At 68.9% G+C, this 44,296-nt stretch carries 29 protein-coding genes and 3 pseudogenes (1 of these 32 running past the window's edge); 16 read left to right on the forward strand and 16 right to left on the reverse strand.

All coding sequences use genetic code 11. The features are described from left to right. A protein-coding gene (locus IE217_RS31115) for an SDR family oxidoreductase (RefSeq protein WP_190181297.1) crosses the window boundary here: on the reverse strand, nt 1–368 show its beginning. Its footprint begins 451 nt before the window's first position; 368 of the gene's 819 nt are visible here — the first part of the coding sequence; it begins with the start codon at nt 366–368; the stop codon falls past the left edge of the window. A 76-nt stretch (nt 369–444) separates the two neighbouring features. Between IE217_RS31115 and IE217_RS31120 the strand changes: the two genes are divergently transcribed. The 6 genes from IE217_RS31120 to IE217_RS35010 all read left to right on the forward strand — a co-directional run bounded on the left by IE217_RS31120 (nt 445) and on the right by IE217_RS35010 (nt 12,165). Continuing rightward, nucleotides 445–1,047 carry a TetR/AcrR family transcriptional regulator gene (locus IE217_RS31120; protein ID WP_190181298.1) on the forward strand — a complete coding sequence of 201 codons (603 nt, stop codon included), beginning with the start codon at nt 445–447 and terminating at the stop codon, nt 1,045–1,047. A 204-nt stretch (nt 1,048–1,251) separates the two neighbouring features. Then, complete coding sequence (locus IE217_RS31125; RefSeq protein WP_190181299.1) at nt 1,252–4,053, forward strand: SpoIIE family protein phosphatase; 2,802 nt, start codon at nt 1,252–1,254, stop codon at nt 4,051–4,053. A gap of 2,183 nt (nt 4,054–6,236) precedes the next feature. After that, nucleotides 6,237–7,805: a DUF4012 domain-containing protein gene (locus tag IE217_RS31130; RefSeq protein ID WP_190181300.1), complete on the forward strand. Its 1,569-nt coding sequence runs from the start codon at nt 6,237–6,239 to the stop codon at nt 7,803–7,805. Nucleotides 7,806–7,999: 194 nt separating this feature from the next. Continuing rightward, on the forward strand, nt 8,000–9,913 hold the full coding sequence (asnB, locus tag IE217_RS31135) for an asparagine synthase (glutamine-hydrolyzing) (RefSeq protein ID WP_190181301.1): 1,914 nt from the start codon (nt 8,000–8,002) through the stop codon (nt 9,911–9,913). Between the two features lie 108 nt (nt 9,914–10,021). Beyond that, nucleotides 10,022–11,323: an O-antigen ligase family protein gene (locus tag IE217_RS31140; RefSeq protein ID WP_190181302.1), complete on the forward strand. Its 1,302-nt coding sequence runs from the start codon at nt 10,022–10,024 to the stop codon at nt 11,321–11,323. Further along, a complete protein-coding gene (locus IE217_RS35010) occupies nt 11,320–12,165 on the forward strand; it encodes a class I SAM-dependent methyltransferase (protein WP_229865725.1) in 846 nt (281 codons plus the stop codon). Before IE217_RS31140 ends, IE217_RS35010 begins: the two co-directional genes overlap by 4 nt. 590 nt (nt 12,166–12,755) lie before the next feature. Here the strand turns inward: IE217_RS35010 and IE217_RS35555 are convergent. Together IE217_RS35555 and IE217_RS31150 are read right to left on the reverse strand one after the other, a co-directional pair. Then, a pseudogene (locus IE217_RS35555) lies at nt 12,756–13,484 on the reverse strand (oligosaccharide flippase family protein); the annotation flags it as partial. A 78-nt stretch (nt 13,485–13,562) separates the two neighbouring features. Then, a complete protein-coding gene (locus IE217_RS31150; RefSeq protein ID WP_190181304.1) occupies nt 13,563–14,801 on the reverse strand; it encodes a glycosyltransferase in 1,239 nt (412 codons plus the stop codon). Nucleotides 14,802–14,977: 176 nt separating this feature from the next. Between IE217_RS31150 and IE217_RS31155 the strand changes: the two genes are divergently transcribed. Next, nucleotides 14,978–15,496: an acyltransferase gene (locus tag IE217_RS31155; RefSeq protein WP_190181305.1), complete on the forward strand. Its 519-nt coding sequence runs from the start codon at nt 14,978–14,980 to the stop codon at nt 15,494–15,496. 150 nt (nt 15,497–15,646) lie between these two features. Here the strand turns inward: IE217_RS31155 and IE217_RS31160 are convergent, their stop codons facing one another. Together IE217_RS31160 and IE217_RS31165 are read right to left on the reverse strand one after the other, a co-directional pair. Beyond that, on the reverse strand, nt 15,647–16,855 hold the full coding sequence (locus IE217_RS31160; RefSeq protein ID WP_190181306.1) for an MraY family glycosyltransferase: 1,209 nt from the start codon (nt 16,853–16,855) through the stop codon (nt 15,647–15,649). Then, nucleotides 16,852–17,925 carry an NAD-dependent epimerase/dehydratase family protein gene (locus IE217_RS31165; protein WP_190181307.1) on the reverse strand — a complete coding sequence of 358 codons (1,074 nt, stop codon included), beginning with the start codon at nt 17,923–17,925 and terminating at the stop codon, nt 16,852–16,854. The genes IE217_RS31160 and IE217_RS31165 overlap by 4 nt, the downstream gene beginning before the upstream one ends. Before the next feature lie 252 nt (nt 17,926–18,177). Between IE217_RS31165 and IE217_RS31170 the strand changes: the two genes are divergently transcribed. Further along, nucleotides 18,178–19,458, forward strand: a complete 1,281-nt coding sequence (locus tag IE217_RS31170; protein ID WP_190181308.1) for a nucleotide sugar dehydrogenase — start codon at nt 18,178–18,180, stop codon at nt 19,456–19,458. Nucleotides 19,459–20,559: 1,101 nt separating this feature from the next. On the opposite strand, the gene IE217_RS31175 is transcribed toward IE217_RS31170, so the two are convergent. From IE217_RS31175 to IE217_RS31190, 4 genes are all read right to left on the reverse strand, one after another. Next, nucleotides 20,560–21,528 (reverse strand): NAD-dependent epimerase/dehydratase family protein, encoded by a 969-nt coding sequence (locus tag IE217_RS31175; RefSeq protein ID WP_190181309.1) that lies wholly within the window; start codon nt 21,526–21,528, stop codon nt 20,560–20,562. Then, nucleotides 21,525–22,679 carry a glycosyltransferase gene (locus tag IE217_RS31180; protein ID WP_229865727.1) on the reverse strand — a complete coding sequence of 385 codons (1,155 nt, stop codon included), beginning with the start codon at nt 22,677–22,679 and terminating at the stop codon, nt 21,525–21,527. The genes IE217_RS31175 and IE217_RS31180 overlap by 4 nt, the downstream gene beginning before the upstream one ends. Before the next feature lie 189 nt (nt 22,680–22,868). Further along, nucleotides 22,869–23,750 (reverse strand): glutaminyl-peptide cyclotransferase, encoded by an 882-nt coding sequence (locus IE217_RS31185; protein ID WP_229865730.1) that lies wholly within the window; start codon nt 23,748–23,750, stop codon nt 22,869–22,871. Nucleotides 23,751–23,890: 140 nt separating this feature from the next. Further along, nucleotides 23,891–24,595: an LAETG motif-containing sortase-dependent surface protein gene (locus IE217_RS31190; RefSeq protein ID WP_229865740.1), complete on the reverse strand. Its 705-nt coding sequence runs from the start codon at nt 24,593–24,595 to the stop codon at nt 23,891–23,893. Nucleotides 24,596–24,943: 348 nt separating this feature from the next. Between IE217_RS31190 and IE217_RS31195 the strand changes: the two genes are divergently transcribed. Further along, the gene (locus IE217_RS31195; protein ID WP_190181313.1) at nt 24,944–26,416 is read left to right on the forward strand and encodes a tyrosine-protein kinase domain-containing protein; all 1,473 of its coding nucleotides are present in this window, start codon (nt 24,944–24,946) and stop codon (nt 26,414–26,416) included. Beyond that, on the forward strand, nt 26,413–27,024 hold the full coding sequence (locus IE217_RS31200) for an arsenate reductase/protein-tyrosine-phosphatase family protein (protein WP_190181314.1): 612 nt from the start codon (nt 26,413–26,415) through the stop codon (nt 27,022–27,024). Before IE217_RS31195 ends, IE217_RS31200 begins: the two co-directional genes overlap by 4 nt. 293 nt (nt 27,025–27,317) lie before the next feature. Here IE217_RS31200 and IE217_RS31205 read toward each other — a convergent pair. From IE217_RS31205 to IE217_RS31220, 4 genes and pseudogenes are all read right to left on the reverse strand, one after another. Then, nucleotides 27,318–27,911 (reverse strand): annotated as a pseudogene (locus tag IE217_RS31205) (IS5 family transposase); the annotation flags it as partial. Between the two features lie 597 nt (nt 27,912–28,508). Beyond that, entirely contained in the window at nt 28,509–29,204 is a 696-nt protein-coding gene (locus IE217_RS31210; protein ID WP_190181315.1) for a class F sortase, read from the reverse strand. Nucleotides 29,205–29,316: 112 nt separating this feature from the next. After that, a complete protein-coding gene (locus IE217_RS31215; protein ID WP_190181316.1) occupies nt 29,317–30,012 on the reverse strand; it encodes a hypothetical protein in 696 nt (231 codons plus the stop codon). A 1,740-nt stretch (nt 30,013–31,752) separates the two neighbouring features. Further along, entirely contained in the window at nt 31,753–31,998 is a 246-nt protein-coding gene (locus tag IE217_RS31220) for a hypothetical protein (RefSeq protein ID WP_190181317.1), read from the reverse strand. A 534-nt stretch (nt 31,999–32,532) separates the two neighbouring features. On the opposite strand from IE217_RS31220, the gene IE217_RS31225 reads away from it, so the two are divergent. The 3 genes from IE217_RS31225 (at nt 32,533) to tpg (ending at nt 36,576) form a co-directional block, all read left to right on the forward strand. Continuing rightward, nucleotides 32,533–32,955, forward strand: coding sequence for a hypothetical protein (locus tag IE217_RS31225; RefSeq protein ID WP_190181318.1), 423 nt, complete (start codon nt 32,533–32,535; stop codon nt 32,953–32,955). Between the two features lie 830 nt (nt 32,956–33,785). Continuing rightward, nucleotides 33,786–36,008, forward strand: coding sequence for a telomere-associated protein Tap (gene tap, locus IE217_RS31230; RefSeq protein WP_190181319.1), 2,223 nt, complete (start codon nt 33,786–33,788; stop codon nt 36,006–36,008). 10 nt (nt 36,009–36,018) lie between these two features. Next, entirely contained in the window at nt 36,019–36,576 is a 558-nt protein-coding gene (tpg, locus tag IE217_RS31235) for a telomere-protecting terminal protein Tpg (RefSeq protein ID WP_190181320.1), read from the forward strand. 174 nt (nt 36,577–36,750) lie between these two features. Here tpg and IE217_RS31240 read toward each other — a convergent pair whose 3' ends face one another. Beyond that, nucleotides 36,751–37,461 carry a hypothetical protein gene (locus IE217_RS31240; protein WP_229865732.1) on the reverse strand — a complete coding sequence of 237 codons (711 nt, stop codon included), beginning with the start codon at nt 37,459–37,461 and terminating at the stop codon, nt 36,751–36,753. Nucleotides 37,462–38,150: 689 nt separating this feature from the next. On the opposite strand from IE217_RS31240, the gene IE217_RS31245 reads away from it, so the two are divergent. Beyond that, entirely contained in the window at nt 38,151–39,572 is a 1,422-nt protein-coding gene (locus IE217_RS31245; protein ID WP_229865733.1) for a hypothetical protein, read from the forward strand. A gap of 135 nt (nt 39,573–39,707) precedes the next feature. Here IE217_RS31245 and IE217_RS31250 read toward each other — a convergent pair. Together IE217_RS31250 and IE217_RS31255 are read right to left on the reverse strand one after the other, a co-directional pair. After that, nucleotides 39,708–39,827 (reverse strand): annotated as a pseudogene (locus IE217_RS31250) (telomere-protecting terminal protein Tpg); the annotation flags it as partial. A 210-nt stretch (nt 39,828–40,037) separates the two neighbouring features. Then, nucleotides 40,038–42,695 (reverse strand): DEAD/DEAH box helicase, encoded by a 2,658-nt coding sequence (locus IE217_RS31255; protein WP_190181321.1) that lies wholly within the window; start codon nt 42,693–42,695, stop codon nt 40,038–40,040. A gap of 711 nt (nt 42,696–43,406) precedes the next feature. Here IE217_RS31255 and IE217_RS31260 point away from each other — a divergent pair. Both IE217_RS31260 and IE217_RS31265 read left to right on the forward strand, forming a co-directional pair. After that, nucleotides 43,407–43,700 (forward strand): hypothetical protein, encoded by a 294-nt coding sequence (locus IE217_RS31260; protein ID WP_190181322.1) that lies wholly within the window; start codon nt 43,407–43,409, stop codon nt 43,698–43,700. A gap of 82 nt (nt 43,701–43,782) precedes the next feature. After that, entirely contained in the window at nt 43,783–43,950 is a 168-nt protein-coding gene (locus tag IE217_RS31265) for a hypothetical protein (RefSeq protein ID WP_190181323.1), read from the forward strand. Nucleotides 43,951–44,296 lie beyond the last annotated feature (346 nt).

The raw sequence follows: 44,296 nt of genomic DNA on the forward strand, positions 1-44,296 counted from the left end.
AGCACGGTCCAGTCGAGACCGGAGCCACGGAGCGCGGTCTCGAAGGCGGCGGGGTGGCGGTAGGCGTCCGGGCGGGTGGCGACGCCCAGGGAGGAGACGAGGACGACGCGGCGGACGCCGGCCGCCCTCGCGGCGTCGACGACGCCCTGCGGGTCGTCGCCGGCCACCAACAGGAACAGTGCGTCGGCGCCGTCGAGCGCGGGGCGCAGACTGCCGGGGTCAGCGAGGTCGGCCCGCACATGGGGCACGCCGACGGGGAGGTCGCGCGCCTCGCCCCGCGAAACCGCGGTCACCGCCTCGCCGCCCTCGGCGAGGATGCGGACCAGTTCTCGGCCGACGTTTCCGGTGGCTCCGGTCACTGTGATCATGAAAGGCTCCAATAAGTTAGTTGGCTGACTTACTGCGACGGTAGCACGTCCCGAGAGGGGATCTATAGTTGGTCAGGTGACTGACTCAGCGAATCCCGGGGCGCGGGCAGCCGACAAGCGCCGACGGCTCACCGCCGCGGCAGCGCAAGTCCTGTACGAGCAGGGCGTCGAGCGCACCACCCTCGCCGACATCGCACGGGCGGCCGACGTCCCCGTCGGCAACGTCTACTACTACTTCAAAACCAAGGACGAACTGGTCCGGGCCGCTCTGTCCGAGCACAGCACGCATCTGGACGAACTCATCGCCTCGCTGGAACAGTTGCCCGACCCCCGCGACCGCCTCAAGGTCCTGATCGAAGCCTGGGTCAGCCGACGCGACGCCGCGGCCCGCTATGGCTGCCCCACCGGAACCCTGGCCGTCGAACTCGACAAGCGTGCCGACGGCACCCTCGATGTGGAGGCCGGCGCCGTGATCCGGCGGCTGCTCGACTGGGCCGGGCACCAGTTCCGCGCCTTGGCTCTGCCCGACCCGGACGACCTCGCCCTCACCCTCGTCTCCGCTTACCAGGGCATGTCTCTTCTGGCCAACGCCCTGCGCGACCCGGACGTCATGACCCGAGAGGGCACCCGCCTCCTCGGCTGGCTCGACTCCCTCAAGGCTCCCGACCGGAGTCCCTGACGGGGCCACGCGGAGGCGACGTGGTGGGTCGTACACCGAGCGATCCCCGCAGGGGCGGGACCGGCCGGCTCACCACCGCGGGCTGCGCTGCCGTATCCGTTCCGGACGTGGGCCCGGGGGAGCTACTGCGTGGGTCGGCCTCGGCACTGCCGGAAGGACAGCGCCGTCCGGTCGACATTGACGGGTGGGTGCTATGAAGGGTGTATGGAGGTTTCTTCCGGGCGCCCTCGGAGCCCGGAACGTCATCCGCTCACCGGACACCCGCGGCGGCGCCGGGGCTTCCTGCTGAACGTGCACAGTGCGGCCGGCCAGGTGTTCCTGCTCCAGGTCGCCATCGTGGTCGTGCTGGTCCTGGCCGCGGTGGCGGCCATGGTGTTCCAGACGGCGCGGGACGCGGTGCAGCGGGGCCGCCGTGAGTCGGTCGTCGCGGCCCAGTCGTTCGCGAGTGCCCCCGGCACGGCGGCGGCACTGCAGAGCCGCCACCCGACGGCGGTGCTCCAGCCGCGGGCCGAGGAGGCGCGCAAGCGCACGGGCGTCGACTTCATCGTCGCCATGAACACGCAAGGCATCCGCTACACGTATCCCTATCCGCAGGAGATAGGAAAGAAGTTCGTCGGCACCATCGCGCCGGCGGTGAACGGCCGGACCGTGATCGAGCAGGCCGGCGGGCCGCCCCTGCCCGCGGGCGGGGGCACGGACGTGCAGGCCGTGGTCCCGGTGACCGACTCGCGCGGCAAGGTGGTCGGTCTGGTCTCCGCCGGAATCACGGTCAGGAACGTATCGGCACTGTGGCTGCCCCAGCTGCCGATCATCCTGGGCAGCGGGGCCGCCGCGCTGGGGATGGCCACAGCCGGGACGACGCTGGTGGCGCGGCGGTTGCGCCGGCAGACGCGAGGCCTGGCCCCGGAGGAGCTGGCGAGCCTGTACGAGCACCACGACGCGGTGCTGCACTCGGTACGCGAAGGGGTGCTGATCACCAGCGCCGACGGGCGGCTCCTGCTGGTCAACGACGAGGCCAGACGGTTGGTGGACCTGCCGGCCGATGTCGAAGGACGTCCGGTACGGGAACTGGGGCTGCCAGAGTCTGTCATGTGTCTGCTGTCGTCGTCGGAGGAGGTCACCGACGAGGTGCATCTCGTCGGTGACCGGTTGCTGACGGTCAACAGGCGGCCGACGCATGGGCACGGCGGCCTGGGAGGCAATGTCGTGACCCTGCGGGACACCACGGAGCTGGCGGCGGTCTCGGGGCGGGCGGAGGCCGCGCGGGAGCGGTTGATGCTGCTGTACGAGGCCGGGGTGGGGATCGGCACCACGCTGGACGTGGAGCGCACTGCCCAGGAGTTGGCCGACGTCGCGGCGCCGCGGTTCGCCGACCTGGTGACGGTGGACCTCCTGGACGCGGTGACGCGCGGGTGGGAACCGACGGCGGAGGGCTGGCGGAACCTGCGCCGGGCGGCCGTCGGCGGTGAGCAGCGGTCGATTCCGGTGTGCCCGCCGGGCGAGGTGGTCACGTTCTCGAGCCGGGCGCCGCAGTTGCGCGCGCTGCAGGAGCGGCGGGGCATGCTGGAGACGGATCTGAGACAGGCGCACGACTGGTGGGAACAGGGCCCGGAGCGCGCCCGGAAGGCCGCGGAGCACAGCTTGCGTTCACTGGTCACCGTACCGCTGCGGGCGCGCGATGTACCGCTGGGCGTGGCGAACTTCTACCGGGCAGCGGACTCCCCGGCATTTCAGCCGGACGACCTCTCCTTCGCGGAGGAACTGGCCGCGCGAGCGGCCACCGCCATCGACAACGCCCGCAGGTTCACCCGGGAGCACGCGATGGCGGTGACCTTGCAGCGCAGCCTGCTGCCGCGGGCCCAGCCGGACCAGGACACACTGCAGGTGGCCTGGCGGTATCTGCCCGCGGAGGCGGGGGTGGGCGGGGACTGGTTCGATGTCATCCCCCTTGCCGGAATGCGGGTCGCACTGGTCATGGGCGACGTCGTGGGGCACGGCCTGCAAGCGGCGGCGACCATGGGGCGGCTGCGCACCGCGGTGCACAACTTTTCCACTCTGGACCTCCCCGTCGACGAGGTGCTGGGGAACCTGGACGATCTCGTCATCCGCATGGGCGAGGAGGAGAGGGCGGGCGATGCGGCGGACGGCCATGAGGGGATGGGTGTGACCGGGGCGACATGTCTCTACGCGGTCTACGACCCGGTTGCGGGGACGTGCACGATGGCCCGGGCGGGGCACCCGGAGCCGGTGGCAGTGTGGCCGGACGGGACGGTGGCCTGTCCCGGCGTTCCGGCCTCGCCGCCGCTCGGTCTGGGTGGTCACCCCTTCGAGACCGCCGAGATCGCGCTGCCGGAGGGTTCACAGCTGGTGCTGTACACCGACGGACTGGTGGACGAACGCGCCCACGACATCGACGTGGGCATGGAGCGGCTGCGAAACGCCCTGGCCGGCTCGGGGGGCCGCGCTCCGGAGGAGACGTGCCAGGCGGTGATCGATGCGCTGAAGCCGTCGCACGCCTCCGACGACGTCGCACTGCTGGTGGCGTGCACCCGGGTGCTCCCGTCCTCGCACGTGGCGCAGTGGGCTGTACCACCGGACCCGGCGGCGGTCCCCGAGGTGCGCGAGCGGTGCAGGCGGACGTTGCGTGAGTGGGGGCTGGGGGAGGCCGGCTTCGCCACCGAGCTGATCCTCAGCGAGTTGGTCACGAACGCGATCCGGTACGGCTCGCCTCCGGTCGGCGTGCGGCTCCTGCGTGGGCGCTGCCTCGTCTGCGAGGTGTCGGACGGCAGCGGAACCTCCCCGCGTCTGCGGCGGGCGGCGACAACGGACGAGGGCGGGCGTGGGCTGTTCCTGGTGGCGCAGTTCGCTCAGCGGTGGGGAACGCGGTACACGACCCACGGCAAGGTCATCTGGACTGAGCAACTCCTCGTCGACGGCACGCCCGCCGCCACGAGCCACGCGCCGGTCGACTTCCTCCTCGACCAGTTCGACGACCTGGAAACGTGAACGCGTGTGGTCCACGGGGGCGCCTCACCCTGAGCGGACGGCCCGTAACGCCCGAGGGTGGCACACCTTTCCCCCGCCCCGCGCGAGGTCGCTTGGGTGCTGCGGCCCGGCGGCACCTTCGTGTACACCGCCCGCCACACTGGCGACGCTCACCGCGGCACCGGCAGCCCGCGGGGACGACATCTTCGAACACGGTGGATCCGCTCGCCTCATGGCTGCCGTGGACGGTTGCTCAGTGCTCTTGCGCAGGGCCGTTGGGGGCAGAATGGGCCGCGCAGCCGTCGGTGTCATCGAGGGCGGAGTCCGGGACTGCGGCGGCGTGCCAGGACGGCACGTAGGGGAGAGGAAGCGGCGGCACCTGCCAGCCGGCAGCGGCCCATTGAACGAACCGGTAGGCACCTGCCCCGGCGGGACGAACAGATGGTCCGTCTCGAACGGCATGTGAAGGACCTCGTCGCCTCCCATGGCACGGTCGAGGGCCGGAAAATGCTGCACCGGTACGCGACGTCGCATCTCCTGCGTCGGCTTCGCCGACGCAGCCGCGGCAAAGAGATTACGCACTACCGGCTCGCGAGCGCACGGCAACATCTGCCGGCGGCCGTCCACCTCCTGGACTGGCTCGAAGAGGAGAATCTGACCCTTCCAACCTGCCGTCAGGCCGACCTTGAACGCTGGATGACCAGCGACGATGTCCGCCATCGCCGGGGGCAGGACACTTCGTGCGCTGGGCCCTGTCCCAGAACATCACCGGCGACCTCAGCTTCCCTGCCGAGCGATGGAACGGACCCTCCCAGGCCATGGTCGACGAGGCCCGCTGGAACACCGCCCGAGCCTGCTGCACGACGACACTCTCAAGCCTGAAGACCGCCTGTGGAGACGGACGGAGCCGTTCGCATCCGCCTCGGCGTCGTGCCGGTCGAGCTTCCCGCACCCGTCGCTGACCTGGCCCGTCAGCAGGTCGCGGCCCGCCGCAGCCATGCCGTTCTCGGCCGGACAGAGTCACACTGGCTGTTCCCCGGCGGCCGGCTCGGCCGGCCGATCGGTGCCTGGTCCATGGGCGAGAGGCTCCGCAAACTCGGCATCCGGCTTGCGGAAGCCCGCTCTACCGCCCTGTTCCAGCTCGCCACCGAGCATCCTCGCCAAGTGCGAATGGATCAAGGATACCGGGTACCGCACCCAAGGTGATCGGCCATGGCGCCTGCCGCGGGATCGGTGTGGAAGTTGTCCAGCGTGATGCCGGTGTCGAGGGCTTGGTTGTGGTCTCGCGGCGTTGGGTCGTGGAGTGGTTCTTGGACCGGCTCGTGCACTGCCGCTGTTTGGCCCGTGCCTGCGGAAGTCCGCGCTCACCGGTTCGGAGCCGTTTTCTTTGTGGTTGGGAAGGTGTGGGGGGTGGTTTTTGGGGTGGATGTGGGTCTGGTCCGGGGTTGTTGGTGGGGTGGGGTGGGGTGGGGTGGGGGGGGTGGGGGGTGTTGGGCATTGCGGTGATTTCGGGTGGGTGTGGGTTGGTGGGTGCTTTGGGGGTGTATAGGGGGAGCAGTGGTGGATGGGTGGTGTCGAGGTGAGGCGTTTTCTGCTGGGCTGTTGGAGGTGGTTGGGGTGTTCGGGCGGGGTCCGTTCGGGTGGGGTCTGCCGGTGTGTTGTGCGCTGTTGCTGTGGGTGCTGTGGGTGCTGTGGGGTTAGTGGATCGTCGATGAGAGTTTTGTGGAGGTGCTCGGCGCTGTGCTGGGATTGCTGGGCTCGAGGGTTGTGGCGGTTTTCGGTGGGGTTGTGGGGGTGGTGCCGGGCTGGTTTGGAGGTGTGGTGACTGTGGCGGGGACACGGTTGGCTTGTGGTGCCGGCGGGGGGTGCTGGTGTTTGTCGGGTTTCGGTGTGCTGGTGCGGGGTGGGGCTGAGGGTCTGTCATGTCGTGGGTGAAGGGCGCGCTTGCTGCTGGTTTTCGTCTGTGCGCTCTGGGAGTTTTCCTGCGGTGCCGTCGCCGTCGCCGTGGTGTCGGGTTTGTGTTGTGGGTGGTTGTGGGTGTTGTCCTTGCTGGGGTGGGCTGGGTTGTGGTCACCGGTTTGTGGGCTGGTGTGGAGGTGGCCGCGGTCCGGAGCGATTTGGGAACGTTGCGCAGTTCGTTGGCGGCGGCGCCTGGAAACCGGGGCGGGGGCCGCAGGGAAGTCGCTGAGGGTACGGTTCGTTCGGTGGCGGTCGGGGCGCACCGCGCGCACTGGCTGACGACAGGTCCGGCGTGGTACGTGGCAGCGCATCTGCCGGGGATCGGTGGTCCTTTTCGCAGTGTGCGCGGGACGGCCCAGGCCCTGGACCGGTTGTCGGGAGACGTGCTGCCGGTGGTGGTGCGGACGGTGGGTCAGCTCACCGCCGGTGCCGGTGCCGGCCCGGTCGGTCTTTCCCGGCTGCGCAGTGCTTTTCCGGACCTGGAGCGCGCCGCACGTGAGGTGGCTGTGGCCCGGGCGGAGGTGGCCGGGCTGCCGCGGCGGACCTGGCTGCCTGCCGTGGACCGTGCTCGGAGTCGGTTTCTGGGCGGGCTGGACCGGATGGCGCCGGCCATGGACAACGTTGCTGCCGGTGCCCGTCTGCTGCCCGGGATGATGGGGGAGTACGGCCGGCGGCGTTATCTCCTGGTGTTCCAGAATCCCGCGGAGGCGCGTGGAACGGGTGGGATGCCCGGTGCTTATGCCGTGCTGACGGCTGACAAAGGCCGCCTGGCACTGCCGGAGTTCGGGCGGGACACCGATATGGCGACGGCCCGTCCGGGCATCGGTCTCGGTTCCGAGTTCGCTGCCATGTACGGGCCGTACGACTCGCTGGGCACCTGGCCCAATTCGAACATGAGCCCTCATGTTCCCTACGCTGCGCGTATTTGGTCTGCGGCATGGCGTGCGAAGAGCGGGCAGAGCGTTGACGGCGTACTGTCGCTGGATCCGGGGGCGCTGGCCACACTGCTGAAGGCTGTGGGGCCGGCACGCACCGCGGACGGTCTCCTCGTCACGGCCGGGAACGTGGTCGATCTGACCGAGCGGGCCAACTACGTCATGTATCGCGACCCCGTCAGGCGGAAGGCGTTCCTGTTGGATGTGGCCCGCGCTGCGGCCGGCCGGATGCTGGGCGCCGTGGGGGATGCCCGGCGGCGTCCCGCCTTGCTGCATGGCCTGTACGAAGTGCTGGCGGGCGGGCAGATGACCGCATGGAGTGCTCACGCGGAGGAGGAGAAGGAGCTGGCGGCTCGCCCGGTCGGTGGTTCGGTGCCGCAGGGGGCGGAGCCCTATGCGGCAGTGGTGGTCAACAACGCTGCGGGCACGAAGCTGGATTACTACCTTGACCGCTCGCTGGAGTGGTCCTCCGGTCGCTGTACTGCCGCCGGCCGTGAGGTCACCGCCAGGGTGACCCTGGCGAACCGGGCTCCCTCTGCGGGCCTTCCCGCCTACGTCACCGCCCGGCTGGACAAGCCTGCTCATGCGACCCGCGACGGCGACAACCGCCTCCTGGTCTCCTACTTCGCGACCGCATCGGCACGACTGGTTGAGGCGAGCATCGGCGGCAAGCGCGTCCTGGCGGCCCCGGGGACCGAGCGGGGACACCCGGTCTACACGCTCGACGTCGAAGTGCCCGCTGGTGAGAGCCGCACCGTGACGCTGCACTTGCTGGAGCCTGTGTCCGATCGGGCGCCTGCAGTGCTGCGTCAGCGACTGGCCCGCCCGATGCGGGTGATGGTGAGCCGCGGCGCGGGGTGCACGGGAGACCGGGGGTAGGGCGCACCGGGTGGGGTGAGGCGGTGCCGCTCAGCCGGCCTGCGCCGGCAGCGGTCACGGCGCCCCGGCCGCCCTCACCCGATAGCACCATCGCCCTGCGGGTTGCCCGTTATAGGGCAGTTGCGCCGGTATGGTGCGTTCGCGGATGTGCTCGGTGGTTCCTTTTGCCCATCACACCTCAACAGGGAGAGCAGATGTGCGGCGTAGCGGGCATGGTGTCGACGGCGTCGCCCGATCCGGCAGACCTCAGGAGCATGTGCGACCTCCTCGCCCATCGGGGTCCGGACGGTGAAGGCTTCTACATCGATGACCACGCCGCCCTCGGCATGCGGCGCTTGGCCGTCATCGACGTGGGTGGGGGCGACCAGCCGGTTTTCAATGAGGCCCGCAGTGTGGTTGCTGTTTTCAACGGGGAAATCTACAACTACCCGGATCTTCGCCGTGACCTGCTGAGCCGCGGCCACACCTTCCGTACGAACGGCGACAGCGAATGCATCGTCCACCTGTATGAGGAATACGGTGAGGACCTGGTCCACCACCTGCGCGGGATGTTCGCCTTGGCCGTCTGGGACGCGGACACGGCACGGCTGCTGCTGGCCCGCGACCGCGTCGGCAAAAAGCCGCTGTACTACCGGGATGTTTCCGGCTCGCTGACCTTCGCCTCCGAGCTCAAGGCGCTGAACGCCGTCGCCCGCAGTCACCGCGAGGTCGACCCGGAGGCCCTTCACCACTACTTGACCTACCAGTACGTGCCGGCACCCTGGTCGATCCTCCGCGGCATCCGCAAACTGCCGCCCGGCTGCCTGCTTTCCTGGCAGCGCGGTCAGGTACAGGTACGGCGCTACTGGCGGCTGGACTTCTCTCCTGCCCCCGTCACGAGCGAGGAGGAGGCGGCTGAGCGTGCCCGGGAGCATCTGCTGGAGGCGACACGGATCCGCATGGTCTCGGAGCGGCCACTGGGAGCCTTCCTGTCCGGCGGCATCGACTCCTCCGCCGTCGTGGCAGCCATGGCGCGGGTCTCCGCAGAGCCCGTGAAGACGTTTGCCATCGGTTTCGACGACGCCCGTTTCGATGAGCGGTCGCACGCCCGTGTGGTGGCGCAGCGGTACGGAACCGATCACCACGAGTTCGTCGTTGACGCCGCCGCGTTGGACATCCTGCCCGCACTCGCCTGGCACTTCGACGAGCCGTTCGCCGATGCGTCCGCCATTCCCTCGTTCTATGTGGCACAGCTCAGCCGCCAGCAGGTGACGGTCGCGCTGAACGGTGACGGTGGTGACGAGTCCTTCGGCGGGTACACACGCTATGCCCGCCTGGCCCGCATGGAACGGTTCCGGGTCCACCGTGCCGCGCACCCGGCCCTCAGGTATGTGGGCCGGATGCTGCCCGCATCCCGTTCAGAGCGCTGGCGCAGGGCCGGCATGGCCCTGACCATGCTGGGCGAGACGTCGCAGCGTCGATACGCCCGGATGATGTCCTACTTCACGCCGGAGCAGAAGCAGGCTCTCTACACGCCGTGGTTGCGCGAGGCGACGTCGGCAAGCGAGAGCTACGAGCTGCTGGAACAGGCCTTCCACGGATCGCGGGCCGCCAGCAGGATCAACCAGCTCATGGATGTCGACGTGAACAGCTACCTGCCAGGTGACCTCCTGGTCAAGGTGGACATCACCACCATGGCCAACTCCCTGGAGGGGCGGTCGCCGTTTTTGGACCATCACCTCATGGAGTGGGCGGCGCGCCTTCCCGCGGAGTTCAAGGTGCGGGGCACGACCACCAAGTACCTCCTGAAGAAAGCACTGGCGGACTGGCTCCCGCACGAAGTGCTGCACCGGCCCAAGCAGGGATTCGGTGTGCCGCTGGCGCACTGGCTGCGCACAGAGCTGAGGGACGTGGCCCGCGATGTGCTGACCGACCGGACCGCGCGGTGCCGGGGATTCTTCCGGCCCGAGGCGGTGCGGACCATGCTGGAAGAACACCAGGACGGCAAGGACCATGCGCGCCAGCTGTGGGCGCTGATGCAGTTCGAGCTCTGGCACCGCAGATTCATCGACCAGCCGCAGTGGGGAGCGCCTGCGGCGTCCGCAGAGCCGCTGCGGCGTATCGGCTGACCGGTGCGGAACGCCCAAGCGCCCTGCTCGCGCTCCCACACCGTGCCCACCCTCTCGACGGGGCGGTTCGATGCCTTCCTCGCCGACGGATCTGCGAAAGGACGCGTGATGGCCACCGCCAGGTCGAACCCGAGTGCGCACCTGACCGCTGTGATCAGCCAGGTGGCGCTGCCGGCCGCGGCGCCGGCCGCCGTGTTCCTCGTGCTGTTCCATGGTGCTGTGGCCGCTGCGGCAGCGGCGGCCTTGTGCCTGGCCCTGGTGGTCTGGCCGCGACCGGACGTGGCCCAGCTGATTCTGCTCGGGCTGGTGCCCGCGATGGCCGCTGCCGGCGCCGGCGGTACGGCGCTGCCCGCGATGGTCTTCGGCGCTGTGGTGTTGTTCCTCTTCCGGGCCGCACTCAACGGTATCCGGCTGCGCGTGGATGTCTTTCTCATCCTGCTGTTGGTCTCCACCGTCACAGTGAGTTGTCTGCTGCCCCAGGAGACGTTCCCCACCGAGCGGCCGTGGAAGGCGTGCGCTCTTCTTCTGACAGGCCTGGGCCTGCTGACCTGCGCCATCCTGGTGCCGCCGGATCCTCGGCGCATCGCGCAGGTGGTGACGGCATCGGGCGCGGGCGTCGCGGTATACCTCCTCGCCCGGGGGGCGTACACCTCCGGCCGCTTGACGGGGCTGGGCCTCAACCCCAACTACGTCGGAGCGGGCTTGGCGCTCTTTGTCGTTGCCGGTGTGGGACTGGTCCGGTTCAGCCGTTCATGGTGGTGGCTCGTGCCGGCCGCGGTCTGTGCCTATGCGCTTGTGGAGACGCGGTCCCGGGGGGCATTCGTGATGGCTGCCGCAGGCCTGGCCTGCGTTCTGCTCGTCGGTCGCCCCCTGCGCCACAAAGTGCTGATCGCGTGCGCGCTCCTTGCCTCGGTGGCGCTGCTTCCGGGCAGCCTGGACTCGCTGGAAGGCAGCCTCACCGGCAGCAGGACGGCGACCGAGCTCACGGCGAACACGGAAGTGCGTAAGCAAGCCGCCCTGCTGGCCGTCCGCGTGGCGCTGGACCATCCGTTGCGCGGCATCGGGTATGCGATGTTCCCCGACTACGCCCGGGCGTCTGCCTCCCTGGGCATTTACATCAACACCCACAACGACTATCTGAGGCTGGCCGCCGAGGCCGGACTGGTGACGCTGGCCGCCCTGGTCGTCCTCCTGTGGCTCGGCCTGGCCCGCCGGTACACGGGATATCACATCATCCTGCAGTCACTGTGCGTGGCGTACGCGGTCGGCCTGCTGTTCGCCAACGCCCTTGCCGACCTTTTCATTTCCACTCCTTTCTGGGTTTCCCTGGGGTGCCTGCTGGCCCGAAGCGCCTACCGGAAGCCGGCCGCATCCCTGCCTTCCCCTCGTGAAAGAAGGAACGCTGAATGATCGACTGCAAGACCGAGATCAGCCAGGGCCGGCGGTTCGCCTTCGGCCAGAACTGGCTCCGGTTCGGGCAACTGATCGACGAGGAGCGTGTCGCCCGGGCCCGCAGATCGCTGGAAACGGCCCTGTCCACCACGGACCTGACCGGACGGACCTTCCTGGACATCGGCTGCGGCAGCGGGCTCTTCTCCCTGGCGGCCCAGCGGATGGGTGCGCAGGTACGGTCCTTCGACTACGACCCGGACTCGGTGAACGCCGCCGAGAAAGTGCGCCAGGAGTTCGCCCCGCACAGCGACTGGAGCATCTGCAGAGGTTCCATCCTCGACAGCGCGTTCGTGCAACAACTGGACCAGGCCGACATCGTCTACTCCTGGGGGGTCCTGCACCACACAGGTGCCCTGTGGACGGCGATGGAGGCGGCCTGCGGCCTGGTGGCCCCGCGCGGGACGCTGTACGTGTCGATCTACAACGACCAGGGAGCCGAGAGCCGGATCTGGACGTCGGTGAAGCGACGCTACAACACGTCCGGGCCCCTGGCGCGCCGCCTGCTGCTGACGGGCACCGTGCTCTATCTCGGCAGGCACTACCCGTTGCGCGCCGCCGTCAGGGTCGCCAACCGCCTCCAGGGCACCGCCGAGGAGACTGTCTCCCGGCCGCGGGGCATGTCACGTAGGCATGACCTCGTGGACTGGGTGGGAGGCTACCCCTTCGAGGTCGCCTCGCCGGAAGAGGTCTTCTCCTTCTGCCGCCAGCGGGGTTTCGAACTGCGCCACCTGAAGACCTGTCGGGGAGGAATCGGCTGCAACGAGTTCGTGTTCGCCCATGGCTCTGCCGTCGGCGGGTGACAACGTCCAGGCACTGGACGCGCAGCGCACCGGCCGGTCCGCAGGTCGTGGCACCGGCCGGTGTGGAGCGCACCGCAACGACGCTTCACCTCCACGCTGATCCGCCTTCCTTCGGCGCTGGTCGGAAGCAGCGATCTCCAACCGATGCCGCTCAGACGCACGAAGTAGGTCACCTGGAAGGCGACGAGCACCAAGTACGCCACAGTGGAGGCGACCGCGCAGCCGACCGGCCCCTGACGGGGAATCAGGACGCCGTTCAGGCCGACGTTCACCACCAGCGCGACCAGGGACGGCAGGACGACGACACGCGACGATCGCATGCGCAGCAGGAAACTGGACAACGGCCGGCCCGCTCCCAGTAGCAGGACGCCGGGAACCAGACAGGCCACGACCGTGGCCGCTTCGGCATACGCATGACCGTACACGGGGGTGATCAGAGCCGATACGGCGGCCACGGTCGTCACCGCCGACGCCATGCCCAGCAGGACCATGAAGCGGACAATCCGCGCCGTGACCAGAGCGGAGTCTGCGACATCGGCGTCGAACTGCCGGGACAACGTCACTTGTGCGAACACGTCGACGGCCAGCCGGCTCAGTTCCGCCAAGGTGACCGCGAGGGTGTAGATCCCGACGTCTCGCGGCCCGCCCAGGGCGTTGAGCAGGAAGACGTCCGATCTCAGGAGCAAGTACCCGGCCGCGGACCCGGGGTGGAATCGCAGTCCCCTGCCGCACGTCGCCCGAGCCAGACTCAGGTCGAGCCGCCCGGCGGTGACTCCGCCCGCGGCGACGAGTACGGCCAGCGAGACCGCGAACGAGATCACCCAGACGATCACCACCAGCCGGACGGTGAGCAATCCGGTCACCCCGAGCACGACCAGGCACAGACACTGGATGACCCCACTGGCCAGCATGGCCCACCCGGCCACCTGCGGACGGTCGCGCAGGACGGTGATGTTCGTCCCGTACAGCACGCTCATGCCCAAGGGGACAGCGCAGCAGGCCGTGACCAGGAGCCAGATGTCCGGGATGTTGCCGTGCCCCTGGAACGCCACCCCCACCCCGACCGCCAGGACGCCGGCCGCGGTGCCCACGGACATTCCCAGGGGAACGCTGTTCGCCTGGAGCGAGGACCGTCGCCCCTTCTGCGCCCACATGGCTGTCTGCGCCTGTTCGACGGAGAGATGTCCCAGTGCCATGGCCGTCGTGGCGAAGGCGACGGCCATGTAGTACGTTCCGCGCCCTTCGACAGGCAAGGCCCGGGCCACGACGACGCTGGCGACAATGCCCATGGCGAGCGTGCCGGCGCGGGCCGCCAGCATCCACAGGAATCGCGGTTGGCGGTCAGTCACAGTGTCGGGAACCTCCGGGCGGCGATCAGTCCCGCGGGCTGCTCGAAATCATGTGGCGTTGCGGTGCGCGTCACGGTTGCCGTCGTCATGTGGTTCGGCATGCCGGTCACACGCAGTCCGGTCCAGCAGCCGGCCGTAAAGTGTGAGGTACCGGTCCACCATGGTGTCGGCTGTGAGGTTCGCCAGGGCCCATTCGCGTGCCCTGCGCCCCAGCATGGCGGCATTTTCCCGGTTGCCGAGCATCTGACGAAGTCCGTCGGCGAGGGCCGGCGCGTCTGCAGGCGGCACGAGGACCCCCCGTCCCTGGAGGAGCTCTGGTGTGCCGCCCACCGCCGTGGCCACGATCGGACGGCCCACTGCCATGGCCTCCATGACGGCGTTGCTGGACCCCTCGAACAGTGACGGCAGTACCACCACGTCGGCCCGCGTCAGAAACCCCGATACGTCGGTGCGGGCACCGAGAAACCGGGTGTCGATGCCCCGTTGCACCGCCAGTTGCTGCAGCGCCGGGCGCTGCGGACCGTCGCCGACAAGGACGAGGGTGCAGGGGGCCCCGGTCTCCTGCAGTTCCGCGCAGGCTTCGAGGAGGTACCGGTGTCCTTTGTGGGTGGCCAGGTTGGCCACGCACAGCACCACGGGCAGCGACGTGAGGACGTCGGCTGGTGCGACGGTCTGGAACTCCCTCGGTGCCATCCCATTGGGGATGACAGCGATCTTCTGTGCCGGTACGCCCTCATCGCGCTGAACCTCGTCGGCGATCGCAGTCGCATTCGCGACCAGGAAGTCCGTCCATCGGGTAGCGACCTTCTCCAGCGCCAGTGCCGTGCGGTTTCCCCTCTTGAAGAAACCCAGGCTCCGGCGCCCCGCAATCAGCACCGGCACGCGTGCCATGCGTGCGGCGGGAGCCGCCAGCACGTAGGCGTGGAACAGAAAAGCTTGGAGCACTTGCGGTCTTTCCCTGCGGAGGAAGGACACCAAGCGTACGAAGGCCCGGACGTTACCGACGGCCGACCTCAACCCCAGGGAGCGGCGTTGGAAACCGAGCCTGACCACCGATACACCCGATTCCCGGAGTTCCTCTTCCCGCGGGCCCGTATCGAACAGCACCAGCAAATGGGTGCGGATGCCCCGCCCGCTCAATCCCCGGGCGAGCAGGACGAGTTGTTTCTCCGCACCCCCGAGACCCAGCTGGCCGATCAGCAGGCATACGCGAGAGGGAATGTGATCCTGCCCGGCACACGGAGCGCCCGGTTTCCGGTGCGCTGGCGCATCGTCAGTCAAAGGCATGTGCGGCACAACCCATTTTACGAGGATCCTGGATGTCGTGACATATCCTATGCTTCACGCTGAACACAGAGCCCGTTTTTTGGCGGACCTATCTCCGCGTGTCCGAGCGGAGCGACTTCCTGCGCAAAGACGTGTGCCGCCGCCTCCCAGAACCAGACAACGGAAGGAACGCCGAAATGAAGAATCGACTCTGCGTATGGGGTGTCCGCTGCTTCTACAAGTTGATCGCGCAGCGGCTGCACTGGCGCCTTCCGGGCGCCCGGACCATTCGGGGCTGGTGCGCACACACGATCTGCGCAGACGTACAACTGCCGGTCACGATCAATGCCCGTGTGGGTCTTCCCCGGTCCTTGCGCATGGGCAGTTACGCCGGCATCGGCCAAGGAACCCAGTTCCTGGGACTGGGCTGCGTGTCCCTCGGCGCTCACCTGACCATGGGCCCCGACTGTCTCTTCATCACAGGCGACCATCCCGTACCCAGATCCGGAGGGAACTTCCGGGACCATGCCCCGGTGCATGCGGACATCGTCGTGGAAGAAGACGTCTTCCTCGGCGCGCGGGTCACCGTCTTGCCGGGGGTGACCATCGGCCGGGGTGCTGCTGTCGGGGCTGGAAGCGTAGTGACGAAAGACGTTCCGGCCGAGGTGGTCGTGGCGGGAAATCCGGCCCGGGTAATCCGAGCTCGCACGAAGTGAGCAGACGCTCCTGGCTCACGGCGCAAGGAGGCGCCCTGACCTCACTGCCGGCCGGCCGCTGATGGCCCGGTCCGCTGCCCTGTTCCCGGCATCCGGGGCAGGGAACAGGGCGGCGGGGGAGCCGAAAGTCCCCACTCCCGGCACGCAGCGTCATTGCTGCGTGACCGCAGCGCCTGCCGTCGGGGACAATGTGGTGGTTGCCTGCCCGCCCTGCGGAGGCGGCCCCACGACCGGCTGAAGCGGCCCGGTGCGGTTTCGGGCCCCTGCGCTGTCCCTCAGCCGCATGGCCAACCGGGTACGGCCGGCCACTGGCGACCGGGCCGGCCCGTCGACGCAGCGCACAACGGTTGCGCCGGAGGGAACTTTGAGCAGTAGCCCCACGGCGCCCGCCCCCACGAGGCAGGCGGCGGCAAGCGCCACGCCGGGAGCGAGCAGCCCGCGGATCACCAGCGTGGCGGACAGGCAGCACACCACCGCGAAAACGCTCAGGCACCGGACGACCTGCTGCACGGTCATCCCCATCCACCGCAACCGGTGGGCGATATGGTCTGTGCCACCCTGCAGCAAAGGCCGCGACTCCAGATAGCGGGAGAGCATCACCAACGTGGTGTCCAACGTCGGGACAAGGGTGGCCAGCAGCAGGCTGGCGGGTCCACCCAGGCCTGCGACGTCGTCGTGCACCACCATCATGGCCGAGGCCAGGGTGAAGCCGAGGAAGAGCGAGCCGGCGTCGCCCAGGAAGATCCGTGCCGGATGCCTGTTGTGGAAGAGGAAGCCGAGACAGGACCCGGCGAGGGCCGCCATCACGACACCCATGCCTGCCGCACCCTCAGCCAGAGCGGTCAGGCAGAGAAATCCGCTGATGACGACGCACAGAGAGGAGGCCGCGCCGTCCATGTTGTCGAGCAGGTTGAACGCGTTCATCACGAAGACGATCCACAGGACGGACAGGACCACGTCCAACGTGCCGCCGAACACATCCGGGTGCCCTCCCACGAGGACCACGACCGCGGCCGCCACCGTCTCGGCGCACAGTCGAATGCCCGGACTGAGCTGGCGCAGATCGTCGACGAGTCCGAGGACGCACATGAGAGCCGCCCCCACCAGCAGTACACCGAGGACCGGATCGAAGGCGCGCCCGGCGAATGCGGCGCCCGCGCCCGCGGCAAGGGTGGCGACCGCGATGGCTACACCCCCGAGATAAGGCGTTGGCCTGGTGTGCGCCTTGCGAGCGCTGGGATGGTCGGCGATCCCACGGTGGAGCGCAAAGCGCCTCAACGGCTCCGTCAGCAGCAGTCCGAGCATCAGCGCCACGCCGCCGGCGCCCGCCGCGGCCACCTGTGCGTCCACGTCGGTCACCGCCCTGCCACAGCGGTCTCGGCAACGGGCCCATGGGGCACGGGGAGCCGTCCCCCCGGGGCACCTGGCACCCGGGCCGACGGGTCGTGGGCGACCGATGCGGCACGGGCGTCCGTGAGGGCGTCGGCGATGACGTCAGCGAGCGTGTGGCGAGGCCGCCAGCCCGTCAGGAGGTGAAGCTTGGTCGTATCGGGGACCCGCCGTTCCATGTCCTCGAAGCCCGGTCCGTAGGCTTCGGCGTAGGAGACATGCTCCACCCTCGAGGTGCTGCCGGCCTGGGCGATGACGCGGTCGGCGAGCGCGCGGACGGTGACCTCCTCTTCCCCGCCGATGTTGAAGGTCTCTCCCACCGCCTTCGGGTCGTCCAGCAGGAGCAACAGCGCCGCGACGGCGTCGGCGACATGCAAGAAGCACCGTCTTTGACCCCCCGTCGCATGGACCGTCAGCGGCTCACCGCGCACCGCCTGTTGGGCGAAGCGGGGGATGACCATTCCATACGCCGGGCTCTGGCGGGGACCTACGGTATTGAAGAAGCGGACGACGGTCGACTTCAGTCCTCGCTCCTGGTGGTAGAGACAGGCGAGGATCTCATCCACCGCCTTCGCCGTGCTGTAGGACCACCGCGCCACGCACGGGCTGCCCAGGACCCGGTCGGAGGTCTCCTTGAGCGGTCCCGATGAGTTCTTTCCGTAGATTTCGGAAGTGCTGGCGATCAGAATCCTACGGTCCTGCCGCAGTGCGGCCTCGATGACGGTCTCGGTTCCCTTCGTGTTCGTGACGAATGACCTCAGCGGCTGCTCAACGATGAGTTTGACCCCTACGGCCGCAGCCAAATGGACGACGGTGTCGCAATTCTTCACCAACTCGTCGACGAGTTGCGCGTCCAGGACGGAGCCGCGACAGAATTGGAAGTGCGGGTTCGTCCGGGCCCGTGCGAGGTTGTCCTGCCGTCCGGTGGTGAGGTCGTCGAGAACCACCACGCTGTGTCCGTTCGCCAGCAATGCGTCCACCAGATGGGAGCCGATGAAGCCCGCTCCACCGGTGACAAGGTAACGAGAACTGCGATCCATGTTCGGCTTCACTCCGGTTCGGGTGGGTCTGATTCCGCGGAGCTCGACGGCTCCTGAGCCAACGTCACCTATGTGACGATGGACGGAAGTTGAAACCCCCCAGGTAAACCTCAACTCCCCGGCGTATCTGTCCGTTACGGAATCAGGGTGACGCTGGTGAGACACATTCCGTGGAGTACTCACAAGATCCATCGCGCATGCATCAATGGGCCGGGCATATGCCATTACCCCCGACAGGACGGAGTGGTGAGAGTGCGTCAGGAACACCGTGCCGACAAGGGCAGGCTGGTCGTCGTAGGTCTGGGATACGTAGGTCTTCCCCTGGCTGTGCGGGGCGTCGAAGCGGGATACTCCGTCGTCGGCGTGGACACGGACGAGTTGCGAGTGAAGCGCCTGAACGCATGCGACTCCTACATCGAAGGTGTCAGCGACGCCTGTGTCATGGCCGCAGCGGACAGCGGCCGCTTCCGCGCCACCACCGGGTACGAACAGATCGATGCGTTCGACGTATGTGTCATCACCGTGCCGACACCCTTGCGCGAGGGGGTACCGGATTTGAGCTTCGTCGAGTGCGCCGGACGGAGCATCGCCCCGCATCTGACACCCGGCGCCACCGTGATCCTCGAGTCCACCACGTATCCGGGAACGACCGAGAGCCTGCTGCGCCCGCTACTGGAGGCGGGCAGCGGGCTGAATGCCGGCAGCGACTTCCACCTCGGCTACAGTCCCGAACGCATCGACCCCGGCAACCCCGACTGGCATCTGGAGAACACCCCCAAGGTGATCTCCGGGATTGACGCCGCCTCGCTGCGCCGCATCAAGCGCTTCTACGGTGACATCGTGGAGCGTACTGTGCCCGTGACTTCCTGCCGGACGGCCGAGCTGACCAAGCTGCTGGAGAACACCTACCGCCACGTCAACATTGCACTGGTCAACGAAATGGCCATGGTGGCAAGGCAGTTGGGAGCTGACATCTGGGAAGCCGTGGAAGCCGCCAGCACCAAGCCCTTCGGGTTCATGCCGTTCAGGCCCGGTCCAGGGGTGGGCGGGCACTGTCTGCCGGTGGACCCCTCCTATCTGTCCTGGCAGGTCAAGAGGCTGCTGAAACAGGATCTGCGGTTCATCACACTGGCCAATGAGATCAACGATCACATGCCTGAGCACGTCGTCCGGCGCGTCACCCGCGGGCTCAACGACCGCGGCAAGCCGGTCAGAGGCTCCCGGGTGCTGCAACTGGGGCTGGCGTACAAGAAGAACACTGGTGACATCCGCGAGTCTCCGGCCCTCGTGCTCGCCCGGTCACTGCTCCAACTCGGCGCCCAGCTGGTCGTGGTGGAGCCGCACACCGATGCGTACCTCGTCCCCTTCGACATCACCCGCGTAGAACTCACCGAGGCGGAGATCCGGGCGGCCGACGCGGTCATCGTGGCAACCGACCATGATGCCTTCGACTACGAGCTCGTCGAAGAAGCCAGCGCCTACGTACTCGACACCCGCAACCGCTGCCGCGGGGCACGGGTCGAAGTTCTCTGAAAAGGGGCCGCTCACGATCAAGCGACCTGGGTGTTCTCGGCCCAGCACGGCGCACCCGGCGCTTGCTGTCTGGGCTCGACGTCGTTGCGCCCGACGAACGAAGGCCCCGCCGCCGCACGGCCCGGGACAAGGCCGTGCTGACAGCGAGGACACAGCCGTCGTATCCGGCGAGCGCGACGATGCCGGTGGTACCCGGGACGGTGGCCGCGGAGACGTCGTCATCCGCTGGCCGTCCTCGAGCGGGGGGCCTGGGCAGCGTTGTTCCGTTCCGGGCTCGCGGTCGCCTGCACGGCCGTGAGCCCCAGAGCGGCCCGCTCCGAGGGTCGCACCGCCCAGGGCGGCCATGACGGTTCTGCGGGTTGCGCCGACCGGGCCGCCAGCCGGCTCAGGGGCGGGCTCGCGTTCTGAGGAATGGAGGAAGGGGGCCTCAGTCATGCGGTCAGAAGGGGGCGTCTGCCAGTCCATGGCATCGATCAGATGACCGGTGAATCGGGCGCGTTACGAAATTCACCGCTGGTTCCTGCGGGTCCCGGGCGGGGAGCACGGGGCTGAACGGGGCCAGGGGTGGCGGGGAGTCCTCCGTCTGTACAGCGCAGCCGGATGTGCCGTGGTCGTCAGCGGTGGCGGCACGGCATCAGGCGGGCTGTTGCCGAGCGGTTCCCCCGGGAGGGCAACCACGGCCACCGCTCTCGGGCGACGGGCAAAGGTCTTGCATGCGACTGCCCGCGAGAGGTCGAAGGCGCCTGTCCGTGCAGGCAGTCGCCATCGACCTGTCCGCACCACCGCGCTGACGTCGACCGGGGGCGCGATATCGGGGGTGCCACGATCCTCCTGGTCGACGACGTCCTCACCGGCGGGGCCCCCTTCCAGCACGTCGCGCTCCGGCTCCGGGCGACCGGCGCCGCTGACGTCCGTGGACCAGTCCTCGCATGCGTTCCGGCGCCGTGGCGGTCGCAGCCGAGCTACGGCGCTCGACGCCAACCCCGGTGGCTGGCGTCGACGCATAAAGCCTCCACCTGTCCCGGACCGGTTCACCGGGCGAGGACATCGCGGCGATGACGTTGACGCGGACCCGTTCATTCTTAGGGCTGATGACGTACCCTACGTTCGCCGGTCAAGATGCGTGCCGGTCTCAGCGTATGCCGGCAGAGAGCGAAACCAGCTGACGGTGTCAGCCAGTCCCTGTTCCAGGGGCACCGCCCTGAGCCGCGCGAAAAGGCTGCGGAGCGCCCCGTCGTCGGCCTGCGAGTCCCGTACGTCACCGCGTCGGGCCGCCTCGTGGCGGATCTCGATCGTCACCTCGAGCGTCTTGGCAAGCTGGTGCGCGAGTTCCAGGACGCTGACTCGGGTACCGAAGGCCAGGTTGACCGGGTTCGGGCACGTTACCCTGCGCAGGACGGCCTCGGCGAGCACCCGTGCGACCGTGCCGACGTAGGTGAAGTCACGGGTCTGGTGGCCGTCCCCGAAGACTGTCAGTGGCCGGCCGCGCAGCGCCGCATCAGTGAAGGCGGGGACGACCGCGGCGTAGGCGTGTCCGGCAGGTTGCAGCGGGCCGTAGACGTTGAAGAAGCGGAAGGCCAGGGTCGGAAGACCGAAGGCGGCAGCGTATGCGAGCGTATAGGACTCGGTCGCAAGCTTGCTGGCCGCGTAGGGGCTGAGCGGACGGGTAGGAAGGTTCTCGTGCTTGGGCAGGTCGGTGACCGACCCGTACACCGAGGACGAGGACGCGGCGACCAGGTGGGTGTTCCGGCGGCGGCATGCCTCAAGCACACGCACCGTCCCGGTCGCGTTGACTTCGTGGCTGGCGAACGGATCCGCCAGGGAACGCGGCACGGACGGCCGTGCGGCCAGGTGGATCACTGCGTCGGCACCTGCCACCACGTCGCCGACCAGATCCCGGTCGAGAATGCTGCCTTCGACCAGTTCCACGTCCGTTCCGGCGAGGTTGGCCGCAGATCCAGTACTCAGGTCGTCCAGGGCGACGACCTTGCCGATGGAACCGTGGGAAGCCAACTCGCGGCAGAGGTTCGCCCCGATGAACCCGGCGCCTCCGGTCACTACGACATTCAACGGTTCTCACCTTTCGGTTGAGGTGTCGGCCACCAGCCGCGGTCACCGGCGATGGAGGCGTACAGGTCGTGGGTGTCCTGAACCAGGCGCTCGGCTCCGAACCGCTGTGTTGTCCAGGAGCGGGCCTGCTGTCCCATGCGGTGGCGAAGCCGGTCGTCGAGGAGAAGTTCGACGACGTGACGGCTGAGGTCCTGGACGTCCGGCGGAGCCAGGAAACCGGTGTCCCCGTGCTGTACCACTTCAGCCACACTGCCCACGTTCGTGGCTACGGTCGGTACGCCGGCAAGACCCGCCTCGATGAGGCTGACCGGCATGCCCTCGTTGTCGGAGGTGAGCAGTACCAGATCCGAGGCGGCGTACACGGTCTCCACATCGGCGCGCCAGCCCAGCAGGCGCATCGACTGGCTCAGATCTACGGCTGTTTCCAGTTCGTAGTGCAGGTCTCCGTCCCCGCAGACCACAAACCGGGCGTTCGGTACGGCGCGGCGTACCTCTCGCGCCACTGACAGGAATCGGTCGGGCCGTTTGACCCTGGTCACGCGCCCGACGTAAGCCACGACGGGGCAGTTCTCTGGCAGGCCGAGCCGCTTGCGCGCTTCGGAGCGCGGGGGCGGCGCGGCCAGAGTGGTTCCGGGCGGCACCACTGCGTATTGCTGGGGTCGGCCGATTCCAGCAGCCACGAGGTCGTCACGGACTTTGCTCCCCACCGCCACCAAGCGGTCTGTGACGGCCGCCAGGCCGCGTTCGGCGCCTACGACCAGCCGCGTCTTGGCCGGTGTGAAATAGCCGTGCAGGAGGTGGCCGTGAAACGTGTGCACGCGCACGGGAACGTGCGCGATCACGGCCGCCATGCGTCCGAGTGTGCCTGCCTTGGCGGTGTGCGTGTGCACGATGTGCGGCCGGAACCGGCGCATCGCCATGGTCAGTTCCACCAGCGCACGCAGGTCAGCAGCGGGCATCACTGCCCGGCCCAGGGTGGGAACCCGGCAGACCTGCACGTCGCGAGCCCGCTGATGCACGTAGTCGGCCTCGTCCGGGCCGACGAATCCGGTGTAGAGCCGATGGTCGAACAGTTCGGTGTCGAGCCCGCGCATCAGCGTGGAGACTTGAAGGGCCGGTCCGCCCACGTTCATTCGGGCGATGACCCTCATCACCCGGATACGGGAGCGTGCGGAATCGTCCTTGCAACCTCGGGCAACAACCATTCAGCCTCACCGCGTTCCTGGCCGACCGCTGAGGCAGGCACCGATACATGATCACGACGGACATTCATGCTGGCAGGACGGGGCGAGGAGCCGACGCTGACGTGCCGTCCGCCGGAGACGGGCCACACCTATGGCCTACGCGACCGGTTTGCGCCTGCTTTCCCTCCGCTCCGCCTGGCCTGGGCCCCCAGTCGTCCGGGCCGGCACGAACGTCACGCGGAACATCGTGGGCCAGAATTTCCCGGTGATCAGAAACTGATCCGTTCCAGGGATGGCTGCGATGCCGTTCAGTGTGGCGCCCGGGGCAAGCTCATCCCCGCGGATCAGGCCCGATGCGTCGATGCTCGCCGTCACCGCTCCGCTGGCGGGGTCGATGCGCACGATCCGGTCGGTGAAGAGCACGTTGGCGTATACGGCGGCCCCGGCGCACTCCAGCTCATTGAGCTTCGACACCGGGTGCCCCCGGTCGGTCACGACAACGTCGCCCGTTCTCGCGAGCGTATGGGGGTCACGGAACGTCAGCCGTGCCGAGCCGTCACTCGTCACCAGCCGACGCCGTGCCCGCTGGAGGCACATTCCCCAACCGTCGTCCGGGTAGGGGACGCGGCGCACCTCTGCGAGGGTCTTGGCGTCGCGCTCGAGGGCGATCCGGTCCCGCCAGGTCAGTTGCCACAGGGTTTGGCCGAGCAGCGTGATTCCCTCGCCGAAGAGCGGTGCCGGCAAGGTCGCACGCGCCTTGGGTGCTTTGCCCGGAGTCCCGGCTCGCACGGAGGACTGAGCGGGCAGCCCGGTACTCTCGTAGAGGGTACCGCCGGACATCTCAAGGCCCTCGGTGAACGCCTTCGGGTCATGCGGCAGAGTCTGCAGCACTTCGACCCGCAGGGACTCGACCGGGTGGCGGGCGGCCGACCCCGCCCCGTCGCCGGGGTGGTGAAGGGCGCCCTCCACGGCGTAGGCGCTGTCTGCGTGCTGACCGGCAGGACACGCTCCGAGCGCCAGCGCACCGGCAAGTGCCACGATCCCCAGCCGCCCCAGACGTTGGGGGAGGCGACGGCCGTACCCGGTCGGCCTGCCGGAGGCGCTGTGCCCGGACGTGCGGACGGCGTCCCGGCCGGGGCCGGGACGCCGTGGTTCCGCTGTGCGGAGGTCTGCCTCCGTCATGAATTGCGGCGACGACGCACGGCCAGCACCGTGCCGCCGCCCGTCACGAGGAGTGCCGCTGCGGCACCGCCCAGAGCCAGGGTCTTGTCGTTGCTGCCCGTGTTCGCCAGGCTGGCCTCGTGCGGCCGTGCGCCCGCATGGGCGGGACCGCGTCCGTCGTCCGCCCCGCCGTGGTCGTGTCCGCCGGTGTAGTCGGGACCGCGTCCGTCGTCCGCCCCGCCGTGGTCGTGTCCGCCGGGGTGCTCGGGCTCACCCGGGGGCTCCGGGCTCGGGTGGTGCGGCGGGGTCGGGCTCGGGCTCGGGGTCGAGCCGATTGGGCCCTGCACGTAGATGCTGACGCCGACGCTGCGGTCGGGCCTGTCGGACGTGAGGCGCAGGACATGCCAGCCGGTGGGGGCCGTCCGCGGAATGGTCACTGTTCCCGACACCGCTCCGGTGGCGTCGGCCCGGAACCGGCCGAGAACGATCGGCCTCGATTCGAGCAGCGCCGTGACGAGCGAACCAGGCTCGAAGACGCTGGTCGAGCTGAAGCTCAGCGAGTCCCCGGCTGTCACAGTGGTGCTGCCGACGGTCAGGATCGGCCCCGCCGGCGGATACGGTTGCGCATGGGCGCTCTGGGCAGCTGCCAGCGGTGCCGCGACGAGCAGGGCAGCGGAGGCTGCCGATGCCAGTGCGACGCGCCATCTGGACGATGTCGCCATCTTCTTCACTCACTTTCCTTGACTTCGGTCCCGTCCGGGCCACTGCTGTCGACCGGACTCAAGATCTGGTTCTCAGAAGCTCGGCATATCAAATAAATGGAACATATCTGCGCCAACTAACGCGGCGTCGTCCAGGAGACACCGGATGGGGTAGTGCTCGTTTCTCGATGGCCCACGCCACTGCTGGGTGAGGTCGCCCGAGTTGTGTGCCGGTCGGGTTCATTTGCTGGCCGGTTGAGGGTGGCTGCCCCATACGTAACGCGTGAATCCCTATCGTTCGGCTGTGCGCAACAGCGAACAAAATGCTCAGTTTCGGGCCGTTTCCTTCGGCCCTACAAGGGGTGCAGCTTGGATCTCCACGGATTCCTGAAGGCTCTTGCCAGACGCTGGCCGACCGTCGCGATCTGCCTGGTGCTCGCGACCGGCGCGGCGCTAGCCGCGACCTACTTGAGCGTTCCTGTCTACGAAGCGAGGACCCAGCTCTTCGTCGCCACCCGCAGCAGTGATGATTCCGCCCAGCTGAACCAGGGACAGAGTTTCTCGCAGGCACGCGTCCAGTCGTACGCGGCGATCGTGGCCACCCGCCAAATCACCGCACCTGTGGTGAAGAAACTCCGACTGCGCACCACGCCGGAGGAACTGGCGTCACGGATTACCGCCTCCGCTCCGCTCAACACCGTACTCATCGACATCGCCGTCCGGGACACCGCACCCAAACGGGCTGCGCGTATCGCCAACGCCGTCGCGGAGCGGTTCAGCGCAGTGGTCGAGCGACTGGAGACCCCCACGCACAACTCCAGCCGGACCCACTCCAAGAAGGGCCGCGCTGGCGACGGATCAGCAACATCACCCGTGTCCCTGGGCGTCACACAGGAGGCCGTAGCCCCTGCCCATCCGGTCTTGCCCCGCCCGCTGCTGAATCTGTCCGTGGGATTGTTCGGCGGCCTGCTCCTCGGTGCCGCAGCAGTCGCCCTGCGCGAGACCCTGGACACCACACTCAAGACCAGCGAGGCACTGAGCGAGTTCACCTCGCTACCGGGCCTCGGTACCATCCCGTACGACAGGAACGCTCCCAGACAACCGCTCGTCAGCGCCGACGGTCACTCCAAACGCGCCGAAGCCTTCCGTAAGCTGCGCACCAATTTGCAGTTCTCACAGGTCGACAACCCGCCCCGGATCATCCTGGTGACGAGTTCCGTGCCAGGTGAGGGCAAGACCAACACCGCGGCGAACCTCGCCCTCTCGCTTGCCGAGGTCGGCATTTCCACCTGCCTGGTCGACGGCGATCTGCGCCGCCCCTGCGTCGCCTCCGTCTTCGGCCTGGTCCAAGACGCCGGCCTGACCAGCGTCCTTATCGGACAGGTCAGCATCGACGACGTCATGCAGCAGGTCGAGGGCCGGCTCTCGGTGCTCGCCAGCGGCCCCGTGCCGCCCAACCCCACAGAGCTGCTCGCCTCCGCGCGTATGGAAGAGGTGCTGCGTGAACTGGCAGACACCTACGAGGTCGTGATCGTCGATACCGCGCCCCTGTTGCCCGTCGCCGACACCGTCGGACTCGCCTCGCTCGCCCAGGGCTCTCTGCTCGTCGTCCGCGCCGCCAGGACCAGCCGGGACCAGGTTCACACGGCTGCGGCATCACTGGAGCGCGTAGGCGCCCGCGTGCTCGGAACCGTCTTCAGCATGGCGCCGGTCCCCAAGGGCGACCGTTATGGCACCTACGGTCGATACGGTGAACTGCCCGCTCCTCGCGCCTCGGCCTCTGAGGAAGAAGCGGGCGAGACCGCGAGCGCCGCAGACACCAGCGGCGCCGGCCAGAAATGATCCGGGTCCTGTTCGTGTGCACCGGCAACGTGCACCGTTCCGTGCTCGCCGAGCGGCTGCTGGCTGCCCGGCTTGTACCCGGCTCGGCCGTGCAGCCGGAGAGCAGCGGAACCCAGGCGCGGCCCCGCCTCGGGATGGAGGCCGCCACCCGAGCGGTACTGGAGGAGTTGGGCGGTGACGGCGCGGGCTTCGCCGCTCGTCCGCTGACCACCCACCTCGTCGCGGAAGCGACGCTGGTCCTCGGGCTCGCACGCGAGCACCGGGAGGCCGCCGTCCGCCTGCGGCCGTCGGCGCTGCGCCGCTGCTTCACCCTGAAGGAGTTTGTCCGTCTCGCCACCGCAGGACCCGACGGAGCACGGGGCACACAAGATCCGGCGGAAGCGCGGCGCTTTGATGAGGTGGTGGCAGTCGCGGCTGCCCGCAGAGGTGCCACCGGTTGCGTTTCGCCAGCCGAGGACGACATCGCGGATCCGTGGGGAAGACCCCGGCATGTGCTGTACGAGTGCGCCTGCCAGATCGACGGGGAGGTGACCAGGCTTGCTGGGCTGCTGAACGGCGGGGCGGCAAGGACGCGGACCTCTGTGTCTGCAAGCTCCACGCCGCAATGACTTGTCCTAGCAGTCCCAGCTCTGCCGCACCGGCCGACTGACTGACCGGCGACCAGCGGTCGGATGCCGTGCAAACAGGCCGGCTGCTGTGCTGGTACTTCATAATGATCACGTCCGGGGCTGGGCAACAGTTCCGCCGGATTGAGCCTGCTCGGCAGTCCGCATCACGCTCGCTCATGCCCTGGCATCCGACCACCGGATGCCGGATTGCGGTCACCGGCGCCGCCGCGTGTTGCCCAGGAAGAGCCGGTCCTCGTGGCGGCTCCTGGTCCTCAAGGGGCGGGGGACCAGGAGCCGCCATCAGACGTCATCTCATGTGGTCGGTCTGCGGGAGCAGATGAGGGTGTCGGCGGTATGCCTTTCACCAGAGGAATCAGGGCCTGGCTGCCGTGCAGGTTCGCCCCAGAGATCCCGACGGACAAGAGCAGACCGGTCCGCTCGGTGATCAAGTGAACCTTCGAGCCGTACTTGCCCCGGCCCACAGGATTCGGGCCTGTCAGGTCCCCCCTTTTTCAGAGCCCGCATGTTCACCGAGTCGACCACGCAGCGGGACCAGCCGAGCTCGCCGCGGGAGCCGAGTTCGTCCAGGACCAGGCGTTCGTCCAGGACCAGGCGATGGAGCCTGGCCCACACCCTGGCCGCCGTCCACTCCGCGAAGCGCCGATGGGCCGTCGCACCCGACGGTCCGAACGACACCGACGGCAACTGCTGCCACGTGCAGCCAGACGCGGCCACGAACACGATCGCGGCCAGCACCTCCCGGTCACCGTGGCGACGCCGGCCACCAACCCTTGAGGCCGCACCGGCGCCTGCGGCACCACTCGCTGGAACAGCTCCCACAACTGGTCCGGCACCAGCCGCTCAACGATCCCCACCACGACCGGCAGCCCACCCGGGCAGCCAATTGAGATGAGGTCTTACTCGCTGCGCGCGGTCACAGCCTGGCAACCCCCACGTCAGCGTCGCGTGATGCAGGCGCAGGCGCCCGCGTGGTCCGCGTTCAGGAACGACTGCAGCATCCAACCACGGGAAGCACTCCCGTCCCCGCCCCTCAAACCAGCCGTCCCAGACGCGGACGCCGAAGACCGGCTCGCTGACAAGACGATGACGCAGCTGACGCTCGCATAGCCCGCCGCCAACCCATCATGTAGCGGCGCGTGATGTCCGTAGCGGGCAGTACTTCTCACAGAACACAGGTAAAATCCACTTCGCGTGTGCCAGAACTGCCTCGCGATAACGCCGCACTTTGAGGGACTTCCGCGGATCCGATCCCCTCTGGCGCGATCGGCTCTGTGCCGCTGACGAAACTCTCGCAGCGAGGCCTGACGGCCCTCAAGCAGCAACTTCAAAAACCCCGGGTCGCTGGCACCTGCACCGCTGGCAGCCCAGGAGGTGTCTCGAATCTCGTCAGGCTGACGTACCCGTCCTGCTGCGAGAACGCCGTGGCGGGCGAGTAACCGGAGCGCTGCCCGGATCCCGGTCGCTCATTTTTGGCGAGCCGGCTTCAGGTGGGCGAACACCACCACGTTGTCCTCGTAGTCCTTGGCAGTGCGGTTGAACGTGCCTCCGCAGGTGATCAGGCGCAATGTCGGTGTGGCAGTGTCGGCGTAGACCTTGTCATCCGGAAAATCTGACTTGCTGAAGGTCTGCACCGAATCGACCTCGAAGTGTGCGACGACACCGTCAGCCCGGGCGATGTCGACGGAATTGCCAGCCTCGAGTGACTCCAGATCCGCGAAGACCGCGGGACCGCTCTGTGTGTCGAGGTGCCCCACGACGATTGACGCACCGCGCTCGCCAGGGGATGCACCCTCCCTGAACCATCCGACGAGGTTCTTATTGTCCATGGGTGGTACCTGGAGCCGACCGGACGGGTCAAGGGACAGCTTGGTGAACGGCGCGTCGACGCCGATGGCCGGGATCGAGATCCGGGTGGGCACGGACCGGGGAAGCGCCTTGTCGTCGGCACGGGCCGCCGTGGGCCGCTGGGAAGAGGGCGTGATGACCGAAGCGGGTTTCCCGAGGCTCTCGACGGGGTGGTGAACAGACTGGTGAACGAGCAGCGCACCCACCCCCACCCCCGCTGCCAGTGCCGCCAACAACAGAGGTCTCCGGCGCCGCCGTGTGAGATTGCCATCGGTGCCGGGCTGATCCGCCCCAGGTGACTGCGAGGAGACCATGCGGATACCTTTCGTGGATAGTGGACGGTGAAGGGGAATGCCGCTGCCGCGGTCTTCGTCACCCTCGGGTGTGACGAAGACCGCGGCGCTGTGTGCCGGACCGAAGAGGACGTCAGGAAGTAGGGGCGTTCGACGTCTTGCGGCGGCGCATCATGTACGCCCCCGCTCCCAGGCCGCCCAGGGCAAGCACGGCACCGGCGCCCAGGCTGCCGCTGGAGTCCGCCAGACCGCCGCCACCGGCGTGGATGCCGCCGTGCGGCTTCTCGCTGCCGCGGCCGCCCTCCTCCTTCGAACCGCCGTCGTCGCCGCGCCCACCCTCGTGCGAGGAGGAGCCACCGTCCTCGTTGCGGCCGCCCTCATCGCTGCCGCCGTGGTCCCCGCCGTGGCCGCCGTCGTCGCTGCTCCTCATGGCCAGCGCGCCGCCACCGGCGTGGATGCCGCCGTGCGGCTTCTCGCTGCCGCGGCCGCCCTCCTCCTTGGAACCGCCGTCGTCGCCGCGCCCACCCTCGTGCGAGGAGGAGCCACCGTCCTCGTTGCGGCCGCCCTCATCGCTGCCGCCGTGGTCCCCGCCGTGGCCGCCGTCGTCGCTGCTCCTCATGGCCAGCGCGCCGCCACCGGCGTGGATGCCGCCGTGCGGCTTCCCGCTGCCGCGGCCGCCCTCCTCCTTCGAACCGCCGTCGTCGCCGCGCCCACCCTCGTGCGAGGAACTCTGGTCGTAGCCGTCACCCTTGGACGAGTGGTCCCCGCCACGACCGTTGTCTCCGGACTCGTCGCCCTGCGAGTCCTCCTGCGACCCGCCGTGGTCCATCACCGCTTCGTGTGAGGATCGCGGTGCGGACAGGTTCATGGCGCCGGCAACGGGAGCGGACAGAGCCACGGTCGTGGCGACGGCCGCAGCGGTGAACAGAGAACGAGTGATACGCATGGATGTTCCTTCCGTCGCCACTGCGAGAGCCGGCACGCTGCCGGCTCACTCGGATCGCAGGTACGACATGATCACATTCAGGGCAAGTGATGACAAAGTCCACTGGAACGCACCATTTGGACTACGAAAAGACCAGATGACCGTGCACCTGACCGCCATTCAGGTGCCCCGGTCTCCGCAGTGCCGGGAAGAGGCGCAATGGCATCCCACCTGGCATAGCTTCGACACCCCGTCCACCGGGGGGGGATCGGTCCCGGCCTCGAGGACCCCCTGCGCTGCGCCTCCGCCTTGCCTGGGCGGGCGGGGACGGAGGGCAGGACCGGCTGGTAACAGCCCGGCTTCCGCCACCCCTTGCTGAGTTCGCGTCCCACGGAGCAGATGAGCCAGAGACCGCTCCGCGAGTTCAGAGGTACCTCGAGGTACGGAAAAGGGCAGGCACTCCCACTGCGCGGCCTTGGCGGAAAGACTGGTCGGTGATGCCTCCGCAGAAGTTGGAGCGGCCAGTCGAAGAGGCCGGGCGCCCCGCGGCTTCTGACAGAGTGCAGGATGGCGATCTCCTCCAACTTGACTGCCCACCCCGCGGGTTGACGACGAACTAGGGGATAGGAACGATATGTGTTGCCTGTCACGCAACGGCAGGAGCGGCAGCCGGACCGGAAGGTTCTGGATAACCACAAGGTGCTGTGCGGAATCATGGTTGCCCTGTACACCGGCATCAGGTGCAAGTGGCTGCCTGCTGAACCGGGATTTTGCTTTCTGGCCTGCGAAATGATGTCCCAGGGTCCCCAGCACGGGAGCGGAGCATGCCGTCAGCACCACAGTTACCCTTGGCGGCCTATAATTTGATGCCGGGCTTGACGATGCCGTGCTCGCGGGGAGGTCGGGTCGTGGATTGGAACCTTGCGTGGCGGTGGGCTCGCATCCGTCGGCCGAAAGAGATCTGTGATGATCCGCGCGTTCGTCCTGTGTTTCTTGTGTTGGGGGAGTAGTACGGCCGGTCAGCGGCAACCCGGTGGATCGGCAGCAGCATGCCGCCCAGGATCACCATCGCCTTCACACGTGGGTCCCGTTTGCAGATGAGCGAGTCTCAGCGGATGCCGGCGGGCCGGCGCTCAGGCGACGCCAACGAGAACCGGTTGCACGGTCGGTGCCGCCGCACCCTCTGCGTGAGGAGAGGGAGGCCCGAGTTGAAGGCGTCCACGCCCGACGGGACAACAAGCACGGTGAAGCCTCGGGAGGAGAGGCCCTGCGTCGTGGGCGGTGCGGTGGTAGGAGTGTTCCGTGCCCTCGGGCCGACGCACGCGATGTTGTCCAGCGCAGCTTCCGCCACCCACAGAGCTCGGCGACTGCGGGCAGTTGGGCCCTGAAGGAGGCGCCAGAGTCCGCTGGCACGTCGAGCGTGGAAGTACGCGGAATCAACAGAGCCCCTCGGCCGCCGGCGTGATGAGTGAGATCATCATGCCGAAGACGAGGGGCTCTGCCACGTCACCACCTCAGTGATCAGGAAGCGATCCGTCCTTCCAGGAAGGACGAAAGAGGTTCAGAGCGACATTGCGGGGAAGCTACCGCATTCGTGCAGGCTGGACCTTTGCGAAGACTGGCCCACGGCCGGTTTGTGCCGGATCAGCCAAACAGGTTCTGCAGCAGGCCGGCGATCCCGCTGGGCTGAGCCTGGTCGGCGGTGGTGCTGTTGGTGCTGGTGCTGGTGGTTCCTTCGGGACCCGCCGAGTTCTGCACCTGGTGGTAGTAGGCGTCGCCGTTGGCGGTGGTACCACTGAGCACGTAGCTGGCGCTCGCCCCGGTCGGCCCGACCTGGTCGGTGCGCTGGTTGTAGGAGTCGGCGCTCGCGCTGCCGACGGAGAGCATCACTGCCGGAGCGATAACGGCAGCCACAACCGCACCACGCAAAACCTTGCGCATTGGGATGAACCCTTTCTCGTGGTCATGTGCCCGGCAAGGGCACACAACGAGTATTGACGGCTAGGAGCTCACGTGGATTGCAAAGTTCAATTCGCCCGTCAGCGTGTTCCGGGCGTTTGTGCAGGTTATAGGCGGGTTAGGGGCCCTTGGATTCACTCCAACGGGCGCTGCCCATCCGGGTCTGCCGGACAGATTCTCACCGCGTCGGTGGAAGCTGTCTCCCTTTGACACTGGACCTTGTGATTCCGATGTCTGCGGGTACTAATAGGATTCCGCTGGATCTTCCTGGCGTACCTGTTCAGCAGCATGGTCGGTCTGTGGACCCACATGAAGTCAATTGCGTCCGGGCGAAGTTGACGTTATTCGGTGTCGGATGTGTTCGCCTCGTACCGGTGAAGGACGGCGGCCCAAGACCGACTGCTGTCTGCGAGGACTGACGATGAAGGGGTACCGCAGGCCGATCCAGGGCCAGGGCTTCGGCAGGTGGTGCACACACTGTGCGGTCGGTGCTGCGGACGGTCGCGCACGCGGCCGCGGTCGGGGCGGTGGTGTGTTGGTTACGGCGACACCGGCCAGGGCAAGACCGTCGCGCTGCAGTACGCCCTGTCCCAGCTGCCGCACCCGGCCAGGGTCCGTCGGGTCAACGTCTGGGTGCTGACCTGGGAGTTGGTGCCGCGTCTTCGCCCGGTCGAGGTGGCAGCGGTGATGGCGGCGTTCCACCCGCTGTGGGAGGGCGTGGGCGAGGACGATGTCGTGTGGGTGGACGAGCATGTGGGCCACGGCAATGTCCGGACGTGGGTGAAGCTCACCTCGCACCTGACCGCCGAGATCTACGGCAAGAGCCGTGCGGCAGCGGACCGCCGGTTGCTGGATCTGGCCTGCGCACGGCTCATGGGGCCGCTGTGACCAGCACCGTAGGGCCGGGAGAGGCTGGCGGCCACGCAGACGGTCCGCGCGCGGGGGGAGTCTGCCTTCTTCCTCTCTGTCGGCGCTGCGCGGCCCTGCCGTGCGCCGGCTGCTCGCCCTGCGACAGGAAGAGAAACTGACGACCCGGCATGTACGGCTGATGGCCCAGTCGTTGGAGGTGACCGAGCGCACGGTGTGGCGGTGGCTTGCCGCTGCCGAGCGTGACGAGTCCGCGACTGCGGAGCCCGGGGCGCGGGCGCAGAGCAAAGACCGCTTCTCCGTCACCCCGGAGGTGCGCCGCCTGCTGGCCTTGTGGAGGGGCAACGTCGCGGCGGTCCATCGCGAGTTGATCGCTCGGGCGGCCAAGGGCGAGGGGGAGCCGCCTCCGTCCGGCCCGGGTGGTGAGCCACCTCTGTACCGCGTGCTGGGAGATCCCCAGGAGGACAGCCACGTTTTTCGTGGCGCCCTTCTCCGTCTTGAGCAGGAGACGCACAGCGGCGTCACGCGTGGGGCACGGGACGGGTCAGCAGCGCTCGCTCGAGGCCCCTGACGATCTCACCCATGCCCGCCCCTGAGCGTTCTCCACCGCGATGGCTGGTGCACGGCGGCTGTCTGCTCTCCCCGATCTCTCACACCTTGCCGCGCACCCCGGCCAGTTCAGGAAAAGCCAGGACACCACCGCAAAAACCATCCGCTCAGGAGCACGAAGCAGCCGAAGTCCGGGGTGCCCCTTCCGGGGACAACCACGCCACCCCCGTTTACGGGATCCGTACGCGTTCGGTACGCGAAAGGTGCGCTTCACGTTAGGGTTGCGGGGCAGGAGGTACTGCATGTCCGAGCTGTTCGACGCGGTCGACGCGCTCATCGCATCCCGCTCCCCGCTGCCGCCCCCGGCGGAGCGCAGGCGGCTGCGCCAGGCGCACGGGCTGACGCTGGACGAGGTGGCCGCCGCACTGCAGGTGCGGCGCGCGACGGTCAGCGGCTGGGAGGCCGGTAAGACCGAGCCGCGGCCGCCCGAGCGCGACGCCTACGCCCGCATGCTCAAGCAGCTCGCCCAGCTCTACCCCGCCAACGCTCCGGTGCCCCCTGAGGACACGGCGATCCCGAAGACGCCCGCCGTTGCCGCCGCTCCTGCGCCAGCGGCAGGCGAACCGGCCCAAGCCCGCACCGCACCCGCAGGTCCGGCTGCGGAGCCCGCGAACACCGCACTGCGCCCCGCTGCCCCTGGCGCTGTACCGCGCCCGGCGGCCACGACCAGGACGACCTCGCGGCGCCCGGCCGCGAAGAAGGCCGCCCCCGCCAGCGCCCCGACGGGCGGCGCCGATCCGCGGTTCGAGAACGGTCCGCTTGCGGTCGTCGACGTCGATGCGGACGGCCAGGTGCTGGCGTACTGCGTCGGCGGCCTGGTCCTGGACGTAACCGCCAAGTCGATCCCGGCCCTGGTGGAGTGGACGCTGCGCGAAGGGCGATTCGGCCAGACGAAGTTGTCCGGGCCGGGCAAGGACGCCGACCCGCTGATCGTGCTGACCGAGGCCGCGTGCGAGTACTACGGTCTGCCCGTCACGCTCACCAAGGAGGAGCGCCTGGCCGGCCGGCTGCCGGAGGGCCACAAGGTCATCAAGCAGCTGACGCGTGCCAACTGGCAGCTGACCAAGCGCGGCTTCGGGCCGTGGGCGCGGATCTACCGCCCCGCACAGGGCGCGGAGCGATCCTGCGTGCAGCTGTGCATCCCGTCATGGGACGCGCTCGACACCCGGCACTGGGCCGACGCCGCCCAGCTGCCGCCGGCGGACCTGGCCCGGCTCCTGGGCACGTATGCGGCCCGCGTGATGACGCCGCGCGGATCGACCGCCGTCACGGGCCTGGAGCTGATGACCGCCCTGCACCCGCCGACCCGCGCCTCCGAACCGGACGCGGACGGCAGGCGGCACTCTGAGCACAACCCCGGCTCGCTGGGCAAGGATCCGGTGGACTGCGCGCCGTGCGAGGCCCCCGACGGGCACCCGCTGCTCGCCGATCTGCCGCGCTTCCACCAGCGCACCCCGGCCGAGGCCCTGGTGGAGGAGGCGTACGACTGGGCACGCCCGCTCACCGACGCCGAATGCCTGCGCCCCCACCTGGTGGGCATCGACGTGAACATGGCCTTCGCCGCCGGCGCGAACGGCCTCACGGTCGGCCTCGGGACCCCGACGCACGTCAAGAACCCCGTCTTCGATCCGAAACTGCCCGGCTCCTGGCTGGTCGACCTCTCCCACGTCGACCTGTCCCGCGTGAAGCTCGCCAAGCAGTGGACGGACCTGGACGGCGAGCTGCTGCCCAGTCCGTTCACACCGAAAGGAGAGCGCCCCACGGGGCCGGCCTGGTATGCCACGCCGACCGTGGCGTACGCGGTGGAGCTCGGCTACGACGTGCGCCCGATCGAGGCGTACGTCCGCCACGACAACGGCCGCTACCTGGACGCCTGGTACAACCGGCTGCGCGACGCCTACCTCGCCACGATGGCCGACCTCGGCGTGCACGCGGACATGGAGCCGGCCGACTTCCTCGCGGCGATGGCCGGCTACCGGCAGCGTGACCCTCAGCTGGCGATCGTGGTGTCCGCGATCAAGGCGACCGTGAAGGGCGGCATCGGCAAGCTGCGCGAACGCCCGCGCGGGGAGGGCTGGAAGCCCGGGCAGCCCTGGCGGGCCCTTGACCGGCCCACCTGGCGCCCGGACATCCGCGCCGCCGTCATCTCCCGCACCCGGATCAACATGCACCGCAAGATCGTCAAGCACGCCGCCTTCACCGGCCAGTACCCGGCCGCGATCCTCTCGGACTGCGCCGTCTACGCCTCCGACGGCCCCTCCCCGCTGGACTTCCTGCCCTACCGGGACGGCAAGCCACTGCCGGGCGGCTTCAAACTCGGAGTGAACCCGGGCCTGGTGAAGTGGGAAGGCACCCAGAGCGTTCTGTGGGGCGAGGGGGTGCGCGAGCAGTTCAACGCCCCGGAACTCAACCTCGCCCGGTACATCAAGGACGGCACCGTCACCGAGCAAGACACGGGGGAGTAGGCAGAGCGCGATGAGCATGTTCGGCAACGGCCTGGACGCCGCGGTGCACAAGGCGTTCACCCGCCCGGCGCCCAAGAGCGCGCCCGCGCAGATGCGGTACCTGGTCAGGCAGCTCAAGGGCACCAAGGCGGTCGCCCAGATGCTGCGTATCTCCCAGCGCACGGTCGAGCGGTACGTGAAGAACCAGATCAAAAAGCCCCGACCGGAACTCGCCGCCCGCCTGGAGCGTGAGGTGAAGAAGCGGTGGCAGCCGCAGATCCGCGCCCAGGCCCGGCAGAAGGCGGCGACCACCGGCGGCATCGTCATCGACACCCGCGCCCGCATCGGCTACACCGCACCGATCGGCACGACGGACGAGGGCCGCCTCCGGCACCTGACGGTCGCCCTGCCGCCCCGCTACGCCGCCCGCCTCTTCGACGCCCAGCAGGCTGGCGCCAGCGACCAGCAGCTCCAGCAGATCGCCGCCGAAGCAGTCAAGGAGGTGTACTTCCAGGACGGCGGCCGCCGCGCCGGCCAGCTGGAGGAGATCCGCTTCACCGACATCGAACACCTTGAGTTCGACCTGTAGATCTCGAAAAGCCGCGCTTCTCGCGCTGGAGCGCTGCTAACGCCTGAAGGGGGGTTTGTTGGTGTACCGAGTGCGTGCTGGCCTGGGATGTTGTGGGTGCGTTGAGAGGTCGGTGGGCGGTTGGGTCGCGCGCTTCGTCGACCAACTGCGTGGTGTGAAACCGCTGTTCGGCGCTCACCGTAGCCGGCCACCGGGCCCCCGAGCCGCCCGACTGGGCTTGTGCCGCCATGACGCGCAGCTGGCCGGCCATCGTGGCCGGCTGCTTTCCCGCTTCAGCCGCCACGGATCCTCCCGCCACCCTGGCGGCCCCGTCTCGTGGCGGCGGGCGCGCACGATCGCGCCCTTCCAGTCGTTCAGCGGGCTGCCGTGGTCGGCTGCAAGTTCGGGTCCCAGCCAGGTGCGGCCCACCCGCTCGCCCAGCCGGTGACAGAACGCATCGCCGGCGTCCCGCGCCCGAGGCCGCATCCCGCCGCTTGCCCGCCAGGTCACCTCGGCCATGGCCGGCTCCAGCAGCGCCCGCGCCACGGCCGTCACTTCCGGGAAGGTCGCCGCGTCCCGGCCGACGATCCGCCACCACTCAAGCGGTGATCCCGCGTTGCCGCCCGCCAAGTGGTGCAGACGGCGCGGCCAGACCCCCTCCTGCTCCCAGTACAGAGCCTGCTCCCACCAGCGTGCCACCACCGCATGCGCCAGTGTGAACGCCTGCGCCGGCTCCACCCCGGCGCGCGATGCACGCCGTGCCACGTCCGGCCACCGCCGCTGCGCGGCCACCACCTCGGGCAGCGGGCGCAGATGGGCGTGTTCCAGCGGCTGGTCGGCGTCCGCGTCCAGCAGCCGGCGCCCGTGCCGCAGGCAGACCCGCTGCCGGCGCGGCAGATACCGCACCGCCCGCAGTGCCTGCCCGGTGCGCCGCGCGGTGCACAGCCGGCAGTCGAACGCTGCTTCCCCCCGCCACCGCGGCCGCCGCCCGCCGCCGTGCCTGCGCCAGGGCGGCGTCCCGGCCGGTGCTGATCGTGGGATCGTCCACGGCGAACGACGGAAGAGCGCGCGCCAGCACCGCCGGTTCCACCCCGCACAGCTCGGCGAGCACAACCCCGCCCGGCCCCGTTCAAGACGACCTCCGCATGCCCGCACACCGCCGCCATCGTGCCGGGTGGGGGAGTTGCGGCACGTCCACAGCCGCAGCACGCTGCCGGCTGCGAGACCGTAGCGGGCCGCCACCCGGCTGATCAGCGAGGAGGTCAGCTCCCCGGCCAGCGGCACGGTTCCCAACACCCCTGCGGCCACACCTCACCCCGATGCCTTCTTCGGCTCGCACAGTGACGTGTGCCAAAGCACGGTAGTTGCCGCCATCGGCATCCGCTGACCTGCGGCCTTCAGCAGGACCAAGCATGGTGGTCGTCACCGATGCGGCGCGCTACCTGTCACCAGTGGCAAGCGAAGCAGGGGCGATGTCACCGCGTTCGGCTCCTGGTGGGCAGGGGGCGGCCCTCGGCGATCACGGGCCATATTTCACGCGACCGACGCGAACCCCGCACCTACGATCATCTGGCACGACTGCTGGAGGGGCGGGCATGCTTGAGGACATCGAGGACGGGACAGCGGCAGCGACGCAGCTCGCGGGAGGTGCGCCGCTTCACAGCATGCTCGATGTCGCCGACCCCGCTGACTGGCTCGCGCTGGACGCAGGAGCGCGCGAGGTGGCCTGGCACCGCCCGCAGCACCTGCCGGGACGGGAGCGCTGCGCCCCGCTGCCCGCCGACCTGGCTCAGCTGGGCGAGTCTCGACTCGCACTCGCCCTCTGCCACCGCGACGGGCGGATCCGTCAGGAGGCGCTGCGCCAGTCGGCCCGATACCCCGGCCTGCTGCCGTTGGTCGTAATCCGCTGCGCCGATTGGGCCGGCCCCGTGCGCGAGCACGCCCGGCAGTTGCTGCGCGAGGCCCTGAGCGTGGACTCTGCCCTCGACCTCGCGCCGCTCATCCTCCACGTCGGCCGCCGCGACAGAGGTGCTTTCGGCGTCGATGCACTCGGCCAGATCCTGCGCCAGGCATCCCACGGGCAGCTCGCTGTTCTTTTCGCTGACCCCGACCGCATCGTCCGGCGCTTCGCGTACCGGCTGGCCATCGAGGGCCGGCTGCTCCGTCCCGCGGAGCTGGCCCGCGCGGCCGCCGGGGACCAGGACACCGTGGTTCAGGACCTGTGTGCCACAGCGGCGCTCGCGGCTCTGGGGGATGAGGATGCCTACGAGGGTGTGCTGCCTCCACTGCTGTCCGCACGCAATCCGCGTACCCGTTCGGCCGGCGTCACCGCGCTGAGACGGGCGGGGCGGTCAAAGCAGGCGGAGCCGTTTCTCAGCGACCGATCCGCGCTCGTGCGTGCTTGCGCCCGGTATGTCGTACGACAGCAAGGAGGTGACCCCACCGCCTGGTACCGGGAGCGGTGCACGGCACCAGACGACCCCGAGCTGCCGCCCGGTGCGGTCATCGGGCTGGCCGAGTGCGGGAACCGCGCGGACGCCGGGCTGCTGCGGCCGCTGCTCACGCACCCGGCGGCCAGGGTGCGGGCGCAAGCAGTGGCAGGGCTGCGGGCACTGGACTGCGTGAATGCGAAGCAGCTGCGGCCGCTCCTCGACGACCCTGCCGCCGCCGTCGTCCGCGAGACCGCCACCGCCCTGCTGCCCTCGGCCAAGGAACTGCCCGCCGACTGGCTCGTGGAACGCACCAGCTCCGGGCGGCCGCAGCACGTCCGCGTCGCCGCGTTCCGGCTGCTCGACGCGCGTGGCGGCATCGTGGCGCTACGCGCGGCGGTCGCTCTGCTCGAGGACCCGGATAGGAAGCTGCGCACCTGGGCCGCGCAATCAGTACAGCGCTGGCATCCGTCGCCGGACGGGCGGCGCGGCGACGCGGAGGTCGGTGAACTGCTCGACCGGAGCCGACACCTCTTCAGCGGCCACGCACTGCGCCGGCGCAAGTGGGAAGCCGGAGTGGACAGCTGAGACTGCACCGCTGTCCCAAACCGCGCTCAGCACTCACCGCCCGGCGGCCCTGGTGCCAGCACGCCCGCCTTGGTGACAACCCTCGTGCTTCGGCTCACCAACTGGGCAGATTCCTGCCCCGGGGTCGGCGCCGGGTCAGTAGTCGAGGTCGGGGTAGTCGATGTCGTTGAGGGTGACGTCGGAGAGTCCCATGGCGCGGGCTCCGCCGTCCTGGAAGTACACGTCCTTGAAGCCTTCGGCGACGATCTGGCGCATGGGTGTGCCGGTGAGTTTCGAGAACGCGTGTCGGTCAGCGGTGGTGAACGCCTTGAGCTGCCGGGTACGAGTGTCGGTGAGTTTTGGCAACACCGGAGGGCTTGCGGTGGGAGCATGGGCATGCTCCATGCTGCGAGGAGGCGTCGATGCCGCCGGAGGCCCGGGCCCCGGGCGGCCGCTGTCCGGATGTCCTGGCACGTCGGCACGCCATCATCCACGGCGAGGCTGCACAGCCCAGGCGTAGCCCAGCTCGGCGAGAGCGGCCCGCTGCTCCGCATCCAGCCGCTCGCGCCTGGCCTTCTGATTGCTCAGAAACACACCCAGTTTGATCACCGTACCGTCCGGCAGCTCTTCAACGTGCCCTCTTCCCACCACAGTTTTGCCTTCCCGGGCGATGTACTGGGCGAGGCCCGCGAGGCCCCGCTGGAAGGCTGCTGACGCCTTTCCCACCGCCTTCCCGGCACGCCCGTCCACCGTTGCCGCAGCGGGCCGTTCAGCGGGCTCGACGCCCAACTCGCGAAGCCGTTTCTGCTGCTCGCCCGACAGTTGCACCCAGGTGCTCGCGTCTCGTTGCCTCACCAGCCATCGTCCGAGGTCATCCCCTTCGAATGCCACGCCGGGTTGGATGTCGGGCAGATGGCCGCGGGGTTCGTCCGCGGCGAGGTCGCGGAGGACGGCGTAGTGGCGCTGCCAGTCGAGTGGCCAAGGGCAGTTCCAGTCGGGATCGATCGCGGCCAGCTGTTTTGCGCGCTCCGCGGCTCGGTCAGAGTCTTTGCCGAGGCCGCTTTTCCTGCGGAGGTTGGCCATGTGCTGCCCGATGGGTACCAGTGTCCCGTCGGCCGGATCCTCCCAGACGGCGTCTTGGCGGGGGGCGAGGTGGCCGTGGGCGCGCCGGTAGGACCGCAGTGCGGCGAGTTTCTTCTCCCAGGCTTCTTCGCCCGGTTCCCAGACCATCCCGGCTTCTGGTGCGTCCAGGAGCTCCTTGCGGTGGGGATCGAGCTCCCCGGCCCGTAGCGCCTTGCGCTGCTGATGCACCCACCGCCCCAGCGGAAAACCCTTGGTCACGCCCACTTCGACCTCGACGTCGTAGGGCACGGCGTACAGGCCGGCGATTTCGTTCTCGTCCCGCCATCGCAGTAGGGCTTGGTAGCCCTGCAGCCAGACGAGGCTTTCGGGCCGGTAGACGCGGGTGCGGAGGAAGGCTGCGATGGTCGCCGCGTCGCGCGGGCTGGAGAAGTGGAGCAGCGCGGACTGGGCAGCGGCCTGGGTGTCGTCGTGCTCCTGGTCCTCGCCGTCGGTCCCGATGATCCGCCCGTCTTCGTCGCGCCGGATGCGCACCTTGCGCTTCCCGCTGGTGAGGGCACGGGAGGCGAGCTGCTCAACCAGGCGCTCATCGTGGCTGCGGAGGCCTTGGAGTACGGCTACGAGGGGGCGGAACGAGGCGGAAGCGACCATGTCCTGCGGGTCCTCGTCGGGCTCCAGGAACACCGGCACGATGATCCTGGCCACCTTCGTGGTGCCGTCCTTGTTGAGCCTCAGCGCTCGGCCGATGTTCTGGACGATCTCGACCTGGGAGCCGCGGGTGTCGGCGAAGCACACGGCCTCCACCCCCCGTTCGCCGGTGATGTCCACGCCTTCCCCGAGGACGCGGCAGCTGGCGAGGAACGCGCGGTGGACCCGGTGGCCGGCGGCGTCGATGCCGCCTGCGAACTGGCGTAGCACTTCCCGTCGTTCGGCGACGAGGTGGTCACCGCACAGCCACGCGGACCAGACGCGGTCCGGGGGTACGTGGCGGCCAGGCTCGAGCTCGTAGAAGTGCGCGTCGATCGACGACGCGGGGAGCCGGTCGGCGGCCGCCAGGTCCTCATCGGTGACGTCGCCTGCGTACAGCTCGGCGGCCGTCTCCGGCATTTTCTCCGCGAACCCCATGGCCTCCTCCACTCTTTGGTGGAAGGTCATGACCGTACGCAAGTTGTACGCGGCGGCGTGCTCGAGGAGCGCGGTCTGCAGGAGCGCCAGGCGCCGGCCCCGCTGCGCATCCTCCGATTCCCCGGTGACGGGGGAGGGGTCGTGGATCTCCAGCACGTCGATCTCGAATCCGGCAAGGATGCCCCGCTCGATCGCCTCGCTCAGTCCGAGCTCGGCAAGCCACGGCCCGTAGGTCTGCGAGTCCGCAGCCATCGACGCGATCTCCAGCTCCTGGCCCTCCGCGCCCTTCTGTGGCCGGGGCGAGGCGAGGATGCGCGGGGTGGCGGTGAGGTAGAGCCGGAAGTCGGCGGGGATGCGGGCGTTATCGTGGATGGCCGCCCACGGCCGCCCGAGATCACCTGCGGTTGAGTGGGCCTCGTCCACGATCGCGAGGTCGAAGCCTGCCATCTGCTGGCCGTAGAGCCGTTCCCCGCCCGCCAGAGCGGCCTCCAGCGGCCCACGGACGTTCCCCTGACCGAACGGGTCCTCCGGGTCCTCGCGGTCCACGAGAGAGGCGTACGTGGCGAACACGACCACCGGCCCCTTCCCGGCCCACAGCGCCAGCTGGATCGCGTTGGTGGTGGTGCGCGCCCCCAGTTCGTTCAGGGCCGGATCGTTCTCCAGCGAGCACACCGCCACCATGGGCGCGCGATGTCCCACCAGGCGCCACGCCTGGGCGGTCTGTACGAGCAGGTCCAGGGTCGGCACGGTGACCAGGATCCGGCCGCTGGGGAAGCACTCCAGCGCGCACGCGGCGGCGGTGATGGTCTTACCCGATCCGGTCGCGGACACGATCGTGCACCTTGCACCCTCCGGCGGCACAGGTGATCTTGCAGGAAATCCGACCCATTCTCGAAATCCTGATTTCTGTTCCACCTGGTGTTCTCGGAGCTGGATCAAAAGAGTTCTCCCGGCTCGGGAAGGCTACGGTAGCGATCCGGTGTCCGCCGCGTTGGTAGAGGCCGCCGTCCCGTCCCTGGTGGCCCAGGCTCTCGCGGCCGCTTCACCGCCTGCCCCCGCCATCAGGTGGACGGCGGGGGCAGGCGTGCCCGGGCTGGAACTGCCGGCCGGGGGGCCGGGCACCGAGCCGGTAGACGCGGTGCCGCCAGATTTCAGAAGCCGCTACACCTGACCGCTCGGCCTCGGCCACCTCTGTCATCAGCCGCTCCCAGACGCCGCTCTTCGTAGCGGATGGCACGCGAGTCGCGGGAGGGCACGTACGCGGCCATCCGCTCCTTCTCCATGAGGCCGGCGATCCGCTCCCACTGAGGGCGCCGCAACTCCGCGATGAGCACCTCGCTCAAGTGATGCGGTTCGGGTGGGACCATCCTCGCTCTCCCGGCGCGTTCCCGAGCCGGGCATACCTGAGCCGCTATCCGACGGTGATCGAGTCCGGCAGCTTTCGCGACCACCCCGAGCCGGGCAAGCTCATGCGGAAGATACTCGTAGACCAGCACGGCAAACCGCTCCCCAACCGGGTGTCCCTGAATTATGCCAATGCTACATGCTGCATCACATCGAGATGCAGACATGCGAGACGCCCCGGAAAGCTCCCTGCACAAGATTCCTTCCGCCCCGATGGCCGTGGCACATCGGGGTACACGGCCCCGCATGGCACCGAAGACCGAACGCATCCAGTTCCTGCGGGCCGTGCGGCAGCTGCACCGCGTCCGCTCCTTCTACGCCGTGGGTGTCCTGCTGTGGGCGGGCTCCGCGGCCTGCACCGGCTGGCAGGCACCCGGGAGCCGGCAGATGTGGGTGTCCGTCCTCCTCCTGACCGTCTTCACCGGTCTCCTCACCACCGCCACCCTCTCCCTGCGGCGTCTCGCAGTCCCCCCGACAGGGCGGCCCGCGCATCACGCCGCCCCGCACAAGATGGCACGTACCCGCCACGCCCACGCCTGAGGACCCATCAGAGGCGTCGCCCATGTCTGTGGGAGCGGTGGCCGGGCATACGGGCTTCACTTCCCATCGAAAGGGGCTCGTCATGCTCGGCATAGTCGCGGCAGTGCTGTTCTTCATCGCCTTCCTCATCAACGCGGCTGAGATCAGCACCAATCCCACGTTCTCGTCAGTCAACGTCATGCTCCTGGGGCTGACCGCATTGGCCCTGCACGTTGCGGGAATCGGTAGTACTTGGTCCCGTAGACGCTGACCCGGAGTCAAGCCCCAGAACCGCAGGGGTCAGCCGGAGAACAGCCCACCCACCCTTGCTGCCGCTCGGGCCGCAGGCCCGTTGGCCGGCCCCGCGTAGCGGGGCCGGCTTCGTGACGCGAAGCGCCACCCGGTGACCGGAGCGCAGCGGAGACACCGCGCGCGGGGGCGTAGCCCCCAACTCCGGGAGCGCAGCGGACGGAGTGTCACCCGGGTTGCGCAGCAACTCGGGTGTGCTGACCGCGCAGCGGTCAGCCAGCGCTCCCGCGGAGCGGGAGCGCAACACCCACGCGCAGCGTGGGTGTTCGCTTGCACATCGCGCAGCGATGTGATACCCGCTCCGCGGG

Source organism: Streptomyces naganishii JCM 4654, from assembly GCF_014650575.1.
GTDB classification, from domain to species: domain Bacteria; phylum Actinomycetota; class Actinomycetes; order Streptomycetales; family Streptomycetaceae; genus Streptomyces; species Streptomyces naganishii.

Coding starts and splice junctions, on each gene's coding strand:
- IE217_RS31180 (WP_229865727.1), bottom strand. CDS start 22,679: ATGAGGGTCATCGCCCGAATGAACGTGGGCGGACCGGCCCTTCAAGTC.
- IE217_RS31265 (WP_190181323.1), top strand. CDS start 43,783: ATGCTCGGCATAGTCGCGGCAGTGCTGTTCTTCATCGCCTTCCTCATC.
- IE217_RS31155 (WP_190181305.1), top strand. CDS start 14,978: ATGAAGAATCGACTCTGCGTATGGGGTGTCCGCTGCTTCTACAAGTTG.
- tap (WP_190181319.1), top strand. CDS start 33,786: ATGTCCGAGCTGTTCGACGCGGTCGACGCGCTCATCGCATCCCGCTCC.
- IE217_RS31210 (WP_190181315.1), bottom strand. CDS start 29,204: ATGGTCTCCTCGCAGTCACCTGGGGCGGATCAGCCCGGCACCGATGGC.
- IE217_RS31200 (WP_190181314.1), top strand. CDS start 26,413: ATGATCCGGGTCCTGTTCGTGTGCACCGGCAACGTGCACCGTTCCGTG.
- asnB (WP_190181301.1), top strand. CDS start 8,000: ATGTGCGGCGTAGCGGGCATGGTGTCGACGGCGTCGCCCGATCCGGCA.
- IE217_RS31190 (WP_229865740.1), bottom strand. CDS start 24,595: ATGGCGACATCGTCCAGATGGCGCGTCGCACTGGCATCGGCAGCCTCC.
- IE217_RS31125 (WP_190181299.1), top strand. CDS start 1,252: ATGGAGGTTTCTTCCGGGCGCCCTCGGAGCCCGGAACGTCATCCGCTC.
- IE217_RS31215 (WP_190181316.1), bottom strand. CDS start 30,012: ATGGACCACGGCGGGTCGCAGGAGGACTCGCAGGGCGACGAGTCCGGA.
- IE217_RS31165 (WP_190181307.1), bottom strand. CDS start 17,925: ATGGATCGCAGTTCTCGTTACCTTGTCACCGGTGGAGCGGGCTTCATC.
- IE217_RS31260 (WP_190181322.1), top strand. CDS start 43,407: ATGGCACCGAAGACCGAACGCATCCAGTTCCTGCGGGCCGTGCGGCAG.
- tpg (WP_190181320.1), top strand. CDS start 36,019: ATGAGCATGTTCGGCAACGGCCTGGACGCCGCGGTGCACAAGGCGTTC.
- IE217_RS35010 (WP_229865725.1), top strand. CDS start 11,320: ATGATCGACTGCAAGACCGAGATCAGCCAGGGCCGGCGGTTCGCCTTC.
- IE217_RS31140 (WP_190181302.1), top strand. CDS start 10,022: ATGGCCACCGCCAGGTCGAACCCGAGTGCGCACCTGACCGCTGTGATC.
- IE217_RS31150 (WP_190181304.1), bottom strand. CDS start 14,801: ATGCCTTTGACTGACGATGCGCCAGCGCACCGGAAACCGGGCGCTCCG.
- IE217_RS31245 (WP_229865733.1), top strand. CDS start 38,151: ATGCTTGAGGACATCGAGGACGGGACAGCGGCAGCGACGCAGCTCGCG.